The organism is Acidovorax sp. GW821-FHT10E04 (assembly GCF_059415185.1).
Genome location: NZ_JBWKMT010000002.1, coordinates 803,224 through 859,732, shown reverse-complemented (window position 1 = coordinate 859,732; position 56,509 = coordinate 803,224). Strand labels below are relative to the sequence as shown.

Genomic DNA, 56,509 nt, shown 5'->3' with positions numbered 1-56,509 from the left:
TTTTTAAGGAGCATTCCAATGGCACACCTCGTTCAAACCATGGCCTATGTCGGCGAGACCCCCTGGCACAACTTGGGCCAGCAACTGCCCGCCAAACAACCCATCGATGTCTGGGCCCGAGAAGCTGGCATGGACTGGACCATCCGTGAGGCCCCCGTGCGCTACATGGCGACAGAGCCTGGCACGGGCAGTAGCGCCGCCTCTTCCGTCTCCGCGCTGTATGCCGAGCCCATGGAGTTTCCCGACCAGAAGGTGCTGTACCGCAGCGATACCAAGGCACCTTTGTCGGTGGTCAGTGCCCGCTATCAGGTGGTTCAGCCCCAGCAGGTGCTGGAGTTCTATCGGGATCTGACGGAAGTTTCAGGGTATGAACTGGAGACGGCCGGGGTTCTCAAGGCTGGGCGCAAGTTCTGGGCCCTGGCCCGTACCGGCAAGTCCTCGGCGCTCAAGGGCAATGATGTGGTCAACGGCTATCTGCTGCTGGCCACTTCCTGCGACGGGACCTTGGCGACCACGGCCACACCGACGACGGTGCGCGTGGTCTGCAACAACACCTTGTCAATTGCCCTGTCGGGAACGTCGAGTGCGATCAAGGTGCCGCACAGCACCAGCTTTGATGCGCAGGCGGTCAAGAAGCAGTTGGGCATTGCCGTCTCGCAATGGGACGGTTTTATGTACCGCATGAAGACCCTGTCCGAGCGCAAGGTCAAGAGCCATGAGTCCATGAACTATTTCCTCAAGGTCCTGTGCCAGACGGATGGGCATGCAGATGCGTCTGCAGGTCTCACCAATGAGCGTGCCCTCAAGAAGGTGCAGGCCATGTACGAGGGCCAGGGCCGGGGCGCAGAGCTGGCCGCAGCCAAGGGCACGGCCTGGGGACTGCTGTGCGCCGTCACCGAGTTCGTGGACCACGAGCGCCGCGCGCGCAGTCAGGAATACCGCCTGGACAGTGCCTGGTTTGGCCAGGGCGCTGCGCTCAAGCAGCGGGCGCTGGAGCAGGCTTTGCAGTTGGCGTCATGACGGTGTCTGCCGTTCTTTGCGTTTTACCCATTCACCACCATCACCCTTCACGGCATAGGCCCCGGCTCCTTCGATGGACCGGGGTCTTTTGTTTTGGAGGGCGGTGTGGCGTGGTGGTTGTCGTTGTTGTTGTTTTCACTTCAAGGAGTCAGCATGGTTCGTCCTGTTGTTTCACCAGGGTCTGAGGCGTCATCGCGTCCCCGCCCTGCCCTTCGGCTGGTCAAGACCCAGGACCTGGATCGCGGTCAGTGGTTGCAGGTGCGCAAGGGTGGCATTGGCAGTTCCGATGCGGCAGCTGCGGTGGGGCTCAATCCCTACCAGTCGCAGTTGGAGCTGTGGATGGAGAAGACCGGACGTGTCCCCACGGCCCCGCCGGGCGATGGGGGTGCGGACGATCTGAGTCCGATGTACTGGGGCTCGCTGCTGGAACCCATCGTGGCGGCGCACTACACCCGCCGTACAGGGAATCGGGTACGGCGCATCAATGCGGTGCTGCAGCACCCTGAGTTTCCCTGGATGCTGGCCAATATCGACCGGGAGGTGCTGGGAGCTCCCGATGTCCAGTTGCTGGAGTGCAAGACCGCAGGCATTCAGGGGGCCTGGCTCTGGCGGGATGGGGTGCCGGAGTATGTGCAGCTGCAAGTCCAGCACCAGTTGGCCGTGACGGGCAAACAGGCAGCGGATGTGGCTGTGTTGCTTGGAGGCCAGGAACTGCAGATTTTTAGGATCGAGCGGGACGAGGAGCTGATTGCCCAGCTCATCACCCTGGAGCGGGAGTTCTGGGGCTATGTGGAGCGGGGCCGGCAGCCTCCGGCCGATGGGTCGGAGTCGGCAGACCGGGCCTTGCGGGCGCTCTATCCCCGGGACACCAGGTTCACCCTCAACCTCCAAAACGACCTGGTGATGGGGGCGGTGTTCTCGGACCTGCTGGCGGTGCGGGAGGTGCTGGCAACCAACATCGCCCTGGAAGCCCAGCTCAAGCAAGCCATTCAGCAGCGCATGGGGGATGCCTCCCGAGCGGTGTTCGATGGTGGGGAGGTGAGTTTCAAGCGCAGCCGGGATGGGACGCAGCTCGATACAGCGCGGCTGGCCAAGGAGCAGCCGGAGATCGTCAAGGCCTACACGGTGCCCAAACCTGGGAGTCGGAGGTTTCTGGTGCAGACCTGAGGTGGGTGGTCAGAGCCACAGGTCATTCATTTCATACACGCATTCCCCAGACGGGCTTCATCGGTGACGGTGAGGCCCGTTGTGCTTTTGGGGTGCATTCACATTCAACAAGGAGATTCACATGCTCAAAGGTTTGGCTTTGACACCGCCCGTGATCGGGCGCATTGCGATTGGGCGGGTGGTGGAGAAGGCAGGACGTCGTCTTCCAGAGAAGGACGATGAGTTCACCTTGACCAGCCAGGTTCAGAACAAGGAGGGGTGGGTGCCACATCCGGTGGATGCCCAATTGCGCAAGGAGCCTGGGGCCAAGCTGCGCAGCATTCCGGTGCGGTTGCTGTTTGATGACCCGGATCTGAGCCTCAGGGCGAACTACACGATGTTTGACCGGGCCACGGGACGGCCCCTGTGTGTGGGAGATGGGGAGAACTGCAAGCGAGTGACCCTGTCGGGGATGCAGTCCCTGCCCTGTCCTTCCCCTGCGGTGTGTGCACTGGCCCAGGATGGGAACTGCAAGCCGTATGGGCGGCTTCATGTGCGGGTGGAGGCTGATGGCAGCACCGAGGCGGGCACGGCTGGCGATGAACTGGGCAGCTTTGTGTTTCGGACCACGGGGTTCAACAGTATCCGGACGTTGTCGGCACGCCTGCGGTATCTGTTTGCGGTTTCGGGTGGGTTGCTGGCGGGATTGCCACTGGAGCTTCGGCTGCGGGGGAAGTCCACGACGCTGTCGCACCGCACTCCGATCTACTACGTGGATCTGACGCTGAGAGCGGGAAGCAGCATGGCCCAGGTCGTGGCGTTGGCGCGGCAGGAGCGGGTGCAGCAGGCTGCGCTGGGGCTGGACCAGGCGGCGCTGGATGACGCGGCGCGGCAAGGCTTGGCGCTGGGGGAGTTCGAAGAGTCGGAGGAAGAAGGGTTGGGCGTCTTGGAGGAGTTCTATCCAGAATCCGATACAGATGGCGATGGCGCGGTAGCGTCACCGCAGCGAGCCAAAGACACCTCAGGCCCCATCTCCCTGCGCAGCAAGCTGAACCGGCGGCAGGAAGCCATGGCGGCGCGTGTTCCTGCAACCGGTGATCCTGGCGCTGCCCATGCCGCCGCATGAGGGCGTGGTTCGTCGGTATGCCTTGGGGCTGGTGATGGAGACAGCACCCAGCTATCGGCGCAGCACGGCTCAGGTTACGGGCGGCGTGGCACTGCCTGGAACCTTGGTTCGCTCGCAAGTCCATCCCCACCGCACGGGGACAGCGACACTGCAGCAAGCGGTGGCCTTGCTCACGGGGAAGCGCGTTGCGGTTCCTGCAGTGGTCTCAGCAGCGGCGATGTGGCGCCATGCCCGGAGGCACCTTGCGGGGTTTCGGGTGGAGCTGGTCTGGGAGCAGAAACCTTTGGCCTTGCTGACGCAGTGCCTGGATGCCGCGTCGGCCGGTGGCCTGGTGTTGCTGCAGTGGCAGTCTCTGCCCCGGTGCAAGCACGACGCACTCCGCATGGCTGCACCGCCTTCACGCTGGATGCTTGTGGTCGGCGTGGAAGAGCTTTGGCATGTGCAGAGTGTTCATGCGCCAACTGAGGCTTCGGCCTTGCTGGTGCTGGATGCCACAGTGCCGCCGGTCTGGGGGTCGGGGCACAACCAACATCTCATGCATGGGGCTCATCCGGACCATACGGAGGCACGCCGGGTGGGGTTGTTTCGGCCGGTGTGGACGGCCCGCACGCTGGATGGGGGGTTGGAGTGTGGGCTGCTCATCGCGGCAGTGGTTGTTCATCCGCCTGCGCTATTGTGAGTGACGCTCGTTTGCTCAATCAGGCTCTGTGGCCTGGGCCGCTGGGGGTGGTGTTGCTGCACTGCGCCCGAGGGGCTTGCGTTCGTTGATCCCGCTACGTGGCGGGCTCACTGAACGCAAGCGCACCCAGGCCTGTTTGGGTGCTGTGTCTGAATCACGGCGGTATGTGAGTTCGAACTCACCGGATTCATTCAGCACTTGGGCCCAACTGCTACAGCGGTACTTTTGCGGCGTCTGATCAGAATGCCGCTCCAGCATCCGCGCCTTGACGATATCGAAAGCAACCCAGTCTTCCCCCGCGAGGGCTCGCACCTCTTCGCGCAGCGCCCGCACGATGCCGGCATCTCGCCACTCAAAGCTGCCATCGGGGTTGATGCCATTGATCAGCAAGTCTTGGAAGACCTCGGACTGCATAAAGGAAGCCGCGGCTTGGCGCGCGTTTTCCATACCAACCATCCACGCTCTCAACGCTTGATAGTGGGCATCAATGCGCGTGTAGAGCTTCTGCAGATGGGTCATGGCATCCACGCACCCTTGCTCCTCCCACAGGTTGAACCGCGACAGGAAGTGATGCACGAGTTCGTTGCGTGCGGACACAAGGTCCTTCACGGCAGCCTTGGTCTGCGCCCAGTGTTCAGGAGGCATCGCCATCCGGAAGCTGTGCGCGAAGGAGATCCGGTCGGTGGGCGTCTTGTCGTCGGGCAGCGGATCGCGCTCGAAGCCCTCAGGGACCACGAATGACTCAAACATCTGATTGACCAGGTTTCCGAGGGTCTGACCCGACAGTTTCTCTGCGCGGAGCGCGGGCTGGGCTTGCAGGGTCTCCGCGGTCCCAGCGAACTCGTGGTGCGCCAACATCGCCTTCAGCGCCATTTCGTACTGCTGGATGCGTATCAGGCAACGTCCCATCAGGCGCTGGACATCGCGCTGAATGTCGGGGCCCGTCTTTTCTGGGGGCGATGGGTCGGGGGTCATGTTCGTGTTGACATCAGAACAGTGGGCTCCGCCTTGCTCAGGCCACCGCCCTTGAACAGGCAATCAGATCACGAAGTTGTCGCGGTCCTTGCCTGCAATCCACTGGGGCGGCTTGCCCCGGCCGGACCAGGTCGCGCCGGTGCCGGGATCCCTGTATTTGGCCGCCACCTTCTTGGGGACAGGCTTCCAGGGGAACACCTGCTGGGCGGTGAAGCCGAACTCCGCGATCAATTCATGGACGGTGGCCAGCGCCTGCACGGATTCTTCCTTCTGCGCCTGGGCGATTTGCGCGTCGAGGGATTTTTTCTGGGCAAGGAGTTCGGAGTAGCTGGGCATGGAATAGCAGGGAAACGAAGAAGAAGAATGCGACGATGGCAACGAGTCAGAGGGGTGTGGCGGTCGGCCTCAACGCTCCGGCTCAGGCACAGCTATTGGGCCGCAGCAGTGGATTGTGCCGCCTGCCCGCCCCGACGCCAGTCCTGCAGATCGGTGAATTCACGGCCGCATCCAGTGCATTGAAGGGTTTCGGTGTAGCGCATGGCGCCCGTCTCGTCGCGCGCAACCACCCGGTGGTAGCTGCTGGCGCCGCAGTAGCCGCAGCGGTTGACAGTGGCAGGTGGATTCGGGGGCATGTCTCGGAAAGGGCTTGCAGCGGAGTGTTGTCGGTGGGTAGCACAATGGTAGCAACCTGATAGGGCCCCGGTTCCCCGAAGGGCATCACTGCGCCGGCACCGCACTCCTGCCAACTTTGCCACGGTGGCGTCAACCGCTGCCCTGTGGCTGCGTTGATTTGATGAGTTTGCATCACATAATGTCACAAACCCAAGAGGAGGATGGATGGCGGTTTGAGCTGAAAGATTGGTTGGACAGTGAAGCGCTGCTGGCTCCGGCCTTTTACTGGGCCTGTGCCTGGCTCGTCCGGCGCTTGACGGGCACTGGCACCTCGGGCGGCTTGAGCAAAGCCCACGGTGCGACACCCAGAACATGGGCCAGGCGCTCGATGTTGGACAGCGAGACGTTCCACTTGCAGCGCTCGATGGCCGACACATAGGTGCGGTCGAGGTCGCACTCGTGGGCCAGGCGCTCCTGAGACCATTCTTTCTGCACACGCAACAGCCGCACCCAGTACGCGAGGACTTCGCGCAGGTTGGTCGGATCGGGCAGCCGTGTGGGTGGAGTGGGTTTGGCAGGCACCGCGCAAGGATGCGGTTCTGCTTTATTTGTATCTACGGAGTTTGCATCTCAATTGCAAGCTGATCCGTAAGTGTTTTTGTTTTTAACCACGGAGCGCAGGGCGTTCCATTTTGAGGGAGTTGTTGCAATGAAGCTCGGTCGTATCTTGATCGCGGGGTATTTCTTGGTCGGACTGCTGTACGCGGTCTATGCGCATTTCTGGGGTCCGGAGCCGTTTCGCAGCTTTGCGTTCCATCTGGGGCAAGGCGTGTTGTGGCCGGTTGCCTTGTTTCCGAGTCTGGGCCCTGTGATCGCGGGGATTGTGGTTTTGGTCTTTGTGGCGGTGCTGATGAGCTCGTAGTGCCTGGAGTACTTGCCAGCCTACCGAGGACCGCCAATGGCTTTCATCGCCCGCGTGATCCTGACGCTGTTCGGGATGTATCTGTTTTTCTTGATCTTCAGCTCCTGGGAGATGGTCGGTTTCCTGGTGCTGTGGATTCTGGTGCGCCTGGCCATCGGCAAGGGGTAGATCACACCGTACGTGCAGGGGAAGGACAGAGTGGCCCTGCAGGCCGTCCCCTCCCCTGCCCGCTCTTAAAGAAAGTGTCTTATGAGATTTGAAGCAATGGTCAGGACCACCGCCGTGGCAGTCCTGCTCGCGGCATCGCTGTCGGCCTGCAGTTCCAAGAACGAGCGGGCGTTTGTGGGGGGTTGCGTGAGCATGGGCGCCAGCCGCGAGAACTGCTCTTGTGCCTACAAAAAGGTGAACGCGACCCACAAGATCGACGGCATCGATTTTGGAGAAATCCTGGGTACGGAGCAGCACCGAAAGATCCAGGTGGCGTTCGCAGCCGCTGTGATTCAGTGCATCAAGGAAAACGGGCTGTGATGCCTGCCCCGCCCTTCCCTTTCATTCATAAAACCGCCCACTTCACTTTTACCCCATCCAATCACCATGAAAACAAAACTATCTCTCTGTGGTCTGGCCTGCTTGCTGGCGGCATGCTCCAACAGCCCATCGGGGTCTGAGCTTGCAAGCTCGATGACCAGTGAGCTGCAAAAGGCCTGCGAATATGCAAGCGTCGACAACGCGCAGATCACGAACACGTTTTTTCCGAACTCGGATAACAAGAACTTTGCCAACGTGAAATTCACCGCCACCGTCAAGGTGAAGATCGAGGGCAAGTTGGCTCAGGATTTGCAGAAGTTCCGCACTGCGTCAGCACTGTTTTCTGAGTATGAGAAGGAAATGGTGGAGCTCGATCGCAGCTACAAAGAGCAGATAGACGCCGTCGATGCGGTGCGCAAAGCTGCACAGGACAAGTACTTGGCTCAGGAGGATGAGCGGGGCTACCTCATTGGCGACAGGCAAAAGCACAGTGCGGAAATGCGCGAGTTGTACAGCCAGAAAGAGGCTCTCGGCAAGGAGTGGCTTTCAGCATCCAACGGAGTCTTTGACAAGTACACAGACCGGGCCGCGAACCTGCTGTACGCGACCAACTCGGGCAATGTCCGGACGTATGCCCAGCCCTCCAAGCCGGAGATCCCGCTGGCGTGTTTTGGCTATCGGGACCCTCGAAAGCCATTGGGGATCCTGTACCGGGCGGTGATGGATGGCAAAGGTTCGTCTGACGACTACTACGCCGGGGTGGAGACTTCCATCGAAGGCGAGCGGCAGATGATCAAGACGGACAATGGATGGATGGTGGCCGAGAATTTGTAGGGTCGTCTTACGGCTGACAGTTGGCGTCAGCGTACCTCATCGAGACGCCCTGGACAGTAAGTCTGGTCTGCACGCCCTAGGGCGTGTGGACCGATTATCTCGGGCTTCATTTTTTGGCGATTTTTGGTGGTCCATACCCGTAGCCAAAGGCGATTGACTTACGCTTTGCAGCGATTGCCGTCGTCGCCCTCGGTGCCTCCAACGTCTGCATCGAATGCGAAACCCGACACCCGAGTTCAATGGGTGACCTGCTCAGACCTGCCCTAGTGTTCACGCAGCCGAAATGAAAGCTCGCCAGTTGATTGGGCCGTTACGGCTGGGTGTTGATTTCCGTCTGGAACTGGCTCAGTAAGCCACCAGGACAAAGCCCGCCAGGTCCATCCAGGCGATGCGGGCGGGCCGATGTAGGCCTGGGCCTGCTGCAGGGTCACGTCGCGATGAAGCCACGGTCACGCCAGCGGTCGGCGACGAAGTCCTCGAATTCGTAGCCCTCGCCGAGCTCCAGTCTGTCGGCATGGTCGCAGACGATGATTTGCGGCTTGTTGCCAACCTCCTGTGCCGTGTCATCACAGAACTTGGCCAGGACGGTGAACATCTTGGCGACGGTATTCAAGTCGTCATCGGCCGTCGAGATGCGTGTGTGCGTGTCCACAGGCGAGTTCGCGGCGCGTGTCGCGGGCTCGTCCGCAGTCTCTTCGGACTGCGGGGTGCCGGGCGCGCTGGCGGATGTGTCGTCCTGGTGCGCGCGCAATTGGGCTGCATTGAATTCCTTGCCGTAATCGGCGGAGGGGAAGTAGACCTGCGTCGGTTGGTCGAGAAACAGCACGGGCGGCAGCTTGCAGTCGGCGTAGGCCGCAAACTGGTAGTGCAGGGACAGGAACAGCGTCAGGTGCGAATACAGCCAGTTCGCGCCACTGCCCATCGACCGCAGGAAAACTTTCTTCTCCGGCGAGCCGTTTACCCCAGGTGTCTCATGCCATAGGTCGAAGGAATCGATGTCGAACTTCAGGGATCCATTCTTGTAGGAGTCCTCGAAGTCGAAATGTGTGCCGACGATCTCCAGGCGCCGGTTGATGTCGCGTTGCAAGGCCAACAGCCTGGGCGCGACATCGAGCAAAGCCTTCTTCGATTTCAGGTCCGCCACTCGGTCCTGGAGCAACTTCACCAACTCCGTGGTTTCCGTGGGCGGACTCTCGATGCGGCGCTCAATGGCGATTTCTAGCTTGATCTTGGCTTTCTGCGCTGCCGCATCGACAGACTTCGAGCGCTGCAGGCGGTCGGCCTCCTGGTCCAGTGGACGCAGTGTGCTTTCGACCTGCCGCAAGGCCTGGCGCGCCTTCTTGAGTTGCTCGTCGATGTCTCGACGCTCCTGGCCGAAGCCCTCGCGGGCATAGGCCGAGACCTTGAGCTCACCGTTGAGCCAGTGGATGGCCGCGGAGAGTCTGTTAGCCTCATCTTCGGCAGCTTCCGAGGGTGACGCACAGACCGGGCACACGGCATGGTCCAGATGGGTCGCCTTCGGGATGGGTAGATCCGTCATGGCATCGGCGAATCCCTCGACTTGCTGTGTCGAGACGTCGAGCAGGTAGCGCGTGTTCAGGGCCTTCTGGATCTCGGCCATGAGCTCGGCCTTGCGTGTACGCAGTTCCTTGCGGGTCGCATCGAAGGTATCGGACTGCCCATCGACCGTGACGGCGATACCGGTCAAGCGTTCCAGGGCCTGCTCCGGCCGCATCCAGATTTCTTCGGCGGTCAACTCTGTCAGCGGCGTGCCCGCCAGGGCGTGGAACTCACGCAGGTAGCCCGCCATCTCTCCGATGCCGGCCGATTTGATCTGCTCCTGCTTGGGGATGACGGCCAGGGCACGCTTGAGCTCGGTTTCTGCTTCGGCGAGTTCCTTGGCCAGGTCGAAATAGTCCTCTCCCACGATCCCCATGAAGATCTTGAAGTGATCGATGGCCTGTTCGCGTTTTCGCTTTTCGTCGAAGCGGTAAAAGATCGCATGCCGGTTGGCCACCAGGTTTTGATGCTGGAGCATGAACGAGGCAAAACTGCGGATGGAAGGCGTCGGGCTTTTCTGACGCATGAGCTGCTTCTGCAGCGGGTCGGTGTCGATGTCGTCCATGGTGACGCCGAAGTAGCGCCCCAGGCTCTTGGAGAATTCGATCCGGCTAAGCTGGTATTGCGCGGTGAAGAGGTTGTCCACGTCCTTGACGTAGGCCAGCACATGCCTGGCCTGCTCGCCACTGACTTCTCGCAGGAAACATTGGTTGGCGTTGTCTGCTCTGCGGCCGGCGACGACCGCCATCCCCGAAAAGCGCCATACGGTGAAAAATATCTTCGCCCGCTGGGTGATGATGCCTTGCGGAATCGTGTCTTCTGAGCTGCCCATGCAGTAATCGAAGATGTCGAGAATGGCACTTTTGCCCTTCGAAGATTTGCCGGTAATGATATTCAAGCCTTGCTTGAACCTCACGCTGTGCGTCTCATTCTCCTGGTCGATCACGCCGATATATCGGACATAACATTTCATAGCGACTTCAATCCCAGCATTCTATAAATGGTCACGACGCTTTCATTCCTGAATACCATGGCGAGCTGACGCGCATAACGCAGCATCTTGGGGTCTGCATTTTCCGACTGCCGGTTTTCGCTGGCGAGAACTGACAGGTCTTCGTTGAGTTGAAGGCTTTCATCCGCGCGCAGTATCAACAGAGCCTTGTTGGTGATGGGCGCATATTCCGAGATGCGAAGCGGCAGACCGACCAGTCGCGAAGAGTCCGATGTCATGGTCCGGATCGAGCTGGTTCGATTGGCGGTATGCAAATACTCCTGCATCGCGGGAAACGACACCAGGGGAAGAACCAGATAGCTCAACAGGATGTCTTTCTCCATCGGCTCCCAGTTCAGGTAGTAGCTCTGGATCACCGGCGCCAGCGCAAAGGCGTTGCGATGCAGGGTATAGAGATGATCGGCGGCGGTATCCGTCATTCCCAGAGTTTCCAGTGAAATTCATCGTCCTTGTTTTCAGGGGTCTCGTCTGCCAGCATGTGATAAATGCCATTGCGAAATTCCGGCATGGTGTTGGCCATGGCGCAAAAAGGTTCCGTCGAAGCTTTCAGACGTGCCAGGTAGAACTTGAGTGACGCCTTCTTGAGGGCCGCGTCATCCTGCAGTTCGTCGCAATCCAGAATGGCCGCTTCTCGCTCCACAAAATGGTTGCTGCGGTGGTTGTGGAGGTAAAGGTCGAGCGAAGGCTTGATGGGAATCTGATCCTTGAAAAGCCCGGAAATCGTGTCCTGCGCAAACAGGCGGTGCAGGGCCGCGTGCTTGAGATATTTTTCGCCCTCGATCTCGAGGATTTTCCTGGCGAAGAGCATGGGCCTGATTTCGTCGAGATCGACTTTTTCTTCCAGCGGCCGAAGATCTCTCAAAGGGAACTCTGCCGGATGCTTCATGCACGAGGAGTTCAGAGCCGTCAGCTTGGCGGTGAACGCCTCGTGGGTGATCTTCCAGCCGTTCAGGACGAGTTCGGTGCTGAACATGAAGCCCAGCAAGTCGTCCAGGTACTGTCGCTGCAGCGACGGTCGTATGGCTTTGAGGTAGCGGGTCTTGTAGCTGTCGATGCGCTCTGGCAGGGCGTTTTCGCCCGGGATGATGAGCATGCGTTCCAACACCTCCATCAGCGCCGCGCGGCTCTCGGGCGCTAACACCTCCTGCTGCAGTGCCCGCGCCTTGGACGGCTTGCGGGCCGTAGTTTCAGCAGTTTGGATGGCCTCGTCCTGCGGCTCGGGTGGCTCCTCCATTTGCGTCTGCGGTGCGCCAGCCCCGTCGCTGCCGATCTCCTGCATGCGCTCGAGCCGCTGCACAGCGGTCAGGATGTTCCAGTCCTTGAGGCGGCTCTGGGCGCCGAACTCCTGAGTCGTCAGAAGCACCAGGGACTTGTAGTTGCTGCGGTCAAACCGCTCATGCAGCCAGTTCCGGATCGTGTTCCAGAAGTTCTGGTGGCTGTCGGTCAGCTTGTCACGGTAGTGCTTGACCTCGATCTGCGTCTTGCCCGGCACGGTGACATCGCCCATGGCTTCAATCCACAGGCACTCTCCGGGCACGAGGTCGTGGCACTGTTCTACGGCCACGAGCAACTGATACTGCAGCGCTACGAAAAGTACAGTTGCATCGACGGGCAGAGCTTGCGTATCGGTCTGCAGCTGTTTGGACGGAGGTGGCATGGGCGGTGTCGGTTGCAACTCGAAGTCTCCTGTTTCCTCTGTCTCTGGCGGCTGGGTTGATGGGGCATGCCCGCAGTCACCATCCGGCGCGGCCTGCATTGGTCAGGAAACGGCCAGTGGTGGCATTGACTTTTGCCATGTAATAGACTGTATCGGAATGCTTGGGCTGTTGACCACGCTGGCTGCATCAGGTTTTCAGATATATGAGTGGCGAGCCCGGTTGCTCCGAAGTATCTGCTCTTCCTGGCAGCCGTCATTCATGGGAAGGCGGCCCACAAGCGGCTCACAGCCTAAAGCAGACATCTGCGGACGCGGACTTCATCACACAGCATGCTAGTTGAGACGTAGAAACGGTAATTCACTTACCGAGTAGTCACGTGCGCATTCCGGTTTTGGTGACCATCCGGTCCGGCACGATAAACAAGCGCAGCGGGTATCTTCGATAGACGAGTTGGCGCGATGCTGATCTCACGCAGTGTCCAGCCTTGCTTCCAGCGCTGCCAATCAGCGCCTTCTGGGTATCTGAAAGTAGATGCTGGTCGCTGTCCAATCTGCAACACTCCTGGCTCCTACGCGGTGGTTAGTGTGATGCATCGACCGGTTGAATCCGCCAGTGCGAAGCGGTCATTCACAAGTCCGGCCGTCAAATGATCATTGAAGGCCGCTGCGGTCATCCATGTGCTGACTGCTGACCGGCTCAGATCAGCCTTAGACAGTCTTGGCTTTTCATCTACCGCTTTGGCGCATGATACTTGCCAGTGTCAACGGAACAATGTCGCGAACCACGAAAACGTTCGTTGGATTGCCAGCTTGAATGACCCAAGCAGTTGTGCACTTTCCAACTTTTCTCCTTTGCGGCAGAAGCGATCTTCAGGTCGATCAGGTTCTTGATGCCTCGCTGTGCAGCCACGATAGAAACGCCTCCACTGCCGGGCGCTTGGCGTGCCGCTCGGGGTACACCGCGAAATGCGCCTTCACCCGCACGGCCTGCTCCATGCCGAACGGGGCCTTCAGCCTGCCATCGGCCAGGTGCCCGCCTGCGTTGACGGCACTCTCCAGCGCCACGCCCAGGCCCTGCGTGGCGGCGTCCAGGGACATCTGGGCTCGGTCAAACCGCAGGGAGAAACGATCGGGCGCCCGCAGTTTGGTGAACCGGCCAAACCAGTCGGACCACTGCACGATGCTCACATTGCTCTGGATCAGCGGCAGGTCCAGCAACTGCTCCGCGCGCTTGAGCTTGTGCGCCTTGATGAAGGCCGGACTGGCCAGCGGCACGATCGCTTCCTCGAACAGCGGCTCCACCACCAGATCGCCCCACTGCGGAATGCCATAGCGGATGTCGATGTCGGCCTGGCCAAGCGCGAAATCGCTGGGTGTGTGGGCGGCCGAGAGATTGAGCGATATCTCCGGGTAGGCCTGCGCAAAGTGGTGCAGGCGCGGCATGAGCCACAGACTGGCAATGCTGGGTGCCGAGTGCACATACAGGCTGTTGCGGATGCCATGCCGCAAATCGTCCGTGGCCGTGGCAATGGCGTTGAGCGCGGCACCCACGTGCATCAGGTAGTGCTCGCCCGCAGGGCTCAGGCGCACCCCGTGGGCGCTGCGCTCGAACAGGCGGATGTCCAGCTGTGCCTCCAGCCTGGAAACCTGGTGGCTGATGGCCGAGGCCGTGAGGTTCAACTCCGCCGCTGCCAGCGCAAAGCTGCGGCGGCGCGCCACGGCCTCGAAGGCCTGCAGGTTGGCAATGGGCGGCAAGGTGGGCATGGGGTGAACCCTGACGTTAGATGACAGAATGTCATCTTACGCTGATGATTCATCGCTTGTCATCATCTTGAGCGGCTTTGAGAATCGGCTCCCAGAACAGGAGACATCGCGTTACCAGCCGCCATCACGGGCAGCGTCCGCATCTCCTGCACCTTCACACCACAGGAGACAAGACACATGCTGCTCAAGAACCAGGTTGCCATCATTACCGGAGGGGCGGGTATCAATGGCCTCGGGTTTGCCACCGCCCGCTTGATGGCCGAGCAAGGGGCCAAGGTCGCGATCCTCGACCTCGAAGGTGCCGACCCCGCAGGCGCCGCCGCGCGGCTGGGCGACGGCCACCTGGGCCTGGTGGCCGATGTGACCGACAAGGCATCGTGCGAAGCCGCAGCCGGCCAGGTGCGCGCCCATTTCGGCCGCATCGACACGCTGGTCAACAACGCCGGCATCACCCAGCCCGTCAAGACGCTGGAGATCACCGGCGCCGACTACGACCGCATTCTCAACGTCAGCCTGCGCGGCACGCTGTACATGTCCCAGGCCGTGCTGCCCACACTGCGCGCGCAGCAAAGCGGCTCCATCATCTGCATCTCGTCGGTGTCGGCCCAGCGCGGCGGCGGCATTCTGGGCGGGCCCCACTACTCGGCCGCCAAGGCGGGCGTGCTGGGCCTGGCCCGTGCCATGGCCCGCGAGTTCGGCCCTGAGAACATCCGCGTCAACTGCATCACACCCGGGCTGATCGGCACGGACATCATCAAAGGCAAACTGACCGAAGAGAAGAAGGCCGAGATCGCGGAGACCATTCCACTGGCCCGCCTGGGCCGGGCCGACGACATTGCCGGGGCCTGCGTGTTCCTGGCCAGCCCGCTGTCGACCTACTGCACCGGTATCACGCTCGATGTGAACGGCGGCATGCTGATCCACTGACCGCCCTACCGACCTCTCAACAAACATAAACCAGGAGACAAACCATGCAACGCAAAACCTTCACCCGCACCTTGTTGATAGCCGCTGCCTTGGCGGTGGCACTGCCCGGGCTCGCGCAGGCGCAGACCATGAAGCTCACGCTGGGCCATGGCGCTGCCCCCGGCAACCCGCGCCATGAAGCCGCCGTCAAGTTTGCCGAAACCCTCAAGGCCAAGACGGCGGGCCGCATCGAGGTGCAGGTGGCGCCCTCAGCGCAGTTGGGCGACGACGCCGCCATGGTCACAGCCGTGCGCACCGGCGCGCTGGACATGACGGCAAACTCGCAAGGCGCCGTGTCGGTGGCCGTGCCCGAGTACGCCGCCTACGGCATGCCGTTCATGTTCTCCACGCCCGCGCAGGCCTTCAAGCTGCTGGACGGCCCACTGGGCCAGGAGCTGGCACAGAAGTCCGCCGACAAGGGCATGGTGGTGCTGGGCTATTGGGACAACGGCATCCGCCACATGACCAACAGCAAACGCCCCATCACCAAGGTCGAAGACATGAAGGGACTGAAGATGCGCACCCCGCCGGACGCGGTGCTGGTGGACATCATGCAGGCGCTGGGTGCCGAGGCGCAGCAGATCAAATTTGCCGAGCTGTACGTCGCGTTGCAGCAGGGTGTGGTCGACGGGCAGGAGAACCCGCTGGTCAACATCCATGCGAGCAAGCTGTACGAAGTGCAAAGGCACCTGGCCCTGACGAGCCACATGTTCCAGATGACGCCGTTCCTGATGAGCAAACGCACCTGGGACCGCCTGTCCGAGGCCGACCGCAAGGCCGTGACTGAGGCCGCTGCCGAAGCCACGGCGCTGCAGCGCAAGATGTCGCAAGAGGCAGACGACAAGCTGTTGGACGACCTCAAGGCCAAGGGCGTGCAGGTGACCACGGTGGACAAGGCCGCGTTTGCCAAGGCCACGGCTGCGGTGGACGCCAAGTGGCTGACCACGCCCATCGGGCCATACCTCAAGAAAGTCATCGCCGCCGCGCGCTGATTGTTCTGGCCGCTGCTGCGCCTGTCCTCATTTCCCCGAAGCCGCTGCATGGGCCCCGGCCCTTGCAACCCAAGGAGTCTCCCGATGAACTTCATCGAATGGGCCGTTGTCGGCGTGTGCCGAGTGCTGCTGTGGATCAGCACGTCCGTCATCTTCATCATCCTGGTGGCCAACACCGTGTTGCGCTACGCCACCGGCACCAGCCTGCAATGGGCCAATGAGGTGCCAGAGCTGCTGTTCCCCTGGCTGGTCATGTCCGGTGTGGTGCTGGCGGCTGCGCACGGCGCCCACATCACCACCAGCTTTCTGATGGACGCTGTGCCCCCCGCGCTGCGCCGCTGGGCGTCCATCGGCAGCTGGCTGGTGGTGGCAGCGCTGTACGGCACGCTCGCCCGGGCCACGTACCAGATGCTGGAGATCGTGCACGACGAGAAGTCGCCCATCTTGCAGGTGCCCGGGTCGCTGACCTATGGGTGCGTGATGGGTGGACTGGTGATGCTGGCGCTGCTGGCACTCAAATCGGCCTGGAAAGCCTGGGCCACGCCGCTGATGCCCAGTCCCTCCAATGCTGAGACCGCCGTGCCCGAGGCGCACTGGTAAGCCCCGCCACCTCTGCCAAGGATCTCACCATGAGCGCCCTCATTCTCTTCGTCTTTCTCGGTGCGGCCGTGCTGGCCATGCCCATCGCCCATGCGCTGCTGGTCGCGGCCATGGCTGCCGCCGCCACCTCCGACCGCGTACCGCTTGATCTGCTGGTACAGCAGATGGTGGCGCAGGTGCAAAGCTTTCCGCTGATCGCGATCCCGTTCTTCATGCTCACCGGCTCGCTCATGATGGGCGGTCGCCTGGGGGCTGCGCTGGTGGGCGTGCTCAGCACGCTGATCGGCCGCTTTCACGGCGGGCCTGCGCAGGTGGGCGTGCTGTCGTCCACGCTGTTCGGCGGTGTGTCGGGCTCGGCCGTGGCCGATGCCTCGGCCATCGGCTCGCTGCTGATCCCCTGGCACAAGCGCCTGGGCTATCCGCCTGCCTTCTCAGCGGCCACGTTGGCCGCGGCCGCCACCATTGACATCCTGATCCCGCCCTCGATCCCGATGATCCTGTTCGCGCTGACGGCCAATGCCTCCATTGCGGCACTGTTTGTCGCAGGCATCCTGCCCGGCATGCTGATGTGCGGTGGCTTCATGTTCATGTGCTGGTGGGTCGGCAAGCGCCGCAACTTCCCCCGGGATCTCACACCCATCGACTGGAGCGTATTCCGCGTGCACCTGCTGTACTCGTCTCCTGCGCTGCTGCTGCCAGTGCTGATTGTGTTGTTCCTGCGCTTTGGAATTGCCACGCCGACCGAGGTGGCCGTGCTGTCCACGCTGTACGCCGCCGCAGTGTCGGTGGTGGTGTACCGCGACCTGTCGTTCAAGCGCCTGAACGATGCCGTTGTGCATGCGGGCCTGGCCACCGGCGTGGTGCTGCTGGTGATCATGGCCTCGGCCGCCATCGGCTGGCTGCTCACCTACGACCAGATGCCCAGCGGCGTGGCCAGCTGGGTGACGGAGAACGTGGACCAAGGCTGGTTGATCATCTTTATCATGAACCTGCTGATGCTGTTCCTGGGCATGTTCATCGACTTGCCCGCCGCCATCCTGCTGCTCACACCCGTGTTCCTACCGCTGGCCCAGAGCATCGGCATGGACACCACCCAGCTGGGGATCATGATGGTGGTGAACCTGGCCATCGGCCTCTACACACCGCCCGTGGGCACCACGCTGTTCATCACCAGTGCACTGGCCAAGGTCAAGGTGGGCCAGACGGTGCGCGAGCTCGGGCCGTTCTACCTCGTGGCCTTCCTCGTGCTCGCACTCGTGTCTTACGTGCCGGCCTCGATCCTTCGCTAAACGCTTTTCACCCCCCCTTCACACAGGAGAACTCCATGACTTCCGCCGCAGACAAACTGCAGGCGCTGGCCCGGTGCGCCCATCGCATCCGCCGCTACGCCGTTCGCATGGGTGAGGTTCAGGGCCAGGGCTACATCGGCCAGGCCCTGGGCTGGGCCGACGTGCTGGCCGTGGCTTACGGCCATGCCCTCCACCTGCAGCCGCAGAACCCTGAATGGGAGGGCCGCGACCGCTTCCTGCTCTCGCACGGCCACTACGCCATCGCGCACTACGCGGCGCTGATTGAAGCGGGCGTGATCCCGCAGGAAGAACTCGAAACCTACGGCAGCGACGACAGCCGCCTGCCCATGAGTGGCATGGCCACGTACACGCCGGGCATGGAAATCTCCGGCGGCTCGCTGGGCCAGGGTCTGGTGATCGGAGTGGGCATGGCGCTGGGCCTCAAGCAGAAGAAGAACCCCGCCTTCGTCTACAACTCCATGAGCGACGGCGAGCTGGACGAAGGCTCTACCTGGGAGGCCGCCATGTCGGCCGCCCACCACCAGCTCGACAACCTGATCTGCCTGGTGGACATCAACAACCAGCAGGCCGACGGCCCCAGCAGCCAGGTGCTGGGCTTCGAGCCCCTGGCCGACAAATGGCTGGCCTTCGGCTGGCATGTGCAGCGCATCGATGGCAACGACCTGGCTGCCGTGCTGGCGGCCTTTGACACCGCGCGAAATCTGACAGAGCCCAAGCCGCGCGTGATTCTGTTCAACACGCTCATGGGCAAGGGCGTGCCCTTCCTGGAGACGCGCGACAAGAACCACTTCATCCGCGTCGATCCGCCCGAGTGGCAGCAGGCCCTCGCCATCCTCGACCAGAACGCCCCCCAAGGAGCCGCCGCATGAACACCGTCGCCGAGAAAAAACCGCGCCTGACCACCTCCGCCATGATCGCCTCCATCGCAGCCGAAGGGCAACGCGTCAAGGCCGCGCCCTTTGGCAAAGCGCTGGTCGAGCTGGCCGCCACCCGCCCCGAGATCGTGGGCATGACCGCCGACCTGGCCAAGTACACCGACCTGCACCTGTTTGCGCAGGCCTACCCGGAGCGCTTCTACCAGATGGGCATGGCTGAGCAGTTGCTGATGGGCGCGGCGGGTGGCATGGCCAAGGAAGGGCTGATTCCCTTCGCCACCACCTACGCCGTGTTTGGCACACGCCGCGCATACGACTTCATTCACCAGGTGATCGCCGAAGAAAACCTGAACGTGAAGATGTGCTGCGCGCTGCCCGGTCTGACCACCGGCTACGGCCCCAGCCACCAGGCCACCGAAGACATTGCCATGATGCGTGGCATCCCCGGCCTGACCATCATCGACCCCTGCGATGCACTCGACATCGAACAGGCCGTGCCGCAGATGGCGGCGCACAACGGCCCTGTCTACATGCGCCTGCTGCGCGGCAATGTGCCGCTGGTACTGGACGAATACGACTACCAGTTCGAACTGGGCAAGGCCAAGCGCCTGGTGGATGGTGACGAGGTGCTCATCATCTCCAGCGGCTTCCTGACCATGCGTGCGCTGGAGGTGTCCAAGGCGCTGCAGGCCGACCACATCGGTGTGGGCGTGCTGCACTGCCCCACCATCAAGCCACTCGATGTCGCGACCATCCTGGCCGAGGTGCAGCGCAAGCCGCGCCTGGTGGTGGTGGCGGAGAACCATTCGGTGGTCGGCGGCCTAGGCGAGGCCGTAGCCGGCGCGCTGCTGCAAAACGGCGTACAGCCCGCGCGGTTCCGTTTGGCAGGGCTGCCCGATGCCTACCTGGATGCGGGGGCCCTGCCCACGCTGCACGACCGCTACGGCATCAGCACCGAGGCGCTGTCAGCGCGTGTGAAGGCGTGGTTGCAGTAAATCGGTGCTTGTAGTGTATGGTGATTTAAGAGACTACAAGCGTCCGCTTGATGTCGGTGGATTACATGCCGCCGACCTTGATGGCCGCCCGGATAAATTTGCATCGGCGGAGTTGGCGTGACCAGAAAGCTCCGTTGTCGAGATGCCAGTTCAGGCTCATCTGTAGGAAGCCAATGATCTGCTTTTCAATGACTCTTCCCTTTTTCATGTCCCTCATTCTTGTGGAATCCGCTGGCATGGTTGACAAAAAAGGGGAATCTACCCGCATCGTTCGCTGGTGCCGCCCTGCGATTACCGGAAAGCACCCGGCGATTCAATTCGCATTTCGCTCTGGACCACGAAGTCGCCACCTGCAAGCGTTGTAGAACCAGCTCATTCTCCAAGCCAGGCTAAGTCTCCCTATCTGCCTGCGCTTCGTGCGGCCTCCTCAATGAGCGACACCACCACATCGGGATGGCGCGTATGAGGTCATCAAACGATTCGATACGCTGCTGCGCAAGTATTCCGGCGAGCAGACCGGACCCAACTGCGAACCGCGAGCGGCGATCGGTTCATAATCACATTGCAGTTCATAGCACCGGCTTCGACTGGCTCCCGTCAGCCTGGGGGCGTCGCAGCGGTGGCCCACTTCGCAGCGGTTGCTGTCATCCGTTTTTTGTCGACGCGTACTATCGGCCAAAAGCAGCCGTCACGCCTCGCTGTCCTTTTGGTCCGTCGTGGGCTGTAGCATCGAAAAGAAAATGCTTGCAGACCACCAAGCCTCACAGCCATCTGCGCACTCTCCCTTTGTAAGCCTCGTACTCCGCACCAAAGAGAGAAGCCAACACGCGTTCTTCCGGGATGATCTGGAACCGGGTGATGTAAAGCACAAACACCAGAGCCCATAGGACAGCGAGCGGATTTTCCAGAAGCACGACCCAGGCCAACAGGGTTGGCAAAAACCCAACGTACATGGGATTGCGCGTGTACCGGTAGACGCCTTGGACAACCAAAGAAGACGCCGAGCTTGCCTTGGTCGGACTCACTGTGGTCTTGGCGCGCCGAAACGCAACGACTCCGGCAAAGCTGATGCTCAGCCCAATGCACAACAAGACAACGGCAAAGAGCACGCTGACCGGATGGGGCAACTGCAAGAGGCCTCCAGCGGACGGCGTCGTCATCCACATGAGAAGCGCCAAGACAAGCACAACGATGGGAGGCGGAACCTTCAGTTCAAGCAAGCTCATATCACCGTATCACTCCAAGATGAGGTCGTGCTCGGCATGCGCAGCCACACACGCACCGGATCGGCGGCAAGTGTTGCGGCTCGCTTCCTCCCCACGACCGTGTTTCTCGCAATAGCCCACAACAACCCAAAGACGGGTACTCGGCGTCCTCAAACCACCATTGACTGCTGGGCAAAGATGCCCGCCATCGCGCCCTGCCATGTTGACTGGGTGACCGAGGGCAAGAAGGGCGTCGCGAGGTCGCCAGCTGCGTAGATGCCGGGCACGCTGGTTTGGCGGCGCTCATCAACCTTGAGGACGATGCCGGTGGGCGTATCGACCGTGGCGAGGCCAAGTGATGCATGCAGGCTTGCGGACGGCTTGTTGCGCGGCTGGGCAAACAGGATATCGACTGCGACGTTGCGGCCGGTATCGAGATTGACGGTGGCGATGTGGCTCTGCTGGTGGGCGATCTCGACGATTCGGCCATCGGCAACTGGGATGTTGCGGCGCGCCAGATCGGCCAGGACATCTTGCGCAATGTCATGGCCATCGGCAAAGACCGTCAGCTTGTCAGTCCAATCGCGGAACAGCCTGACGGACTGGTGCGACTGTGGGCCCGACCAGAGGACGCCCCAATGCTGGTCGGCGACTTCAAAGCCGTCGCAATAGGGGCAAGGCACGATGGACGTGCCCCAGCTTTCGGCGAAGCCTGGAACATTGGGCATCTGGTCGGCAACGCCATAGCTCAGGATCAGGCGACGTGCCCTGAGGCTTTCGTTGTCGTCAGTGACGACGCAGAAATCGTCGATGGCGCCAGACACGCTCTCGGCCCGGGCATTGACCAACCTGATCGCGGGATAACGCGCCAGCTGCTGCCGCGCCTCAGCCAGGATGTCCAGCGGTGGCTTGTGATCGTGGCCAAGCACGCCATGTGAGTGGTGGCCGAAGCGATTGCGCGGCCGACCAGTATCGAGAACAGTGACTTTGCGGCGGGCACGGCCGAGTTGCAGGGCGGCGGCGAGGCCAGCAAAGCTGCCGCCGATGATGATGACGTCATCCATGGTGATGGGCTCCATGTAGGCTGATTGATTATTGGACTTACAAGTACAGTAATGTAGGATTTATATAATGGACCGTCAAGTCCACTATATAAACCATGCCACCCTCCCCATCGCCCTCGCCCAAGTCCCAACGTGGCCGACCACGCGATCCTGAGCGCGTGCGGCGCATCCTGGAGGCGGCACAAAAACACTTCAATGAGCATGGCCTTGAGCGTGCCAGCGTCGATGCCATCGCAGCGGATGCCGGGGTGTCCAAGATGACCGTGTACAACAACTTCGGCTCCAAGGAGGGGTTGTTCCAGGCGGTCGTGCGCGACAGGTCGGCGACGGTGGTGGCTGGGTTCCCGGGCGCCGGGTCACTGGACCCGGACCAGCCGGAGAAGGCGCTGCTGGTGATCGGCGCCCGGTTTCTCGCACTGGTGCGTGGGGATGCCCTGGGCGCGTTGCGCGCTGTCTACGGCGTGGCGGGTGCCCAGCCGGAAGTCTGCCGCGCGTTGTATGAGGAAGGCCCGGAGCGTGTAAACGGTGAGCTGGCTGCATACCTGCGCCGCGCCCACTCGGCGGGCACGCTGAAGGTGCGAAACCCAGTTCAGGCGGCAGACCTGTTCCTTTCGATGTTCATGGGCTCCGGGCACATTCGCGGACTGCTGAAGCTCGAGATGCCGGATACCCGGGAAAACAAGGCTCTTCTGCACGAGGCCGTACGGGTCTTCATGGCGGCTTACAGATCGTAGTCAGCCGCCTCTTAGGAGCGCGCAAAACAACAAGCTCTAAATTTTCGAAGCCGCACTCGCAGCGGATGCACCTGGGGTATTGGCGAACAATCGATTGATCTGTCGCCGCTGCCAAGTCCCAACCTGAGACAGCTTGCCATCAGTATGAAATTCGCTATAGCGGATGCTGATCGTGCGACTTCGTTGACCCCCAAAAAAACGATTGCTCATTGGGAGCGCTATCCCGAGTGGTACCTGCTGAGTGTCCTAGGCGACCGAAAATGATCGGGTGAGTGCTACTCATGGCCCCATGCGATATTGCGATCTACGTGAGAAAACACACGGACCGCATCAGATCAAAGATTGAGAATTTTCTCAGCGCCAGGAAGTAGACAACGCACCAAGACAGGCCATGCGCGTGACGCGATGGACCTGCTTGTGGGAAGCGGGATGCTTTCGAAGCGCACATTCAATGAGGAACCATCATGAACACCACTTTTCGCATTCTTTCTATCTCCGCAGTGGCGGTATTTGCTTCCTTCGGTGCGCAGGCTGACGAAGCAGACGCTTCTCAGCACGCACTGAAATTCGAGACCCAACGCACGCGCGCGGAAGTGGCTGCCGAAGCCGCTACTGCGGTCAAGACGCGCAGTGTGCATCCTGCGGGCTCGCAGGCTTTGGCATATCAATCAAAGGCTGATCGCACGACAGTCAGCGCCGCCGCCGCTGAGGCTCTGCGCAAGGGCCAGATTTCGTCCGGCGAACTTTGACGGGGCCACGAGAGGCGGGCTTTGGACCACCTCTCAAAATCGTCGCTCGGGTGAGCCTGTACACCGTCAGTTCGATTCAAAGGTCCTGAAGTCGCAGCTCCAGTGCCGCTACATCGTTCAGTACGATTCTTTGGCGTGTAGAAGTGATGATCCCCAGCTTGCGCAACCGTGCTAGTTCCCGACTGACTTCTTCGCGTGAAGCAGCGATCCGTGTCGCCAACTCTGAGTGAAGTGGCGCTGGCGTGATGACGGCACGGTTGTCCGCAATGCCGGCTTGCCGCGCCATTTCCAGCAAGCAACTGTAGAGCCGTCCTGCAATGTTCAGAACGCCCAGCTCGACCAAGCGGCTCATCAATTGTTCTGCCGCGATCTGGAGCGATTCGCGCACCCGTCCAGCCAGAGGGACATTCTCCTGAACCAGCCGCATGAAATCGGCGCGTTGCAGGCAGGCCAGTAACGATGGCTCCAGGGCATGCGCCTGCAAGGAGGCGGCACTCGCCCCCAGCACGCCGATGACCCCAAAATGCCCGCCTTGGTCAAAGTCCGCAATGAGTAGCTCGCGCCCATTCGGAGACAAGGCTGACACGCGCATCTTGCCTTGGCAGACGATAAAGAAGGTGTCTTGGGATCTGCCTGTCGCAATGTGCCCTGTGTGTAGTTGTTGCCAACTGCACTGGCGAGCTACCTCGGAGAGCTTCGATTCATCCATTCCGGCGAAGAGGCGGCACACCTTGAGCCTGCGTACCGCCACCTCCGACGGACTGTCCTTTACGAATAGCATGGCTGTCTCTTGGCTGCCGCGCGAACTCTGGCTTGGCGCGTGGGGCAATTCGGGCACGAACGTGACGGCGGCCGAAGCGGCCGAATGCAAACTGCGCTACGCATCGCGCTTCGACAAGTCGAAGACCAGGCATGTCGTGGTGGCGTGGGCATACAGCTTGCCGTGCTCATCCTCAACGCGGGCCTCGGCGGTTGCGAGCCGATCTCCGCCATGAACCAGCCTGCCCGTGGCCCGCAGCGGGCCAGTTTTGTGGGACGCAGACCGCACGATCTTGATGCTGAGTTCGGCCGTGGTGTAAGACCGCCCCGCAGGCAGTGCGGACTGAATTGCGCAACCCAGTGCAGAGTCCAAGAGCGACGCAAACCAGCCCCCATGCACGCTGCCCAGCGGGTTGTAGTGGGGCAGCTGCGGGATGCCCTGGAACACAGCACGGCCATCGCCCACCTCCAGCAACGCGAGGTTCATGGTGTCGTTCATGGGCGGGTAGGGCAGCTCGCCAGACACCATGGCTTCGAGGATCTGGCGGCCGCTCTTTCCCGCGATCTGCTCTGCACGGGCCAGGCCCGGCGAGCCACCGCCTACGCGCATGCGCTGTACAGCGTCTGACTGTTGCGTGGCCCAGTTCGGGGGGGTGTTTTCTTCCATCACGATGCTCTCCAGTTGAATTGCAAGGAAGTGCACTTGCCGCAAGCCACGGTGGGCTTGCTGGCGGCGGCTGCGCGGGGGATCATTGCCAGCCGTTACGCCAGCCCGAACGATTTGCGCAGGCCCTTTCCCACCGGGCCTGCGGGCATGAAGCGGCGCAGCTTGGCCAGCAGCGACGCCTCGCCCTTGGGCGTGTGGCGCATCTTCCAGGCCCCGAGTGCGGCACGGACGATGGTGTCGGCCACGCCCTGGGGTGGGGGCGCCTTCTGCACGTTGCCCTGGATCGCTTTCGAAACGATCTCCAGCTCCTGGCTGTAGTCAGCGATCCGCGCCACCGTTTGGGGCGCGTTCAGATCCAGGTTGGTCTTGGTGAAGGAAGGCTCGACCAGCGAGACGCGAATGCCGAACTGGCGCACCTCATGGTCCAGCGTTTCGGCCAGCCCTTCGACCGCATGTTTGGACGCCGAGTAGAGCGCCATGTAGGGCGCGGGCAGAAAGCCGAGCACCGAGCCCACATTGACGATGCGGCCTGAACGCTGCGCTCGCATGTGGGGCAATACGGCCTTGATCACGCGCAAGACGCCAAAGAGGTTGGTGTCAAACAGCGCCTGTGCCTCCTCCACAGAGGTTTCTTCAGCCGCGCCCAGCAGGGTCACCCCCGCGCTGTTGACCAGCACGTCGATGTGCTGGGCTTGCGCAATGATGGTCTGGATGCCGCTTTCAACAGACATCTCGTCGCGGATGTCCATCTCAACGAGTGCCACGTTGGGAATGGCGTGCGCTTTGGCGGTGTTGCGTACGGTGCCGAAGACCCGGCAGCCCTGCTGGGCAAACTGTATGGCCGCAGCACGACCGATGCCCGAGGACACGCCGGTGACAACGACGACTTTGGATTTCGGCATAACAGATCCTTTTTTTGTATGAGGGATGTGCAGTGGGGGAATCAGACGGATGCTGAGGATGAGGAGGAAGAACGAGCGGGCCGGATACCGAACCAAATCGAATACATCGCAGGCAGGAAAACGAGCGTGAGGACCGTGCCGGCCAGCGTGCCGCCGATCAAGGTGTAGGCCAGCGTTCCCCAGAACACGGAGTGCGTGAGCGGGATGAATGCCAGGATCGCGGCCAGGGCGGTGAGGATCACCGGGCGGGCGCGTTGCACAGTGGCCTCGACCACGGCGCGGAAAGGATCCAGCCCGGCCTCTTCGTTTTCGCGGATTTGCCCGATCAGGATCAGCGTGTTGCGCATCAAGATGCCCGACAGCGCAATCAAACCCACCAGCGCATTGATGCCGAAAGGCTGCTGAAACAAGAGCAGCGTGGGCACCACGCCAATCAGGCCCAGTGGGCTGGTCAGGAAGACCATGACCATGCCCGAGATCGAGCGGACCTGCAGGATGATGATGAGCAGGGTCGCCGCCAGCATGATGGGGAAGATCGGCAGCATGGCGACGGTGGCCTTGCCCGCTTCTTCAATGGAGCCTGCTTCGACGATGCGGTAGCCGCCCGGCAACTTGTCCATGATGGGCTGGAGCTGCTGGGTGATGGCGGTGGACACGTCCGGCGGCTGCAGGCCCTCGGCAATGTCGCCGCGCACTGTGATCGTCGACGTGCGGTCGCGTCGGCGCAGGATGGGGTCTTCCATGCGCACATCGACCTTGCCCACCTGCGACAGCGGGATGCGCTGCCCGCCCGATCCCACCAGCGACAGGCCCGAAATTTTCGCGGGGTCCAGGCGGACATCGCCAGCGGCCCGGCCCATGACCTGCACCGAGCGGATGTCCTCGCGCACCTCCGTCAGCGGTGCGCCGCTCAGCAGGAACTGCAGCTGCTGGGCCACAGCGCTGGAACTGAGCCCCACGGCCGTCAGGCGGTCCTGGTCGAGTGTGAAGTGCAGGGTCGGGACACGCGCGCCCCAGTCTGTGTTGACGGTGCGCATCATCGGGCTGGCCTGCAGCACGGCTTCGACCTCGGCGGCAATCTCGCGCAGCTTGTCGGGGTTGGGGCCCATGACGCGGTAAGCCACCGGGAAGGGCGAAGGCGGGCCAAACACGATTTGTGTGACCCGCACCTGCGCTTCAGGCGCCAGGCCATCTGCCACGGCATGGCGCAGCCTGAACTTGAGCGCTTCCCGTTCCTTGTCGTTGCCCGTGAGCACCACGACCTTGGCGAACGATGGGTCCGGCAGCTCGGGCGACATGGCCAGGAAGAAGCGCGGGGCACCCTGGCCGATGTAGGCGGTCACGACCTTGGCCTCGTCCTGCTTCGCCAGCCAGGCTTCGACCTTGGCCGTGGCGGCGCTGGTTTGTTCGATGGACGTGCCATAGGGCATCTGCACCTCGACCAGCACTTCCGGCCGGTCGGATGTGGGGAAGAACTGCTTCTTGACCACGGCCATGCCAAGCACCGACACCACAAACATAGTGACGACGGAGGCCGCCACGATCCACTTGCGCGCAATGACACGGCCGAGCAACTGGCGAAACCGGTTGTAGCGCGGCGTGTCGTAGATGGCGTCGTGCCCGCCCTCCACCTTTTTGAGGTTGGGCAACAGCTTGACGCCCAGGTACGGCGTGAACACCACGGCCACCACCCACGACGCGATCAAGGCAATGCCCACGATCCAGAACATGTTGCTGGTGTATTCACCCGCGGTGGAGCGTGCAAAGCCATTGGGCATGAAGCCAATGGCCGTGACCAGCGTGCCCGACAACATGGGCGCTGCCGTGTGGCTCCAGGCGTAGGCAGAGGCGGCCACACGGTCGTAGCCTTCCTCCATCTTCACCACCATCATCTCGATAGCGATGATGGCGTCGTCCACCAGCAAGCCCAGCGCCAGGATGAGCGAGCCCAGCGTGATGCGGTCAAAGTTCTTGCCAGAGGCCGCCATGACCACGAACACCGCCGCCAGCGTCAACGGCACAGCGGCTGCCACCACGATGCCCACACGCCAGCCCATGCTGACAAAGCACACCACCATCACCACCAGCAGGGCGACGAAAAACTTGACCATGAATTCGTCCACCGCTGAGGCGATGTTGACGGCCTGGTCGGTCACCTTGGTCAGCGTCATGCCCATGGGGAGTGCTGCGTTGATTTGGGTGACCTCAGCCTCCAGCGCCTTGCCCAGGTCGAGCCCGTTCCAGTCGTCGCGCATCACCACGCCCAGCAGCAGGGCGGGCTCGCCACCATTGCGCACCAGGAACGTGGCGGGGTCTTCGTAGCCGCGCTCGACGGTCGCCACATCCGACAGCTTGAGCGTCCGCCCCTGCGCGACGATGGGGGTCTGCCGAATCTTCTCCAGGGTGTTGAGCGCGCCATCCACACGCAGGAAGACCTGCGGCCCCTGGGTTTCGATGGAGCCTGCAGGGGTGAGCATGTTCTGGCTGTGGAGGGCAGCAAAAATGTCCTGCGGTGACACACCCAGCGTGGCGAGCCGGTTGTGGGAGAACGAGACGAAGATCCGCTCGGGTTGCTCCCCGATGATGTTGACCTTCTTGACGCCCGCCACGTGCAGCAGTTGCTGGCGCAGCACCTCGGCATCGCGCACCAGCTGCCTTTGGGGTTCACCCTTGGCTTTAAGAGCGAACAGCGCAAAGGTCACGTCGGCATATTCGTCGTTGACCATGGGGCCGATGACGCCTGCAGGCAGCTTTCGGGCCTCGTCGCTGATCTTCTTGCGGGCCTGGTAGAACTCTTCCTGCACCTGCGAGGGTGGCGCGCTGTCGAGCAGCGACACCATGGTGAACGCCAGGCCAGGGCGGGTGAAGGTTTCCGAGCGGTCGTACCAGCGCAGTTCCTGCATGCGCTTTTCAAGCGGCTCTGCGACCTGGTCCTGCATCTCCTGGGCGGTGGCGCCAGGCCAGGCAGTGACGATCGTCATCTGCTTGATCGTGAAAGGTGGGTCTTCAGCGCGCCCGAGCTGGGCGAAAGCAAGAATGCCAGCCGCAGAGATCAGGAAGATCAGGAACAGGGTGATGGCGCGCTCGCGCACTGCCAGCGCCGACAGGTTGAAACGGCCTTGGCTCACGGACGTGCTCCTTCGGTCGCAGCGGCGGAAGCCGCCATCTCGACCAGCCGGACCGAATCACCTTCACGCAGCAGGTGCGCACCCAGGGCAACAACCCGCTCCCCAAGCCTGATCTGGCCCGTTACGTAGGCCCCCCCATCGTCCAGGCGCTGGACGGCCACCGGCTGCCAGGCCACCTTGGCGGGTTCACCGCGAATCACCCACACGCCCGGGCCCTTGCCCGCATCGAACAAGGCGCCGATGGGCACTTGCAGGCCCGCCGCCGCAGAGGCTTTATCGTCTGCGATGCGCACCACCACCGTGGTGCCCAGGGGCGCGTTTGCCAAGTCGCCTTCCAGCACATAGCGCGCCTCGAAGGTGCGCGTCACCCGGTCTGCCGCGCTGGACAGCTGCCGCAGCCTGGCCGGGACGGCGTGCCCCTCCTTGCCGAACAAGGTGGCTTGCGCCTGCGAACCGATGGCGGGGCGCAGAGTCTCGGGCAACTGGATCAGAGCCTCGCGGCGGCCTGCGTGGGCCAGGCGGACCACGGGTTGCCCGGCGTTCACCACCTGACCGGGCTCGGCCAGTGTGTCCACCACAACGCCGTCGCCGTCGGCCACCAGCTCGGCGTAGCGGCTGGCATTGCGGGAGACATCGGCCTGGGCTTCGGCGGCGCTGAGCTGCGCCTGGGCGGCGTCTGCCGCTGCCTTCGCCTGGTCGTAGGCTGTGGCAGAGATGGCGCCTGTGCCACGCAGGTCGCGGTAGCGCGCTTCATCGTCCGCCGTCTGGCGTGCACGGGCGCGTGCAGCGGCCACGGCCTCTTGCTGCGCATGGGCGGCCAGCTTCAAGTCCACCGCATCAATGCGCATGAGCGGCTGGCCGCGTTTGACGGTCTGCCCCGCATCCACCAGCCGCTCCAGCACCTTGCCCGGGACACGAAAGCCCAGGTCGCTCTGCACCCGCGCCGCTACGGTGCCAGTGAACGCCCGAGGGGAAGCAGCGGCCTCCTGGACGACAGCGGCCCGCACCAGCGGCGCCTGGGTGCGGGGGTCGGAAGAAGCCTTTTCGCCGCAAGCGACCAGCGCCAACGGCAAGGCAGAAACGAGAAACAGGGTGGCGAGGCGAGGCCGAAGCATGAAAGTCCCTTGTGCGAATGGATCGGGACTTTCATTGTGATTCTTGTGACCAAATTAGTCAATAGTCACAAATCAGTTGTGACTCAAGGGGACAGGCTGCGCAGAACCAGGCTGGACAGTTGTGCGGGCGCCTCGTTGGCGTAGTCCAGGCTGTGCTGCAGGATCAGAGGGTTGAGGTAGGGGCGCATCACCAAGTGGATGGCGGCGGTGGTTTCATCCAGCGGCGTCTTGCGCTCGAAGTCGCCGGTCTGTCGGCCTTCCTGCAACACATCCCGCAGCAATGCCTGCAGGCGCTCCTCATAAACGATGGTGGATTGCCAGCGCTCAGTCGCTGCCGAGGTGGCGATCTCGTAGAGCTTTCTGTCCTGAAAAAAGAGCCGCAGGCTCGACTCCACAATGGCTTTGAACATGCGCCGCAGCTTCTCGGGTGGCCGATCGGCCTGGGCCACGGCGGCCCGAACCTCGCTCTCGATATCGCCCAGGCAGTTGGCACAAATCATCTCGCCAATGGCCTGCTTGGACTCGAAGAACTTGTAGATGTAGGCCTTGGAAAAACCGATTTCCTTGGCCAGATCGGACACGGTGGTTTTTTCGTAGCCGTAACGGCTGAAGTGCTCGGTGGCGGCCGTCACGATCTGGTTTCGCACCTCGTGGTCCGCAGGGCCCCGGCCTGCGGCGGTGGGATGGCTGGTTTTGGTCATGGGTGCAGCTTACGACAGTCTCAACCACTAGACAACCAGTGACCATTTGGTATTATAGTCACAATTCAAGGTCCTGATCGCCGGAAAACACCATGCTGCCCAAACGCACCCTCGCCGCTCTTCTTGTTGTAAGCCTGTCCGCTGGCTGTGCCGTGGGGCCGGACTATGTTCGCCCCCCTGTCGCCCTACCTGGGCAGTTCCAGGAGCGCACCCTCCGAGAGCAACCGCTGCAGAAGGCGCCTCCAAATCTGGCCCACTGGTGGTCCAGCTATGGGGACCCTCAGTTGACGCAATTCGTGTCGCTGGCGCTGCAGCAGAACCTGGACCTGGCACAAGCCGCTGCCCGTGTGGCCCAGGCGCGTGCAGGGTTGGACGCTGCCGACGCCGCACTGCTGCCGTCTGCCGCGTTATCAGGCCAGGCAGCCCGGGCCTACCAGTCCACGCAAACGCCCGTTGGACGGGCCCTGAATTCGATGCCGGGCTTTGACCGGTATGGCAGCGCCTACGAGGCCAACCTGGGCGCCAGCTGGGAGCTGGATGTATTCGGCGGCCTGCGCCGGGGGCGGGAAGCGGCTACGGCCGAATACCAATCATCGGAAGCAGGCGCAGTGGCCACCCGGCTGGCCGTGGCAGCGCAGACGGCAGTCATCTACATCACCGTGCGTGGCCTTCAGGCCCGCCGGGACGTGGCCCGCCGGCAGGTACAGACGCAGCAGGATCTGCTGGCCAACATCCGGCTGCTGCACGGTAAGGGGCTCGCGGCAGAACTCCAGGTGCGGCAGGCGGAAGGCACGCTCTCGCAGGCGCAAGCGGCCATCCCCATGCTGGATGCGTCCCTGGACACGGCGATGAATGCCATGGATGTGATTCTGGGAACGCCCCCAGGCACCCATCGCGCAGAACTCATTGCGCCAGGCAACATCCCCAGCACGCCCCAAGGCATCGCGACGGGGTCGCCCAGCGACCTGCTCAGGCGCAGGCCAGATCTCATCGTTGCCGAGCGCCGCCTGGCGGCATCCAATGCGCGCATTGGGGCTGCCATCTCAGAGTACTACCCCAAGCTGTCTCTCAGTGGCCTGGTGGGGAGCGCAACCTCTGTCTCCAGTGGCAACCTGTTCTCAGGCGGCGCTAGCCAAGCCACGGGCGTGCTCGGGCTGCGCTGGCGCCTTTTCGACTTCGCACGCATCAATGCGCAGATTGAACAGGCCAAGGGGCAAGAGGCAGAGATGCTGGCCGCCTACCGGCTGGCAGCCCTCAAGGCCACGGAAGACGTGGAAAACGCGCTCTCTGCCCTCGCCCGGCGGCAGGAACAGATGGCGGTATTGACGAGCGGAGTTGATTCGCTGGGTCGCGCGCGCGCCGCATCGTTCTCTGCATACCAAAAGGGTGTTGTCAGCTTGATCGAAGTCCTACACGCCGACGAGACGCTGCTCCGGGCGACCGAAGCGCGTGTACAAGCGCAGACGGAGTCGGCCCGCTCAGCCGTGGCGATCTTCAAGGCGCTGGGGGGCGGGTGGGAGTCAAACCTGTACACAACAACGCCTCCCACGGACGAGGCGCCCAACTATTCGAGCGTCAAGATTCGCTCGTGAGCAGCCGTTCGTAGTCCATCTTGCGAACGGCGGCAATCAGCCTGCAACGGCTATCCCTGAAGTCGCTTCTGCAGCGAAAGCCGCCCTTCGGCCGGTCGGGGAGAATGACAGCAACATGATGCTCCCCGGACATTCATCGTTGCCAAACGTTGTCGTCCAGACAGTGGCGCGACGTCGTGGATGGTGATAGAGCGAACGCGCTACGCCTTTTTCTTTCCCTTTTTCGGCCGGATTGTGACGGTCTTCGCGTATGCGTCGTTCACGGCGATTTTTAGAAGTTCGACCTTGTATCCGAAGCCCCTAAGCACCTTGCGCGTATTGACAAGATTGACCTTGGAGAAAAAAGGTAGATGCAGATCAGTGCCCGGCGCATCGCTGATGACGGCATAGATGATTGTGAAGGATTCATGCTCCGGTTTCGGCTCGATCTTCAGCAGTTCGCGGTGGGTCAGCGCAAGCTGTGCTCGGACTTTCTCACGAAATTTAGGGTCGATTTGAATGAGTTGACCAGATACGAAGCCTTGAGCGAACAGGTGGCTCAAGACGCTGGACTTGCCGTACATTTTCACGTGGATCAGTTCACGGTTGGATGAGAAAAGATCACAGATCTCGACCTGTCCATGGCCACCGCCGTGCATGACTTTCTTCTTGTCATCGAGCAGGTCATAAATCATCGGCTCGAGTGCTGCCACCTGCGCGTTGTACGCTCCTTCTCCGCCACCCAGGTACTCGGGAAGCTTGATATTCGACAGCGGGATCACCGCATAGTCTTGGCTCGTCCGTTCCACAAAATCTTTGGCGATGTTGAACCACTTGCCGTCATTAAGTATATGTGTAACACCGTCGAGCTCGATCTCCGCATACAGGCACTTGAACACTGACCACGACTTGAAAACCTTCTTATGGTCCGCGTCGGCGCAATGTACGTGGCGCGCCCGCAGCACCTCAAGAGTGATAGGTCCATCGACAGTTTTGCGAAACCCCTCCATATTGATATCAGGGTGAAGAATGCCGTCGCCGTGCGGTGAATACATAAATCCCTTGACCGTCGTCCATTCGATAATTTCCGGAATCGACAGCCAGACGCCGTCGAATTGGCCTGCGGACATTCTTGCTTCGAGGGCGCTCTCAAGGGAACTTATGACCGCAGCACTCTTGGTCGTTGAGATGTTGTTGACCCATTGATAGTCCTCTGCGTTTAGTTCGGCTTCGAAAAGTTTCCGGTACTCATCGAGCAGAAACGGCAGATCGGAGAGATCCAATCTGACCGAGACAGCCAGCGCGTCGCTGCCTGCCATACGGTTGCCGAGGATCGGATTCTTGGGTGCGCCTACGATGGCCTTCAACATGTCCTGCTCAACGCTCAGGCCGAACTGATCCGGCGTCGTCTCCTGGCCGGACTGGATGCGCATGTGGCTCTCAATGGCATTTAGCGATTGCACATCGACGCAGCGGAACGTCTTCGGATCAACGGCATTGAGAGCGCAGAGAAGCCCGAAGCGCTCTTCGATCACATCATCCCTCAGAAGAAAGCGTCCGCCCTGACCGAAGGCCAGGACAAAGCAGCGTTCATTGATCTTGACAAAAAAGGCAGCAGCTACACCCTCGACAGCCAGATCCCTCGGATTGATGAACTCCTTGAACAGAGCAGACCATTTCGGCGGCGACGGAGGATTCTTCCTGACAAAAAGGTGCCCGGTCCCGTGGCCTGCGATGGCAACCTCAGCGGGCGCGTCGCAGGCCTCGACCTTTATAACTTGGTGAGTGGTCGTAAATGGCTGTTTGATGAGGAAGATGCTGAGATGGTTGACTTTCTTTTCTTTTGACATCGCTGGTCTCCTCCAGGAGCAGTGCTTGTGCGGCAACTTTGCTTTCACGTCAATCGTCACGCTCTTCAAAATTGAGGAGATCGACAACTACCGCACAGCCTAGCTGTGAAGAGTCAACAGGTTATTTCCAGTTGGATCTAGCCAGGCCACGGGCACCAGCATGCCAATGCCGCTGCCTTACGGCAGCAATCAGCCTGCTGGTACTTATAGTGTGCTGAAGCCAAACGCAGGTCACGGGTGAAGCCCGAACTCCCGAAATACGGCTCGGACAGCCGCCAGGTAGGGTTCTGTCTTGTCGAGGTGGCTTTGAGCCTCTTGCATCAGGGTTCTCACCTGATCGTCCAGAAAGGAACGCATCACCGGGTCGGCAGTGGCCTGAGCTTTCGCAGCAATCTCACTCGCTTGCTGGAGAGCCGCTCGCACTCGCGTCTGCTTCCTCTCCCGCTGCTCGACCAAGTCCTTCCGCGCGAGTCCATAGACCTCGATCGACGCTTCTCCCTTACGACTTGGAGCTCCAACTGCGTCCAGCGCCGGCCGCACCAATCCCTTGTCGAGAAATTCAAGGTGCTGCTCGGGATCGTCGTCGCAGGGATTCAGAAGCAATGGCTCCTCCCGATTTTTGGACCCGTGACTGCGCCAGCGTCGGGACTCGTCAGCAATCGGAAATAAGTTCGCCTTGCCCGATACACCTGTTGCTCTGTCGATGAACTCCTTGGCTCTTTTGCGATTGCAGTCGATGCAAGACGGCAGCAAGTTGCTCCATGCGGCAGCTAGCCAGTAGTACCCCGGCTGCGCAAGCTTTCCATTGACAATGACACCGCCCTTCGGACGGAAGTGTTCAATGTCCTCGGGGCCTCCGGCGGCGTAGTTGAATTCACAATAGGCGCACTTCTTGTTAAACATCGCACGCAGCGCCGCGACGACGTCGTCTTCCTTGTAGGCTTTGAACTCGAACTGGATGCCGTTCTTCACCGCTAGGATGGCATCCTTCGTCTCCTTCACACCCTTGGCGTCGATGCCGTCAAGGCTGGCGGGAGTAGGAACTCGATCTACGTGTATCACGTTCCGCTTCCAGCCACAGGCGGTTCAATCCGAACTTCCGCCCACAACGACTTCAAACGCTCCCGCGCGGCCGCCTGAGTTGAGTCAGACAACGCCTCAAAGTTAGCCTTACTTTGGGCGATCATGGCGTCTGCAGCTTCAAACACCAGCCGCTCTCTTGGAGTCAATCCAAGGCGCGCACCGTCATCAAGTTGCATGCGCAGTTCACTCAATCTGGCGTCTTGCGCTGCTGTTCTCGAGCGCTGAGCGAGCAAAACGTAGTACTCCTCAAAAAGCGTGTCTATCGCTAAATCTTCGGTGGAGTTCAAACCGAACAATTCGGAGGTCAGTAGCTGATCGACCCGCATCAACTGCGGAGATGGGAAGTCTGCACTGTCCGCTGTTATGGCGACCACTTTGCCATCCAGAGTTCGTTTAAGCACAGCGACCTCTTCGCGCTCTAGCCCACGTAAGGTCAGTGGCTCGTGACTGGTGACGATAAACTGCATGCGAGGAAATACCTCCCCGAGGCGCTGGACAATCCGCATCTTCCACCTTGGGTGGAGATGAGCGTCCACTTCGTCGATTAGCACGATGCCTTCGGCCGAAGCCATGTCTTGCCAACCCAGCCGCATCACGCTCATGATGTCCAACGCTAGTGCAAGTACCGCTTGATAGCCGCTGCTGAGGGTATCCAGTGTGTCTTTGACTCCAGGCGTTTCGACAAATATTCGGTCACCTCTGCGAGTGAACTTCGCGCCGTCGGCTCGTGGCAAGAGTGCTGACAAAGAGCGTACAAATCTATCGAACTCAGTCTTCTTGGCTTCGTAGAGCCATGGCCGTCCATCACTCAGGCGAGAGTACGGGTCGAAGAGGTTGTTAATCCTGAACCTGGAACTACTGGGAGCGACATCTTTATCTTGCTTCAGCAAGCGGGTCGCGCCGTACCCGAGCACCATCAGTTTCGGCTCAGGTGGATCCACCTGGATTCGATTGCCTCGCCGAATGAGCGTCATCACGATGGGCTTTGACATCCCTGTTACGTGTACTGTCACTTGTCCACGGCTACATCCACGACGCAGGAGGTCGGTTGCCTTGATGCCTGTGCTTTCGACGCCAGCCTGACCAACGAGCGCGCATGCAAGGGCCTGAAGCACTGTGCTCTTGCCGCAGCCGTTCTCACCAAGCAGGACGAGCCACTCGCCTGGGTTGCCGCTACCGATGGAGGCGCGTAGTTCCAGTTTTTCGAAAGCCCTGATATTGATCAATTCGAAACGCTCGATGAACCTTGCTTGGCGGTAGTAATCATCCGACACGTTCTTGTCGGCGATCGAGTAGGACTCAGTGCCCTGGTTCCGGGCTGTCAGTCCCAAAGACGCGTCCTTGATCTCCTTCTTGCGTGAGTTGAGACCGGAAACCAGGGCAGTCTCAAAATCGAGGAAGCTCCGTGTCAATCGGTGCAGCCTTGGGCTAGCCTTCGATGCTTCAACGGCCCAGGCTTTCACATACTGTCGCCTCATAGCGGTAAAGGGTTGGTCGGGCGCCGTCATTCTCGCAAGCACTTTAAAAATGCCTTCCAACTGCCGCTCACTAGGCTTTCCCTTAGTCATGAGCGAAAGCAATACGAGTAGGTCATTCCTTCGAGCTTCGACAAGCGAATCTCGGTTGAGTCCCAGGACGTCGATGCTTACTCGCCCTCTTTCATCGTTGCTCGTGACGCGGCCATCATCCAAAAAGAGTAGTACGCGCGTGGGCTCATCTACACGAGGATCCAACAAGAGCCGGTCCTCGGATTCCAGCGCGGCTCCTACAGCACCGATCGGTGCCCTAAGGCCTCTAACGGGAAAGCGTTGCCCCTTCAAGGTGTTGCATTGGCGACAAGCCGGTAGATAGTTGCTCCACTCGAAGGTCAGCCACCAGTAGTAACCATCGTCAATCTTTCCGTCCAGGTTGGCTGCACGCTGCTTCGGCCGAAATGCTTCGATATCGGGTTTCTCGGTCGGCGTCTCGCAGTAGGCGCACTTCGCAGGCAGCTGTTCTCTAAAACCCCTTCGTACGTGCGGATAAATGCGAGTGCCAATGCGTTGGAAGTCGAACCGAGACTGTGCTCGAGATGAGGACGTTCTTAAAAAAAAGGCCTCCGCTTCCTTTCGCAACATTAGCGCTTCCTGCGAAAGAAAGAATTCTGGAGGTCTGGTTTGAGGAAGCTTAATCATGACTGCATCTCCGTCTGCAGACAATATGGCAACTGAGCATTCGTGACGTGTCCGTACTGAGCCAGCATTGCGTGCGACTCTGTGTGATGTGCGCGTTCGCCTTAACTTCACGTTGAGGAAATACTGGCAGCATCTTCATTGCCGCGAGCGGACTTCGTGACATCATTGCTCAAAAATCGATTCGGACTTGTGTAAAGAGTCCATTGATTGCCATCTCCTGGGTGGAGTGGAAATGCGTATCGTGCTTAAGCTCATCAACCAGCGTTTTTCTTGGAACTTCTGTTCGCTTCTCCTCGCTGCCATGCTTGCCAGCCATCGTCGAGAGAACGGAGGTCATGCGATTCTTTTTTGACGGATTTCCACGCTTGCTGAAGCCCTTCCACAGTGACTTGGGCGTGGCATTCAGGCTTCCGTGATGTCCGACTTTGTAGAGGTCAACATCTGCCAGCATCTCCGCAACCCCGGGTTGTTCAAGTGCATATGACCAATTCTCGATCTGCGCATCACCAGGAAACAGCAACCGCTTTCCACCCACCTCGAAAAGCAAGATGAGACTGGTGTTGTTCATCGCCTTGTCCAGCATGGTGACAATGCCGAGAAGCTGATTGCCGCGAGCATTGGTGATGTGCTTCGCCGCCCAGCGTGCCTCTCGCGGCAGCTTGCCTTTTTTGGCGAAAACATAGCTCGCAGCAAATGGCCCATGCGCATTGCCGTCGATTGAGTTTGCCGTGGACACTCCACGAGCATGGAAATGCCAAAACTCATCGTTGTCGGTAGCGCGCTGCTTCTTGATGGTCGCGCTTTGATCCACCGTGGGTGGCCCCAGAACGTGGGTCTTTACACCGGGTAGCAAATCCTTAAGAGGATCCTCCATGCCGTAGTACGCGTACGAGCTTTTTCCTGCCTTCCCCATGTCCGCCAAGTTCTCAACAGCAGAAAGGTTCTTGGTGTTATCCCGCCCAAGAAAATCAAGCCGGTCAGCCAGGCCGCGTGGTAGTCCTCCTGGCTTCTCGGCGGCCAATTTGACGACCTGCTCCGCCACGTTGTTCATGGCCTGAAGAGCGCTAAACGCCCGAGTACTCCCAGAGGTGGCTTTCGCCTTCTTTGTGCGTGGCCCCGTAGCATCGGTTGCCAATGTCAAATCTTCAGTCCATGGCTGCAGTACAAGGCGAGGCTGAAGTGCCCGAATGATGTCTCCGGAGCCACTACCGTTGGATTTCGTGGCGAACCCGCTAATGTGGTCGGCATGCCTGTGTGTAGCAACAACAGCATCCAGTTGCGCTCCCCGACATTTCTCCCTGATGTCTTCCGCAACTCTTTGCATTAGCTTTCCACTGTCTGCCTCTGGCGCTCCAGTGGTACCGAAATCAATGAGTACATGCCGCTTGTCAGAGTCGCCATCCCCATACACGAACTGCAACAGAAAGCAGTCGCCAAAGCCTACTTGGTAGGCGAACAGATTGAGATGAGTCGGTCCCTTGGCGGACTTCGTCAAAGCATGATGCTTTGCCCCCGTGCCGGTCTTCGCACGCGCCTTGTTCGTACTCATACCGAGCCTCCTAAATGGCCTTTGATCGGACGCGATACAGGTTGTGCGCTTTTGGCTCGCGGACTGGACGAAGTTCTCTGCCGTTTGCCTGTGTCATCACAAGAAGCGCAGTGCGCTCGCATCCAATGTAGATTGGCAAAGGCACTGCCTATCTCGGGATCCTCCGTGGGCTCGCCGACCAGGTACTCAAGCCGTTTGCGCTGCCATTGACCATCGTTCATTTGCCTGGCGATGTGGTACTTCAACTGGCCATATTGGTCAAACACAAGCGTACCTGCGCCATAGACGGTCAGCGCCGTATTGGAGCTCACACCTGGTGGGCGCGGATCCACGTTACAAACCACCTTGAGCTCCGCCCCGAATATGTTGGCGCGGCTGACGTATTCGCAGATGGTCTCGCGCAACAGGAAGCCTTCAGGCCCGATGCGTAGGCTGGGGCGTACAGAGACTACTTGGGTGTAGGACCGCTCGTCGACGCCCAGCGCGTCTCGGTTTTCCCAGATGAATCGGAATACTTCTTCTGGGTCGCGGAGCATGGACTCAAAGTTCGTCCTCCGGTACTGGATAGAGGCGTGCTGCGAGAAGCCGATCCAACAGCCACTCGCGTCCGTTCTACTCACAGGAGGCACTATTCCGAAGGACCCAAATACTTCTAAGACAGTGTTTCGATAGTGGTACCTCTTGTCATCGGGGGCAATTTCAGCATCTGCTGTGAGCAGCGCTGCAAGGTAGTCCCCGAATTCCAAGTCCAAAGGCGGGCAATAGTCGAGGGCTCGAATTGACATGGTGAGAAGGTGGTCTGCCACCTTGGCCCCCTCGGCCGCAACCTCCACGAGGTTGTAGTAACCATCATCAAAGGTCCCAAGCTCCTCAATGCGACGCAGCCAGATCTGAAGGAACGTGCGCATCAGGGCGGCAGCTAGGATTTCCCCTCGGGTATGCGGCTCTCGGAAGTCTGGAGAGTCGAGCAAGTCGCGCGAGGGCTTGATTCGCACTGATCGACGCAAAGCATTCGCTCGCATCCCACCAAGCGCCCGCCCAAACTCCTCCGCAAGTCCCATGAGGGCGCCGTCGGTCAAAGCGCTGGCAGTGAGCGCCCTCCGATGAATCAGAGATTTGCCCTTGCTCTTGATGACTACGCGGTTGGCAACATCATTGAACTGAGTCAGGGCCAGTTCAACGACTTCCTTGAGGGAAAAGACCGACAGCAGCGCGACAACATCTGAGAAACCTTCATGAAATGCAGCCTGATCCGGTCCGGAGAAATTCATGAAGCCTGCGCGGAGCCCGTCCAGCAGAGCATGGGTAGTCTCGTGCACGATGATGTCGTGCGAGAGACTCGTAAAGACAAAAGGCTTCACAGGCTCCTGATCGGCTTTGAAGTAGCCGAACATCAACGCGCGGTCTTCACGGGAGTAGAACGCATTGGCATCCACAAAGGCGTGCGGGGCAACATGGAGCTGATGACCATCGAAACCCCAGTGCACCCGCCGTCCCAACGCGTACTCAAAACGCGCCAGCGTTCGCATTACCAACGCATAGACGTTCTGCCCGTGAAACGCCGGGTTGGCTAGCAATTGGTCTTCCACCTTTTTGCGGAGCTTGCTCCCGGGAGGTGGAAGCTGGGCCGCAAAAATGTCCTCTAGCCTGCCTTCCGCATCCTCTTGGTATGCGTGGGCCTTGTACAGCACACCGGCCTCAGCATCGAAGTCAACGACCTTGACCCGGTATCCCGTGGGCCCGAGGGCAAGTCGTTCTGCTGGGACATCTACAGTCGCAAATACCCGCTCTCCTGCGGGCCCAGTCACTCCTGGATCTTGGGCCAACACTAAGAACGACTGCTTGCCTGGCTTGATCATCGTCACGGCTGGGCTCCTCTAGACTGCGCGACCATATGTGGTCGCAATTCGACCTGGACAGATCGGATCAAACCGCCGCGAGGAGCTCGGGTGCGTATGAACGAAGGCGGGCTTCAACGAGTGCCCCTCCGTGGCGTTGGAGAACAGTCATTTCGTCGTTGTTCAGCCGCTTCAGGTTGGTGCTGATCGAGGACGCAAAGGTGGCATCTCCCGGGTTGGCTTGTCCCTCGACGCTATCGATAGAGAACCACAGTGGCTTTGGCCCCTTACCCGCCAAGTGCCGATGCTGCATGCGATCGAACTGCAGCCCTCGCACTTGCTCCATCAGAATGTCCAGTGCAGCTTTGAGGACCATGGCTCCGGCCTCTGTAGGCTCCGAGGTATTGGTGAACGGCTTTCCTCCGTCACTGGTGATCAAATAGTCGAGCTTGTTTCGTTCCACACGCAGACCAGGATTGATACCGAGGTTGTCGTAGACACCTCCGTCCGTGAGCGTCACATAGCCCACTTTCTCTGCCGGAGGGTAGACATCCGGATCCAGCCGCAGAGGTCCGAAAACAGGCGGGAATGCTGAAGATGCCGCAACAGCATTGCTGATTCTGAAGGTTCCCGCATCGACAACGCCAAGCTCATGCTCGCCCATCTCCGCTTTAGAGGCGCTCCCGCCACCAGCGACAAAGAAGAACATGTTCCCCGTCGCGATGTTCGTCGAGTTCAAATAGATCCGAGGGCCGTGTTGCAGAGTGGACAACGACTTCTCACCGAAGAGATCTTTGTCGTAGCTCTCTGCCAACTTGTCCAGGCGGGACTCAAACGGATCCAGGATGCCCCCGATCACGGATCCCACCGCAATTGACTTGGTTCTGAGGTACTCGTCGAGCTTTTCCAGCGCTGCATCAACGCCACTCGACCAATTCACCGCAAGCGTTGCTCCCGCAATACTTCCGCCACTGACACATGTCAAAAGATCAATGCGTTGAAGAAGCCCCAGTGACTGAAGCTTACGCAACATGCCTAGATGAAAGGCAGCGGCTCTGAATCCCCCGCCAGACAAAGCAAGGCCAATGCGGCAATCTTTGCCGCCGATCGTCACTGTCATAGTCCCTCCATTTCGGTCGCATGAATTTATGAAGAAACGTTACAGCAGCTGAAGGGGAACATGCAAGAAGTTTGTTTCCTGAACAAACTTGTCACATTCTTTGATGAGAAAAAACGCGTCGCGTGGCTGAAGCCGGATTTTTGGGCGGAATCTTCGGGCCAGAACTTATCCCCTTGTTTTTGAGAGCATCAATGGCGTAGCGAAAAAAGCAGGCACCTGCAGACCATCGCTGCAGTCCAGTTATGCACTGAATTTGCCCTCCAGTCTTCGGTCTTGGTCAAGCGCAGCGCCTCGATGAGGTACAGCTTCGATACATCTTTTCGGGCAGCCTGACTCTATATGGCGGACAAACAGCTGGTACTCGAGTCCAGCACATCATTCATCGTCCGCGTCTTCCTCTTCTGGTAGTACGATTGCAACTTCTTCGGCCTGCTGCTCGATACCCTCCCTAGCGGCATTCTCCCGTTCGATGCGAATAGCGTCCTGCATCATCTGAACGAAAGGACTCAGCAGCTCGACGCCAAGTTGATACTCAGACTCGAGAAGCACCTTGCGCTTGGTATCAAAAACGAAGGCCTCGCAATCTTCCGTCTCATCCCAGCCTTCAGGAACATCGCCATTGGCAATGAAGAGCTGGTGAGTCTGCGCCTCCACCACGATGCAAATACTCTGCAGTATTTGGTTACAGATAGTACACGCTTTGCATCACCCGTAGCCACACAGTTTTGACCATCAACTTACGGGCAGTTCCTGGAGCAAGAAACTAGCCTAGGCTATCTACCAGAAGTCCTCGCAATTCTTGATGCAAATCAACATCATTACTCAACTCGCTGCGTGGTTCTCAGTACACATACTTGGCGAAAATGCAAGACTGTTAGCAGTCCGACAGCTGCCATTACGCCACGTCACATTGAGCGACTGCATCCAGCCTCAAGCAGCCGCGCCAAATGTCGGTTGCGCAGCGATGGCAAGGTTGACCGAGTGCGCCGCAATCTGGGCAGGTGCCCGAAGGCAGTTTTGCAACGTTTGACACGAGACGCCCGACCCGGCTTACCGGGGTGGGTCATCTCGATGGAAGACTGGAGAGCCCATGTCCTAAAGGTGCACGCCATACCGATGGGGCTTGCCTCAATGACTGAAGAGCGGAGACACCGAGAACTCAATCGTCGCTTCTTCGGTCTTCAGCGTGCCAAAGGGGATGACGTGATGCTCAATCCTGCTGAACCCGCAACTGCGCAAGCCCTTGGCGATCAGAGGGTAATTTGCGTAACGGACACGGTTGTACCGTGGAAGCATGAAGTTGATGAGGTATGCCTCGGCGTCGTTGACGATTTCACTTCTGAACCGCTCAAGAGGGGTGCCCAGTAACACCGCACCGATCTCTTCATCGCTCAGTGGCCGGCCCAGCGAGTCACTCAACTCACCTCCGTCAAGCATCTGAAATGTGACAGGCGTCGATGCGTACTCGATCCCAAAGAACAGCAGTGAAATCTCCATGGTGGGAATGTCTTTGGCGATCCTGGGAAACTCTCGTGCAAGGATCCGCTGAAAGGTTTCATGACTTCGAAGCCGACGTTCTATCGGCTGATCCTGGGCCTGTCCGATGTAATGAACCTCGTAGCGGAGCAAGGCAGAAATATCGCCCTCAATGCGCGCGAAGTTGCCTATGCGCAAGTGCTCGAACAGTAGCCTCTCGGGACTCAAGTAGCCGGTGAATTGCTCCTCCGAATCGAAAAGTTTAATGGCAGCGACGTTCTTGAATGGCGGAGTAGGCGCGGGCTGCTGGTCGTAGAAGCCAAACTCGATGATCGTCTCGCTTGTCGAACCGAAGTAGGGCTGACCGGGAAGTACGTCCAGCTCAAACCTTAACGCCGTTTCGTTTCCACGCTGGCGAATCCTTCCGCTGATGACCCCGCTCTCAGCCACAACGTCATCGAAGAAGATCACCGGCCGTTGGCAGATCATGTAAAGCGACGATGATCGCCAACGCTCCTGGACCGCCGCCTCTTCTCTGAAGTGGTCAAACTCATAGGCGGACATCGCCGGGTAGGTCATTAGAAATCGAGTTGTGATGCTGCTCATGTGGGCACATTCTTTCAAGGCCGACTATGGCTCACGTCGGCTGCCACCCGAGGCGACATCGAATTGCCAAGTATTCACGTGTCAAAGCTTGGGCTCAGAGCTCAGGGGTAAATGATGCAGCTTTTCTGCACGTGGACCGCGTCGAGCTCTGCAGCTTCCGCGAACGTTAGAAAGCATGCATGCAGAGGTAGGGCCAATGAGTCTGGGTGTAGGTACAGACGAAGCGCATCAGCCTGTTCATCGCTGATGCAGAGGATCATTAAGTCAATGTCTTCAGCGTGCTCCTCGTCTCGCTCAACCGAGCCGAAGAGGTGCCACTCGGTGCCTGCAATTGCCGGCCCAAGGGTCAGCGCTGCATGACGCAGGCACGCGACGACTCTCTGGCGAATCAAGAGCCTAACCGCTTCATCAGCTCACGGACGCCCAGTGCCTGCGCGCCCATGTCCATGGCTGCGGCCTGCGCTGCAGCGCTGATCCCGCCATAGCTTGAAGACTTCACAATAACGTCGAAAGGTCCGACGCGCGATCGCGCGTTTCGCACATGCTCGGCGCCCATGTTGTAGGCGTCGATCACCGCGACAGTGATGGGCTCACCGTGTCGGCGCTCGGCCCTGACTACTGAGTCATAGACGTATGAGACGCTGGCGACATTTGAATGCTGCTTCATGGCCGTGATGAAATACCCCATGCCACTATCGCGGAAGGAGCCTGCATCTCCAGTTTTTGCGGCTCGGGCTACATCGCCCAAGGTCCCGAAAGAAGCAAATGCCGCGTGAAGACGGCCTATGGCTGCGCCGCTCCAAAGCGTCTCTGATGGCACGTTGATGACCAGCTCCGGCTTTCTGTGCCCCGAGAAGAGCGGGTCGACATCGGCCAGTTCAATGACTCTGCGTGCGGGAACCCCCAGGACAGCAACTGCAAATTCGTAGCCTGTTATTGCTCGCACTGCCAAGAACCCCTCGGGGGTCCGTTCAATTACCTCGACGTCCTTGCGTTCGGCCAGCTTTGCGGCCACCCATGCGGTCGTGTCACCATTCACGTTTCAGCCCTCCAGAATCTGCTCAAACTCGGCGGGGAACCGGGACGCATCCTCGTCGACTCTTTCGATGTGAAACGCCTCCAGGTCGTCAATGTGCTGTCGAAATCGTTCAAGTGTTTCCTTCTCGTCGACAGTCAACAGCCCCCGGTTGACGTCGAGTAGCGCAAGCATCCGCTTGCTGTTGGGTAGGATACGACTCAGCATCTTCCGCTTCCATTGCTCGGCCGCGCCGCTCTCTGGATTTTGAGCAGCGTCAATGTGTGGTCCATAGCGCTCAAAGATCGCACGGTTTTCGGCCAGCAGAGGCTCTATGACCTGTCGGGCGTCGCCACGCCCTCCGAACTTCACCGCCCCGAATATCTGCAAGAGCTTATGAGCGTGATCGCGCTTCCAGCCCAACATCATGGCGTCGGGAAACGCCTCCGGCGCCTTGTCCACCATGGTGTGACAGTTGGCGCACAGCATGACCAGGTTCTCGAACGCTCCGCGCTCTTCCTGGCTAAGCTCGGGGTTAGCACGGGGGCCGCCATCGTTGGCGGCAAAGACGTGCGCCATCTCAGCGATGTGAATTGACTTCCCTGCTGCCTCAACAAACAGTTCGTTGCCGCACCCGGGGTTTTGACAGTAGCCAGCGGAAGCGGCGAAGAGCCTCTTCTGAGTATGCAAGTCAGGCGATGCAGCGCCTCTTGAACAAGCCATCGTGGTCACTCCCTTTTGCTTTGATCTGCAGCTGTATTTTGATGGGAGGATCGGCGCCGAGCGTAGAGCACCTCCGAAGGCCCGATTATCTCCACGCCCGCCGCACGATCTGTTCCAGGAGTGGGAGCGGCCATCGTGTCGCTCAATCGCAGATGCGTTATGGGGAAAGAGAACGCCAGCATCAATCGCACTGAGAATCTGCCCGATCAGTAGTGCCGGCAAGATGACATCACCGCAATACCCGAATAGGTGCGGATCCTCCTTCGCAGCGAATACTTTCCGTCCTGCCTCCCAGCGGCGATGAGCCCCTCCCCAAGTGATGCGGCTGTCTGAAGCAATGTAGACCGCTCGTGGCAGATGTGGCTTTTCGCCTGTGTCAGAATATGAAACCCAGGACTGAAGAGTTGTCATAGCTTGCTTTGGTTCAAATACGCGCTTGCGGAGCGCAAAGTTTAGGTCGCACGAATAGCTGCTCTGCAGCGGTCGTGCTCGGCCACAAGAAAGCCAAAGACTCGATTTGGCGAACAATAGGATGGCTGCAGAGCACTCCTACGCGAGCGACAGCTTCTGGCCGTGACTGTCGGCACTCGGACGCTCCGGTAAGCAGACGTCCAGTCGTTTCAGCGGTCAGGTTGACGTAGGGCAAAGACCTCGGTTTCGTCGGGGCGCATCTTGATGGGCCTTCAACTCGATGGGAGACCATCATGGGAACCATAGCCAATTCAGCCACGTGCCGTTCGCCAGTCAGTCAGCTTCCACGATGCCCTGCTTCGCGAGCGAAACGTCTTCCGGCACGCACTCCAAAGTGAAGACCATCCCGACCCAATCGTCATCATCAATGGCGTGAAACGGAATCATCCGGCCGCGAACGCCGGCCTTGAATCGCTTTAGCTGGGGTGGCTCAGAGAAGTAGTCGCCTAATTGGGCCTCAGCGTCTCCAGCGTCCGAGTAGAAGATGGTTTTCATGGTCTTCCGAATGGACAGCTCTCCAGCCAAAATAGCTATGTCCTCGAACTCGCCGTCGAGAAACCTTCCCAGAATGTACTCATCGACCACGGGGACGCCATGGGCGGGGACGCCGACGTGAGTGGAGGTGCTCACCACCACCAGAGGGAAGACGCTGAAATTCTCCGGTAGGTCGATGCCGAATCTCTTGACGTCAGCAATGAATTCGGCTCGATTGGCTTCGATAGCGTTGCTCTTTCGGCTTGCTTGTTCTGCGGCGCCAAGTACCGTTCTGCGATGTGTGGCAACGCCCTTGGAATCGGTAGGCTCCAAGATGCATTTCACCTCGGCCACGATAACTCTGGATCCGATGACGAGAATCAAGTCAATCTGTTCATCACGCCGGTTGGTGGGTTGGAAGGTGTAGTCGTCTTTTATGCTCCATGCACACCCAGAAAGACTCCTCGAGTCCCTGATGCCTTGCTGGACCATCGCACGCACGTGGATCTCAAATGCGGGTCCGCGCCTCGAAAGGTCCACGCCGAGCTGCCTCAGCCAAACGTCGACCAAACGCCGTAGGTTGGGTGCCACGGTTGCGATGAACGCAGGCGCAACAGTGAAAGGCCCGACAGGCACTAGAGGTTGAGCCCAAATCTCTTGCCCGGTCTGGCCTTTGAACGTCAAGAAGTCAATGAGCCTTTTGCTCTCTACGCGAGTGACGCCGGCAATTGAAGACACGGCGTGGGCTAGCGCATCGACCTGCAGAACCGGAGCGTAGTCCGGCAACCAAGCATGAGCCTCGCTGCCCTTGTCGAGGCCCGCAATGTGCTTCTTCGAGACTTGCTCCACAAGTAATAGCGCGGCTCGGGATACGGCATTCCAAGCATCGAGCAGGCGCTCAATGGACAGACCTGAGAGGGTCGCTCGTGGTTCCTTCAACAACTCAGCGTAGTAAGGCTCGGATGCGAGGCTACGGTTCACAAGGAACTGCTCCTGGCTCGCGCTCGGCTCGTGTGGAGTGGTGACGGTGATTTCTTGGCGCTTGCCTTGGCGCTCTATGCCGCGAATCTCGCGCATCCTCGGCATGCGGCCCATCGCAACCAAACTCCGATGGTACTTGGTCGCTAATACTGTGAACCCGATATTCAAAGACAAGCGCCGAGCCAACCCCATGCTGTAACCTCTCTTCAAGTCAACATCCATCGGCAGGAAGACCTTAGTACGACCGGTATCAAGTAGCTTATAGCTGTTCCATAGGCAGTCTTCCCATAAGTCTTCCGCATGCCGGTAGAAGATGCCCAAGTTCAGCTCGAGCAAGATGTCCTTCCATTCCACCTGGTCCATGCGCGGGTTGCCCGCAAGGTCGGGCGACGCTGAAAGCGAGAAGCGCACGGGAATTTCGATGCCGTCGACTAAGCTCTCCACAATCTCAGCAGGCGACCACTCGAAGCCGCCGGGAAGCTCGAGTTTGACGGAGGTCAACTCTTCGACACGAAAGCCCTCTGGCTGCTCCGCTGCTCGCCGCGCCCCAAGCTCCGCAATTGCTGCCTCGCTCTTACTTTGAGCGACCAGAAAATGGTGGTTGACTGCGGCGACAAACGCCCGCAGTTTGGTTGTCGCACTCAGGGTCGCGGAGGTTGACAATTTCAGTCGCGAGCGGATGTTCTCCAGCTTCTCGTGGATAACAAGAGCCGCGGCGTAGACGTTCTGGTCCTGCTGGTCCGGCTCTGCAAAGGATTCGAACTGCTTCTTCCACCCTGCCGGTGTGAACTTGCGCCGCAACGGACCGGGCACCTTGTCGTTTTGAACCTGCCGTGTGAACTCGCCCATCATCTTCCTTCGCTTGCTACGTTCTTACCCCTCGCCATATGCGAATCACCAGGATGCCGCGGGCCTTGGTGAGTGGTTCCTGCCATTACGTCCTAGTCAGGTTCCAGTTTCGCCGAAGGCAATACGCGGCTCGCAATCCCGCATCGCAATGTAGCCTTTCGAGAAGCGCGGTTGTCTCTTTTGGGTCGGTAGCGCCAGTTGATCGGCCGTTGGAGCTGCCGTTGAACCCAGGGGCATCTGAGCCCTTGGTCGGCGGAGGCAAGCCCCATTCTGAAGTGCCGGTCACGGGGATGCAGCAGTCATTCGACTGCGAATCTGTCCAACGACCGGTGTCCGCAACAGCGGTCGATGCGCTGCCGACATAGGATGACGGCTCTCAGCCTCAACCAGAAATCTCCAAGCACCTCCAGCCCGCCAGGGCTCCCGCCTTGGTGGTCTTTATGCTCTTTGATCGAAATCAATCGCCTTGAAGAGTCCGGCACAGTCTCCCAATGAACACGTTCTCAAATGCCTTCCGCGCAGAAGTGATCCGCATGGCCCGCAAGGAGCTCAAGCCTGAACTGCAAGGCATGCGAAAGACACTGACCGCCCACCGCTCAGAGATCGCAGCGCTCAAACGCGAAGTCAAAGCACTGACATCCCAGCTGCGGACCGCCCAACGTCAGGTCCACCCTCCCCCCGCAACAAGTGCTACCGAAAACAATACCGCAAAGAAGGGCGCAAATGGGTGTTCGACGCCGAGAAGCTCAAAGCCAAGCGCGCGGCATTGGGCTTGTCGCAAAAGGACATGGCAAAGCTGTTGCACACCTCTTCAATTTCTCTGTACAAGTGGGAGTCCGGCAAAGTCATCCCTCGCTCAGCCCATCTGCAGCAGATCCATGAAGTGCTACAGATTGGCAAGAGGCAGTTGCTCGCCACGTTGAGCGAGAACTCGTAGGACCTGCGCTCGAATGGCCCGAGAAGGTCCCAGCAAGACTAACTTTTGAGCTTCAGCGCTACCCACATGGCGCAATGATCGCTTGGGGCCGGCACCGGATGGTCTGTGGATCGCTCAAACGCCACTCCGTCCTCGCCCCGAATGAGCTGCTGTGCCGACAAAGCCCCAACTGCAACTCGCTGCGATAGTTCAGCACTCACCAGGAAATTGTCGATGCCGGGATGCGGCCCACAGGTCTGCCCCCGCGCCATCACCACCTTGGTGCCCGAAGCCTTGTAACCGTTCAGCAAGGCAAACATCTGGTCCACCGACTCCTTGGCGGGATTCTGCGGTGACTTCGGCTGGGAGCCATCGCGCAGAAGGCGATTGAAGTCCCCCAGCACTACAAAATCCTTGCCGTCACGGTCATCGATCCACTGCTGGAGGATCTGGGCCTGTTGGCCCAAGATCGCGCACTCCGTAGACAGTGCTTGTGTGCTGTCCGCCTTGGGAATGATCCGGCTGCCAGGACAGCCCGATTTGAGATGCACCACTAGGAACTGCGTATCCCTTCCCAAAATCTTGTCCGAGAAGACCAGTCCCGGCCGCAACGGCCGATCAGTCACGTCGGTCAGGTCGGACACCAAAAAAATCCCTGCGGTGAATGCACACCCGTCTTCCAGGCCACCCCGACATGCTGCGGGATGTCGGGTTTCTTAGGCTCATCGTGTGATGTGTGGGCAGACCAGCCCTGGGGAAGAATCTGCTGCAATGCCGCTGTGCTGCTCACCTCCTGAAACGCGATGAGCGTGACCCCCGCGTCATCAAGCTTGCGCACCATGGCACGCAGCGCCTCGAGCTTGCGCTCGTACAGTGGCCATTCGTAGAGATCGGTGCTTTCTCGGCAGGGCCCCGTCTCCTGATAGGGACGCCGGTTGAGCGTTTCTTTGGCAAGGTCAGCGCACTTGCCTGCCTTCTCGTACTTGATACCGTTGTGCACGTTGCAATACGGCAGTCCATCAACGTCTATACCAGCACTTTTCTGGCAAGCCCCCTTCCAGCGTTCAAAAAGAGGCTTGTCCATCAGCCAAGCCACATTGAAGGTACTCATCTTGAAGCTGTCTGCCTGGATGGCAGATGCAGCCAATACACAAGCGAACGCCACAGCAAGGCGCTGCCACTGGAAGAATTGCGACGGCATAGAACCCCCTCGCTGTATCGAGGGGGCCAAATATGCCATCAACCCGTGACACAACGGAGAGGAGAAATGCCAGAGGCATCCTCCCTACCAACGACGGGGGGAGCCTCGGCAGTTCCTTGCTCCACCCCCTGCCCCAATCACTTCCTGCTGGCTCCATAGCCATGGTGACCATGGCCATACCCCTTGGTTTCCACCTTGCACAGGTAACTTGCTCTGTAGAAGAACTCGGAGACCGACTCCGGGTCGCTGCGCCGGAGACAGTACGCCGGGCTGTTCGGGAAATGCACCAGTGGCTTGGCTCGCTCCACAGCCTCACCCAACGCGCTTGCCCAAGCCTCACAGATTCGGCTGGAGATATTGCCTTCGGTAGCCTGGTAACGGCCAAGACAATTGAAGGCATGCCCATTCAACAGAACCACGAAGTGGTAATGGACTCGGGCGCAGTCACCTACCTCCCTCACCCATAAAAACCGAACCTTTGTGTCATGGTAGAGCATGCCATTCTTGGCGAGGCTCTGCCGGTTATGCCGGATCTTGGCCTTGAAAGATTCAACGAACCTGGATGCCACAGAGTTGCAAGACTCCACAGAGTCAGCCTTCGTATGATCAGGGAAGCGAAGATCAAACCTGAAGGCAAATACCCTAGAGTAATCCGTCATGGATTTACTGACCACGTCGTGTAGTGCCTCTAAACACTCACTGATCATGGGGTACACATTCCCCATGATACGTAGTCCATTGTATTGATCACCACGGTACTCATGGTGATTCTTACTTAAATCGTTGTTCATACCATCAATCGCTATTGACCTTGCTGACTCATCAATAGATGAGCAATAGGAGACTATCTGTCTACTTAACCTAATCATCCGTCACTCATGCACTACACAGTCAACATCTAGCCTATAGGTATTTAATACCAATACCTAAATGAAATTGCTGCATAAGAACTGCCTATTCACAACGCGATCCCAATGGAGACGAGCATGAATAGGCATTAATAACTGGATGATTTCACTCTGGAAATATGGGTGGACTAGATAGCGTCACGGAGTTCCATGCGCTGACGCAGCCACTGCTCGACCTCTTCCTGAATCCAGCCAACGGATTGGATTCCCAGTTTGATTGGTTTCGGGAATTGATTGTTCTTGATATACAGGTAGAGCGTAGACCGTGGAACACCAGTGAGTTCACACACGCTAGGGAGTCTCAGTATTTTCATGCCTTGCACCTTGAGGGAGTTTCGTTCAGAGCATTCCCTTGCCCCAAAAAAAATCCTCAGGGCGGCACTTTTCTATCCTTTGCCCAAACAGTTCATCAAATTGACATGGCAAGGACTGCGACCACCCGTAGCGCCACCACGATCACCTCCCCAAGGAAAAATTCGAAGTCTCCCAACGGCACTCTACCCAAATACCTCCAAGAATCCATCTACAATGAACCTTGATAGCTTCTTGAAGCAACCTAGAGTGCATCTATAAAAGCAGGACACTCTTACTCTATTGAAAGACTCATATGGCTGGATGGAAAGATGAATTGTCAAAATTAACAAAGGACTACAAAATCGATAACAGAGCCAGAAATTTAATATGGCTATGCCTATCAAAATACGACCAAGAATATTTCAGAAAAAATCCACTGTTAACCAATAGAATTGAAATATCGGATCGTCTAAAAAATAATCCATACGCTCTACAAAAGATACAATCCGCATTCACAAACGGTCTTCTCAAAGAGGAACATTTGGAATGGATAACAGATGACAAATGGCAAGCAGCATGGATTCAGATAAAAGTTTTGAATGAACTTGCCAAGTACCAGAATCAAATTCTATTTAATCCACTCCTGCAATTGCACGGTAGAGCAAAGAGCATTGCACTCTTCGACTACATTATGTGCATAGAGGGCTATCCAGTGGAAATTCAGTTAGTAAAAATTGAAGAACTGAAGCTCCTATGGAGAGAACAAATTAAAATAGGCAAAAAATTCGAATGGCTCAATTCTGACTCTGCATTGCAACATTTCGAAAAATGGTTTAGCTCTCGAATGAATACCAACTTCATCTTCAAAAGCTTTGAAGACGTTCGAATTGGTATCAATCACAACAACCCATCAACATCCGACCTATTGCTACTAGCAGATCAAGCAAAAAAAGTATGGAACCAACACAAACGCAGATTAGAGAACAAAGACAAAAAGCAACGCAATTACGAACTATCAACAAAGACCATAGCAGCACTCGAAAAAATTTCCGAAAAACATAGCATTAGCCGAACCGAAGCAATTGAAATTATTATCAACGCAGAAGCAAGAGACGAATATCACATCACCCGCATACTAAAAAAGAGACAGAATCTTATTGATAGCATAGATTGTCAATAAAATAAAGCATTGAAAATAAAAATATTATTAACAAATCTCCGCAAACCCTCCACACAATAAAATCGATAAACTTACAGCCTCAAGAACCTCAAACGGCATAACCGTTGTGCTAGTGGTAGCAATTCAAAATGAGCACCGCCCCTGAATCAGGTGGCTCAATCTGAAAGCGCCCTCGTGATCCCCCTATGCTGCAGGAAACTGGACTGCGTCGACCGTAGTCAGCATGCACGCGATGGTGCTCCGACGGCATGGAAATCGGTGCGACTCGGGCCAGACCGCGACGGTAATCTCCACGAACGAATGCAAAGACCGGGAGGTCATGGCTTGGGAGGCTTGGGCAAGCAAGGAACTCCCAGGCGAGCCAGTGCGCGAGATACTCATCGACGCCGTCGAGCGCCGCTTCGGCACGGTGGAGGCGATGCCGGGAAGCCAGGAATTGGAGTTCCTCAGCGACAACGGTTGGGCCTACATCGCAGCCGAGACCCGGACACTGGCACGTTCGCTAGGGCTCAAGCCCATCAACACGCCCGTGTGCACTACGCAGTGCAAAGCCATGGCAGAGAGCTACGGGAACACATTCAAGCGGGACAGCGTCGCTCGCATGGATCTGCGTGATGCACGGACGGTGCTGGCGCAGTTGCCGGCGGACCTCGAGCGCTTCAACGAGGTGCATTCGCACTCGTCGCGGAAAAGGCGCTTACCTCGAGAGTTCAGGCGGCAGCAGGCCGCGACGACCAACCGGCCACTGCATTGCGAATTGGACTGGGCCGGGAATACGGGGGCAACATCAAATCAAGGTAGCTTGACCCTGCTCTCGTCGGAATCAATGGTCATCCCAAACCTGATAGGTTCGGGCTAAAAATGACTAGCCGTCATCGTCGACGGCTTACCCCGTTGCAGAGAACCAGTACGTCGACCGTCAAGCTAGCGCTCCCTAGCGCCGGAGGAGTGAACGAACGCACGCCGTCTTCCGCGCAACTGGCGTATACGCATCTTGTATCAACTCAATATCTACAACGGCTTGTTCCGAGACTTCGGCGCCCGTCGCAGACGGTCGAGGTAGTCTGCCCACGCTTGCATCATCTTTGTCCGCTGAGCGAGGTATTGCGTACGGTTATAGGCTCGTCCATTTGCATCTTTCACGGCATGAGCCAACTGAGCTTCGATCACGAGAGGATCGAACTCCAGTTGCTCAGCGAGCATTGTTCTTGCGGTCGCCCGAAAACCGTGCCATGTATGAATGTCCGGCGTATAGCCCATGGAAATCAGCGCCGTACGCACCGAGTTTTCAGAGATAGGCCGGTCGTGGTTTCTTTCACCGGGAAACACCAGCACGCTCCCTCCGGTCAAATTGTGGAGTTCACGAAAGATTTCGAGGGCTTGCTTCGGCAACGGAACCACATGGGGAGGGCCGTACTCCTTTCCCTCCACACCCCGCTTCATACGCGCTGCAGGAATCGTCCATAGAGCCGCATCCATGTCTACTTCTGACCATGCAGCTGCCCTTAACTCTCCTGGTCGTTGGAATAGCAATGGTGCAAGTCGGAGGGCAGCTTTGACAATCGTCCCACCACGGTAGTGGTCAATCGAAAGCAGTAGCTTCCCCAACTCCGTGGGCTCCGTTATCGCGGCGAAGTGTTTGCCCCTGTAGGGAGTCAGCGCATCTTTCAAATCGCCCGTGATGTCCCGCTCAACCTGCCCCGTGGCAACACCGTAGCACCAAACCTGACGCGCTAGCATTAGTGCGCGGTCCGCTGTCTCAAGTGCACCTCGGGCTTCAATCTTCCGCAATACGGAAAGAAGCTCAACAGGCGTGATTTCCGAGAGATTCCTTCCGCCAATCCATGGGAACAGGTCGCGCTCAAACTGCCTTTCCATGCGCTGAAAATGCCCCGGGCTCCAGACGGATTTTTGGCGTGACAACCAATCCAGCGCGATCTCCTTGAACGTTTCGCCCGGCGTTGTCAGCTTCACCAGTTTGGTGACGCGTCGGGCTTCAATGGGGTTGATCCCATCCGCTTTTTGCAGCTTTACCCGGTCCCTCGCCTTCCGGGCCTCTGTGAGGCTGACGCCGGGATAGTTTCCCAGTGCCATCCGACTTTCCTTACCATCAAAATAGGTCTTCCAAAACCAACGCTTGGAACCGGTAGGACTGACCTCTAAGTAGAGGCCGTTCGCATCGGTAAAACGCGCCCGCTTCTTGTCTGCTGGGCACGCAGCGTTCTTACATTCTTTGTCAGTGAGCATAGGGGCCTTCTGGGCTACAACCGGGGAACAATCATCGTTCCCCGCAATGTATGGTACCTTGTTCCCCGATTTGTGCCCCGGTTCCACGCTGGCTGCTGTTGGACGCGATTAGACGTCGCTAGACGCTAAGTCATTGAAAATACAAAGAAAAAAGGCGTCCAATGGATGCCATTGGACGCCTTTAGACAGGTTACTGGTGGAGCTGGCGGGAATTGAACCCGCGTCCGCAAGCCTTCATCGGGCAGATCTACATGTTTAGCGGTCTGATTTGAATCTCGCTGCCTGTGTCGCGCAGTCGCACGCTACACAGGCCGCCAGCACCCTATTTTCTCGCCCCAATCCAAGGTACCCGGATCAGGACCAGCCCATGTAATTATCCTTGCAGCCGGGAGGCACTGATTGCTCAGAACCCCCTTGCCCAGCCCATCGGCCAACTGTTGCAAGGCTCACTGGCAATTAAGCAGCGAGTGCGAAACGTTCGTCGTTTGCAGTTAGTTTTTTAAATCGAGATTTACGAGCGTGACTCAAGCTCGACATGCACCACACCGATTCCGAACCCACGTCGAAACCAGGACAGCCCCAGAGCCTCTATTTTAGGTGCTCCCCAGCAATTGCAAGAGCTCGAAGGGAGATTTAATTGCGGCATGGGCGCCCCACTCCATCGGATTGGTTTTTGCACCCAGGTAGCCATAGGTTGCGGCCACGGTCCCCATTCCTGCGGCCAAACCTGCCACGATGTCACGCTCGTCATCGCCAACATAGATGCACTGCCCGGGCTCCACTTTCAGGCGCGCTGCCGCCTCGAGCAAAGGAGCAGGATGCGGCTTCGCATGGGGAGTGGTGTCCCCGCTGACGACCGCCCGCGCAGTGACGAACAGGGGAATGGAGCGGGTCAGCGGGTCCGTGAAGCGGGCTGCCTTGTTGGTAACCACGCCCCATGCCATGTTGCGTTGCAGTATCTGGGATACGAGTTCTGGAACGCCGTCAAAGATGCTGGTGCGCTCCGTCATGCGCGACTCATAGTTCACAAAGAACTCCTCGCGCATGGTCATGAAATCCGGATGGTCGGGAGCCATACCGAAGGCTTCGCCCAGCATGCCGCGCGCGCCGGCACCCGCCATGGGGCGGTAACGCTCCAGCGGCAGCGACGGCAATCCGCGGTCAGTGCGCATCTTGTCGGCAGCGGCGCCCAAGTCCGGGGCACTGTCGATCAGCGTTCCGTCCAAATCAAACAACACCGCACGAATATTGTGAAACATGGGTGCGCCCTCAGGCAGTGCGCCGCGTGGCCACAAGATAGTTCACGCTGGTGTCCGCACTCAGCCAATAGCGCCTCGTGAGGGGGTTGTATTCCAGGCCCCGGGTATTTTGTACATGCAGGCCCGC

Annotated in this window: 53 protein-coding genes, 1 other RNA gene and 1 pseudogene (1 of these 55 cut by a window edge); 20 read left to right on the top strand and 35 right to left on the bottom strand. The window is 59.2% G+C overall.

Features of this window, described 5'->3' with window-relative positions; all coding sequences use genetic code 11:
- Positions 1 to 18 precede the first annotated feature (18 nt).
- From AC07OC_RS09045 to AC07OC_RS09030, 4 genes are all read left to right on the top strand, one after another.
- Positions 19 to 1,020 carry a DUF932 domain-containing protein gene (locus tag AC07OC_RS09045; protein WP_494600922.1) on the top strand — a complete coding sequence of 334 codons (1,002 nt, stop codon included), beginning with the start codon at positions 19 to 21 and terminating at the stop codon, positions 1,018 to 1,020.
- Positions 1,021 to 1,173: 153 nt separating this feature from the next.
- On the top strand, positions 1,174 to 2,187 hold the full coding sequence (locus AC07OC_RS09040) for a YqaJ viral recombinase family nuclease (protein WP_494600920.1): 1,014 nt from the start codon (positions 1,174 to 1,176) through the stop codon (positions 2,185 to 2,187).
- Positions 2,188 to 2,308: 121 nt separating this feature from the next.
- On the top strand, positions 2,309 to 3,292 hold the full coding sequence (locus tag AC07OC_RS09035) for a recombination directionality factor (protein ID WP_494600918.1): 984 nt from the start codon (positions 2,309 to 2,311) through the stop codon (positions 3,290 to 3,292).
- Entirely contained in the window at positions 3,246 to 3,971 is a 726-nt protein-coding gene (locus AC07OC_RS09030) for a hypothetical protein (protein WP_494600916.1), read from the top strand. The genes AC07OC_RS09035 and AC07OC_RS09030 overlap by 47 nt, the downstream gene beginning before the upstream one ends.
- A 15-nt stretch (positions 3,972 to 3,986) precedes the next feature.
- On the opposite strand, the gene AC07OC_RS09025 is transcribed toward AC07OC_RS09030, so the two are convergent.
- From AC07OC_RS09025 to AC07OC_RS09015, 3 genes are all read right to left on the bottom strand, one after another.
- Positions 3,987 to 4,946, bottom strand: a complete 960-nt coding sequence (locus AC07OC_RS09025) for an OST-HTH/LOTUS domain-containing protein (protein WP_494600914.1) — start codon at positions 4,944 to 4,946, stop codon at positions 3,987 to 3,989.
- A gap of 63 nt (positions 4,947 to 5,009) precedes the next feature.
- The gene (locus tag AC07OC_RS09020; protein ID WP_494597097.1) at positions 5,010 to 5,282 is read right to left on the bottom strand and encodes an H-NS histone family protein; all 273 of its coding nucleotides are present in this window, start codon (positions 5,280 to 5,282) and stop codon (positions 5,010 to 5,012) included.
- 558 nt (positions 5,283 to 5,840) lie between these two features.
- A complete protein-coding gene (locus tag AC07OC_RS09015) occupies positions 5,841 to 6,140 on the bottom strand; it encodes a helix-turn-helix domain-containing protein (RefSeq protein ID WP_494600912.1) in 300 nt (99 codons plus the stop codon).
- Between the two features lie 127 nt (positions 6,141 to 6,267).
- On the opposite strand from AC07OC_RS09015, the gene AC07OC_RS09010 reads away from it, so the two are divergent.
- The 4 genes from AC07OC_RS09010 to AC07OC_RS08995 all read left to right on the top strand — a co-directional run bounded on the left by AC07OC_RS09010 (position 6,268) and on the right by AC07OC_RS08995 (position 7,842).
- Positions 6,268 to 6,480 carry a hypothetical protein gene (locus tag AC07OC_RS09010; RefSeq protein WP_369642083.1) on the top strand — a complete coding sequence of 71 codons (213 nt, stop codon included), beginning with the start codon at positions 6,268 to 6,270 and terminating at the stop codon, positions 6,478 to 6,480.
- Between the two features lie 36 nt (positions 6,481 to 6,516).
- The gene (locus AC07OC_RS09005; RefSeq protein WP_494600911.1) at positions 6,517 to 6,648 is read left to right on the top strand and encodes a hypothetical protein; all 132 of its coding nucleotides are present in this window, start codon (positions 6,517 to 6,519) and stop codon (positions 6,646 to 6,648) included.
- An 81-nt stretch (positions 6,649 to 6,729) separates the two neighbouring features.
- Positions 6,730 to 7,008: a hypothetical protein gene (locus tag AC07OC_RS09000; protein ID WP_494600909.1), complete on the top strand. Its 279-nt coding sequence runs from the start codon at positions 6,730 to 6,732 to the stop codon at positions 7,006 to 7,008.
- A gap of 66 nt (positions 7,009 to 7,074) precedes the next feature.
- Positions 7,075 to 7,842, top strand: coding sequence for a hypothetical protein (locus AC07OC_RS08995; protein WP_494600907.1), 768 nt, complete (start codon positions 7,075 to 7,077; stop codon positions 7,840 to 7,842).
- 427 nt (positions 7,843 to 8,269) lie between these two features.
- Here the strand turns inward: AC07OC_RS08995 and AC07OC_RS08990 are convergent, their stop codons facing one another.
- The 4 genes from AC07OC_RS08990 to AC07OC_RS08975 form a co-directional block, all read right to left on the bottom strand.
- A complete protein-coding gene (locus AC07OC_RS08990; RefSeq protein WP_494600905.1) occupies positions 8,270 to 10,375 on the bottom strand; it encodes a DUF3732 domain-containing protein in 2,106 nt (701 codons plus the stop codon).
- Entirely contained in the window at positions 10,372 to 10,833 is a 462-nt protein-coding gene (locus AC07OC_RS08985; RefSeq protein WP_494600903.1) for a three component ABC system middle component, read from the bottom strand. The genes AC07OC_RS08990 and AC07OC_RS08985 overlap by 4 nt, the downstream gene beginning before the upstream one ends.
- Positions 10,830 to 12,071 carry a hypothetical protein gene (locus tag AC07OC_RS08980; protein WP_494600901.1) on the bottom strand — a complete coding sequence of 414 codons (1,242 nt, stop codon included), beginning with the start codon at positions 12,069 to 12,071 and terminating at the stop codon, positions 10,830 to 10,832. The genes AC07OC_RS08985 and AC07OC_RS08980 overlap by 4 nt, the downstream gene beginning before the upstream one ends.
- 879 nt (positions 12,072 to 12,950) lie before the next feature.
- Positions 12,951 to 13,835, bottom strand: a complete 885-nt coding sequence (locus AC07OC_RS08975) for a LysR substrate-binding domain-containing protein (RefSeq protein ID WP_494600899.1) — start codon at positions 13,833 to 13,835, stop codon at positions 12,951 to 12,953.
- 177 nt (positions 13,836 to 14,012) lie between these two features.
- Here AC07OC_RS08975 and AC07OC_RS08970 point away from each other — a divergent pair, with 177 nt between their 5' ends.
- The 6 genes from AC07OC_RS08970 to AC07OC_RS08945 all read left to right on the top strand — a co-directional run bounded on the left by AC07OC_RS08970 (position 14,013) and on the right by AC07OC_RS08945 (position 19,573).
- Entirely contained in the window at positions 14,013 to 14,762 is a 750-nt protein-coding gene (locus AC07OC_RS08970) for an SDR family NAD(P)-dependent oxidoreductase (protein WP_494600897.1), read from the top strand.
- A gap of 44 nt (positions 14,763 to 14,806) precedes the next feature.
- The gene (locus tag AC07OC_RS08965) at positions 14,807 to 15,793 is read left to right on the top strand and encodes a TRAP transporter substrate-binding protein (protein ID WP_494600895.1); all 987 of its coding nucleotides are present in this window, start codon (positions 14,807 to 14,809) and stop codon (positions 15,791 to 15,793) included.
- Positions 15,794 to 15,877: 84 nt separating this feature from the next.
- Complete coding sequence (locus tag AC07OC_RS08960; RefSeq protein WP_494600893.1) at positions 15,878 to 16,393, top strand: TRAP transporter small permease; 516 nt, start codon at positions 15,878 to 15,880, stop codon at positions 16,391 to 16,393.
- A gap of 29 nt (positions 16,394 to 16,422) precedes the next feature.
- Positions 16,423 to 17,682: a TRAP transporter large permease gene (locus AC07OC_RS08955; protein WP_494600891.1), complete on the top strand. Its 1,260-nt coding sequence runs from the start codon at positions 16,423 to 16,425 to the stop codon at positions 17,680 to 17,682.
- Positions 17,683 to 17,717: 35 nt separating this feature from the next.
- Positions 17,718 to 18,572, top strand: coding sequence for a transketolase (locus AC07OC_RS08950; protein WP_494600889.1), 855 nt, complete (start codon positions 17,718 to 17,720; stop codon positions 18,570 to 18,572).
- Positions 18,569 to 19,573 (top strand): transketolase family protein, encoded by a 1,005-nt coding sequence (locus tag AC07OC_RS08945; protein ID WP_494600887.1) that lies wholly within the window; start codon positions 18,569 to 18,571, stop codon positions 19,571 to 19,573. Before AC07OC_RS08950 ends, AC07OC_RS08945 begins: the two co-directional genes overlap by 4 nt.
- Positions 19,574 to 19,634: 61 nt before the next feature.
- Here AC07OC_RS08945 and AC07OC_RS08940 read toward each other — a convergent pair whose 3' ends face one another.
- The 3 genes from AC07OC_RS08940 to AC07OC_RS08930 all read right to left on the bottom strand — a co-directional run bounded on the left by AC07OC_RS08940 (position 19,635) and on the right by AC07OC_RS08930 (position 21,842).
- Positions 19,635 to 19,781, bottom strand: a complete 147-nt coding sequence (locus AC07OC_RS08940) for a hypothetical protein (protein ID WP_494600885.1) — start codon at positions 19,779 to 19,781, stop codon at positions 19,635 to 19,637.
- Positions 19,782 to 20,334: 553 nt separating this feature from the next.
- Positions 20,335 to 20,799: a methyltransferase family protein gene (locus AC07OC_RS08935; RefSeq protein ID WP_494600884.1), complete on the bottom strand. Its 465-nt coding sequence runs from the start codon at positions 20,797 to 20,799 to the stop codon at positions 20,335 to 20,337.
- Positions 20,800 to 20,948: 149 nt separating this feature from the next.
- A complete protein-coding gene (locus AC07OC_RS08930; RefSeq protein ID WP_494600882.1) occupies positions 20,949 to 21,842 on the bottom strand; it encodes an NAD(P)/FAD-dependent oxidoreductase in 894 nt (297 codons plus the stop codon).
- Positions 21,843 to 22,000: 158 nt separating this feature from the next.
- Between AC07OC_RS08930 and AC07OC_RS08925 the strand changes: the two genes are divergently transcribed.
- Positions 22,001 to 22,576 (top strand): TetR/AcrR family transcriptional regulator, encoded by a 576-nt coding sequence (locus AC07OC_RS08925; RefSeq protein WP_494600880.1) that lies wholly within the window; start codon positions 22,001 to 22,003, stop codon positions 22,574 to 22,576.
- A 464-nt stretch (positions 22,577 to 23,040) separates the two neighbouring features.
- Positions 23,041 to 23,325: a DUF4148 domain-containing protein gene (locus tag AC07OC_RS08920; RefSeq protein WP_494600878.1), complete on the top strand. Its 285-nt coding sequence runs from the start codon at positions 23,041 to 23,043 to the stop codon at positions 23,323 to 23,325.
- 76 nt (positions 23,326 to 23,401) lie between these two features.
- Here AC07OC_RS08920 and AC07OC_RS08915 read toward each other — a convergent pair whose 3' ends face one another.
- The 6 genes from AC07OC_RS08915 to AC07OC_RS08890 all read right to left on the bottom strand — a co-directional run bounded on the left by AC07OC_RS08915 (position 23,402) and on the right by AC07OC_RS08890 (position 30,597).
- A complete protein-coding gene (locus tag AC07OC_RS08915) occupies positions 23,402 to 24,106 on the bottom strand; it encodes a Crp/Fnr family transcriptional regulator (RefSeq protein ID WP_494600876.1) in 705 nt (234 codons plus the stop codon).
- A gap of 96 nt (positions 24,107 to 24,202) precedes the next feature.
- Entirely contained in the window at positions 24,203 to 24,751 is a 549-nt protein-coding gene (locus AC07OC_RS08910; RefSeq protein WP_494600874.1) for a PaaI family thioesterase, read from the bottom strand.
- A gap of 95 nt (positions 24,752 to 24,846) precedes the next feature.
- Positions 24,847 to 25,653 carry an oxidoreductase gene (locus AC07OC_RS08905; RefSeq protein ID WP_494600872.1) on the bottom strand — a complete coding sequence of 269 codons (807 nt, stop codon included), beginning with the start codon at positions 25,651 to 25,653 and terminating at the stop codon, positions 24,847 to 24,849.
- A gap of 41 nt (positions 25,654 to 25,694) precedes the next feature.
- Entirely contained in the window at positions 25,695 to 28,781 is a 3,087-nt protein-coding gene (locus tag AC07OC_RS08900) for an efflux RND transporter permease subunit (RefSeq protein WP_494600870.1), read from the bottom strand.
- Positions 28,778 to 29,896 carry an efflux RND transporter periplasmic adaptor subunit gene (locus tag AC07OC_RS08895; protein WP_494600868.1) on the bottom strand — a complete coding sequence of 373 codons (1,119 nt, stop codon included), beginning with the start codon at positions 29,894 to 29,896 and terminating at the stop codon, positions 28,778 to 28,780. Before AC07OC_RS08895 ends, AC07OC_RS08900 begins: the two co-directional genes overlap by 4 nt.
- Before the next feature lie 83 nt (positions 29,897 to 29,979).
- Positions 29,980 to 30,597, bottom strand: coding sequence for a TetR/AcrR family transcriptional regulator (locus AC07OC_RS08890; RefSeq protein ID WP_494600866.1), 618 nt, complete (start codon positions 30,595 to 30,597; stop codon positions 29,980 to 29,982).
- A 92-nt stretch (positions 30,598 to 30,689) separates the two neighbouring features.
- Between AC07OC_RS08890 and AC07OC_RS08885 the strand changes: the two genes are divergently transcribed.
- Positions 30,690 to 32,189: an efflux transporter outer membrane subunit gene (locus tag AC07OC_RS08885; RefSeq protein WP_494600865.1), complete on the top strand. Its 1,500-nt coding sequence runs from the start codon at positions 30,690 to 30,692 to the stop codon at positions 32,187 to 32,189.
- Between the two features lie 200 nt (positions 32,190 to 32,389).
- Here the strand turns inward: AC07OC_RS08885 and AC07OC_RS08880 are convergent, their stop codons facing one another.
- The 11 genes from AC07OC_RS08880 to AC07OC_RS08830 all read right to left on the bottom strand — a co-directional run bounded on the left by AC07OC_RS08880 (position 32,390) and on the right by AC07OC_RS08830 (position 48,377).
- On the bottom strand, positions 32,390 to 34,018 hold the full coding sequence (locus AC07OC_RS08880; protein WP_494600863.1) for a TIGR04141 family sporadically distributed protein: 1,629 nt from the start codon (positions 34,016 to 34,018) through the stop codon (positions 32,390 to 32,392).
- Between the two features lie 231 nt (positions 34,019 to 34,249).
- On the bottom strand, positions 34,250 to 35,080 hold the full coding sequence (locus AC07OC_RS08875; RefSeq protein WP_492244243.1) for a retron system putative HNH endonuclease: 831 nt from the start codon (positions 35,078 to 35,080) through the stop codon (positions 34,250 to 34,252).
- The gene (locus AC07OC_RS08870; RefSeq protein WP_492244242.1) at positions 35,077 to 37,275 is read right to left on the bottom strand and encodes an AAA family ATPase; all 2,199 of its coding nucleotides are present in this window, start codon (positions 37,273 to 37,275) and stop codon (positions 35,077 to 35,079) included. The genes AC07OC_RS08875 and AC07OC_RS08870 overlap by 4 nt, the downstream gene beginning before the upstream one ends.
- A gap of 169 nt (positions 37,276 to 37,444) precedes the next feature.
- A complete protein-coding gene (locus tag AC07OC_RS08865; RefSeq protein WP_494600860.1) occupies positions 37,445 to 38,824 on the bottom strand; it encodes an MBL fold metallo-hydrolase in 1,380 nt (459 codons plus the stop codon).
- Entirely contained in the window at positions 38,821 to 40,689 is a 1,869-nt protein-coding gene (locus AC07OC_RS08860) for a hypothetical protein (protein WP_494600858.1), read from the bottom strand. The genes AC07OC_RS08865 and AC07OC_RS08860 overlap by 4 nt, the downstream gene beginning before the upstream one ends.
- 61 nt (positions 40,690 to 40,750) lie before the next feature.
- The gene (locus AC07OC_RS08855) at positions 40,751 to 41,782 is read right to left on the bottom strand and encodes a patatin-like phospholipase family protein (RefSeq protein ID WP_492244239.1); all 1,032 of its coding nucleotides are present in this window, start codon (positions 41,780 to 41,782) and stop codon (positions 40,751 to 40,753) included.
- A gap of 375 nt (positions 41,783 to 42,157) precedes the next feature.
- Entirely contained in the window at positions 42,158 to 42,436 is a 279-nt protein-coding gene (locus AC07OC_RS08850; RefSeq protein WP_494600856.1) for a hypothetical protein, read from the bottom strand.
- Positions 42,437 to 42,910: 474 nt separating this feature from the next.
- Positions 42,911 to 43,864, bottom strand: a complete 954-nt coding sequence (locus AC07OC_RS08845) for a hypothetical protein (protein WP_494600854.1) — start codon at positions 43,862 to 43,864, stop codon at positions 42,911 to 42,913.
- Positions 43,865 to 44,252: 388 nt separating this feature from the next.
- Positions 44,253 to 44,903 carry a hypothetical protein gene (locus AC07OC_RS08840; protein ID WP_494600852.1) on the bottom strand — a complete coding sequence of 217 codons (651 nt, stop codon included), beginning with the start codon at positions 44,901 to 44,903 and terminating at the stop codon, positions 44,253 to 44,255.
- 3 nt (positions 44,904 to 44,906) lie between these two features.
- Positions 44,907 to 45,458, bottom strand: coding sequence for a hypothetical protein (locus tag AC07OC_RS08835; RefSeq protein ID WP_494600850.1), 552 nt, complete (start codon positions 45,456 to 45,458; stop codon positions 44,907 to 44,909).
- 888 nt (positions 45,459 to 46,346) lie between these two features.
- The gene (locus AC07OC_RS08830; protein ID WP_494600848.1) at positions 46,347 to 48,377 is read right to left on the bottom strand and encodes a nuclease-related domain-containing protein; all 2,031 of its coding nucleotides are present in this window, start codon (positions 48,375 to 48,377) and stop codon (positions 46,347 to 46,349) included.
- Positions 48,378 to 49,104: 727 nt separating this feature from the next.
- Between AC07OC_RS08830 and AC07OC_RS08825 the strand changes: the two genes are divergently transcribed.
- Entirely contained in the window at positions 49,105 to 49,314 is a 210-nt protein-coding gene (locus AC07OC_RS08825) for a helix-turn-helix domain-containing protein (RefSeq protein ID WP_494600846.1), read from the top strand.
- A gap of 38 nt (positions 49,315 to 49,352) precedes the next feature.
- Here AC07OC_RS08825 and AC07OC_RS08820 read toward each other — a convergent pair whose 3' ends face one another.
- The 4 genes from AC07OC_RS08820 to AC07OC_RS08805 all read right to left on the bottom strand — a co-directional run bounded on the left by AC07OC_RS08820 (position 49,353) and on the right by AC07OC_RS08805 (position 51,716).
- Entirely contained in the window at positions 49,353 to 49,937 is a 585-nt protein-coding gene (locus tag AC07OC_RS08820; RefSeq protein WP_494600844.1) for a hypothetical protein, read from the bottom strand.
- Positions 49,925 to 50,494 (bottom strand): hypothetical protein, encoded by a 570-nt coding sequence (locus tag AC07OC_RS08815; protein ID WP_494600842.1) that lies wholly within the window; start codon positions 50,492 to 50,494, stop codon positions 49,925 to 49,927. Before AC07OC_RS08815 ends, AC07OC_RS08820 begins: the two co-directional genes overlap by 13 nt.
- A 137-nt stretch (positions 50,495 to 50,631) precedes the next feature.
- On the bottom strand, positions 50,632 to 51,285 hold the full coding sequence (locus AC07OC_RS08810; protein ID WP_494600840.1) for an inovirus Gp2 family protein: 654 nt from the start codon (positions 51,283 to 51,285) through the stop codon (positions 50,632 to 50,634).
- A gap of 245 nt (positions 51,286 to 51,530) precedes the next feature.
- Positions 51,531 to 51,716, bottom strand: coding sequence for a helix-turn-helix transcriptional regulator (locus AC07OC_RS08805; protein ID WP_494600838.1), 186 nt, complete (start codon positions 51,714 to 51,716; stop codon positions 51,531 to 51,533).
- Positions 51,717 to 52,009: 293 nt separating this feature from the next.
- On the opposite strand from AC07OC_RS08805, the gene AC07OC_RS08800 reads away from it, so the two are divergent.
- Positions 52,010 to 52,876 (top strand): ribbon-helix-helix domain-containing protein, encoded by an 867-nt coding sequence (locus AC07OC_RS08800; RefSeq protein WP_494600837.1) that lies wholly within the window; start codon positions 52,010 to 52,012, stop codon positions 52,874 to 52,876.
- A 230-nt stretch (positions 52,877 to 53,106) separates the two neighbouring features.
- Positions 53,107 to 53,633 (top strand): annotated as a pseudogene (locus AC07OC_RS08795) (transposase family protein); the annotation flags it as partial.
- A gap of 254 nt (positions 53,634 to 53,887) precedes the next feature.
- Here the strand turns inward: AC07OC_RS08795 and AC07OC_RS08790 are convergent.
- From AC07OC_RS08790 to ubiG, 4 genes are all read right to left on the bottom strand, one after another.
- Positions 53,888 to 55,123: a tyrosine-type recombinase/integrase gene (locus AC07OC_RS08790; RefSeq protein ID WP_494600835.1), complete on the bottom strand. Its 1,236-nt coding sequence runs from the start codon at positions 55,121 to 55,123 to the stop codon at positions 53,888 to 53,890.
- Between the two features lie 194 nt (positions 55,124 to 55,317).
- Positions 55,318 to 55,704, bottom strand: a transfer-messenger RNA (tmRNA) gene (ssrA, locus tag AC07OC_RS08785).
- 12 nt (positions 55,705 to 55,716) lie between these two features.
- Entirely contained in the window at positions 55,717 to 56,382 is a 666-nt protein-coding gene (locus AC07OC_RS08780; RefSeq protein ID WP_218338745.1) for an HAD family hydrolase, read from the bottom strand.
- Positions 56,383 to 56,392: 10 nt separating this feature from the next.
- Positions 56,393 to 56,509, bottom strand: the final stretch of a protein-coding gene (ubiG, locus tag AC07OC_RS08775; protein ID WP_218297477.1) for a bifunctional 2-polyprenyl-6-hydroxyphenol methylase/3-demethylubiquinol 3-O-methyltransferase UbiG. It continues 594 nt past the right edge of the window; 117 of the gene's 711 nt are visible here — the last part of the coding sequence; its start codon lies beyond the right edge, outside the window — the gene reads right to left on this strand; the stop codon is at positions 56,393 to 56,395.

Excerpts from the sequence above, each read along its gene's own strand:
- AC07OC_RS09045 (WP_494600922.1), top strand. The coding sequence starts at position 19 with ATGGCACACCTCGTTCAAACCATGGCCTATGTCGGCGAGACCCCCTGG.
- AC07OC_RS09040 (WP_494600920.1), top strand. The coding sequence starts at position 1,174 with ATGGTTCGTCCTGTTGTTTCACCAGGGTCTGAGGCGTCATCGCGTCCC.
- AC07OC_RS09035 (WP_494600918.1), top strand. The coding sequence starts at position 2,309 with ATGCTCAAAGGTTTGGCTTTGACACCGCCCGTGATCGGGCGCATTGCG.
- AC07OC_RS09025 (WP_494600914.1), bottom strand. The coding sequence starts at position 4,946 with ATGACCCCCGACCCATCGCCCCCAGAAAAGACGGGCCCCGACATTCAG.
- AC07OC_RS09020 (WP_494597097.1), bottom strand. The coding sequence starts at position 5,282 with ATGCCCAGCTACTCCGAACTCCTTGCCCAGAAAAAATCCCTCGACGCG.
- AC07OC_RS09010 (WP_369642083.1), top strand. The coding sequence starts at position 6,268 with ATGAAGCTCGGTCGTATCTTGATCGCGGGGTATTTCTTGGTCGGACTG.
- AC07OC_RS09005 (WP_494600911.1), top strand. The coding sequence starts at position 6,517 with ATGGCTTTCATCGCCCGCGTGATCCTGACGCTGTTCGGGATGTATCTG.
- AC07OC_RS09000 (WP_494600909.1), top strand. The coding sequence starts at position 6,730 with ATGAGATTTGAAGCAATGGTCAGGACCACCGCCGTGGCAGTCCTGCTC.
- AC07OC_RS08995 (WP_494600907.1), top strand. The coding sequence starts at position 7,075 with ATGAAAACAAAACTATCTCTCTGTGGTCTGGCCTGCTTGCTGGCGGCA.
- AC07OC_RS08990 (WP_494600905.1), bottom strand. The coding sequence starts at position 10,375 with ATGAAATGTTATGTCCGATATATCGGCGTGATCGACCAGGAGAATGAG.
- AC07OC_RS08985 (WP_494600903.1), bottom strand. The coding sequence starts at position 10,833 with ATGACGGATACCGCCGCCGATCATCTCTATACCCTGCATCGCAACGCC.
- AC07OC_RS08980 (WP_494600901.1), bottom strand. The coding sequence starts at position 12,071 with ATGCCACCTCCGTCCAAACAGCTGCAGACCGATACGCAAGCTCTGCCC.
- AC07OC_RS08975 (WP_494600899.1), bottom strand. The coding sequence starts at position 13,835 with ATGCCCACCTTGCCGCCCATTGCCAACCTGCAGGCCTTCGAGGCCGTG.
- AC07OC_RS08970 (WP_494600897.1), top strand. The coding sequence starts at position 14,013 with ATGCTGCTCAAGAACCAGGTTGCCATCATTACCGGAGGGGCGGGTATC.
- AC07OC_RS08965 (WP_494600895.1), top strand. The coding sequence starts at position 14,807 with ATGCAACGCAAAACCTTCACCCGCACCTTGTTGATAGCCGCTGCCTTG.
- AC07OC_RS08960 (WP_494600893.1), top strand. The coding sequence starts at position 15,878 with ATGAACTTCATCGAATGGGCCGTTGTCGGCGTGTGCCGAGTGCTGCTG.
- AC07OC_RS08955 (WP_494600891.1), top strand. The coding sequence starts at position 16,423 with ATGAGCGCCCTCATTCTCTTCGTCTTTCTCGGTGCGGCCGTGCTGGCC.
- AC07OC_RS08950 (WP_494600889.1), top strand. The coding sequence starts at position 17,718 with ATGACTTCCGCCGCAGACAAACTGCAGGCGCTGGCCCGGTGCGCCCAT.
- AC07OC_RS08945 (WP_494600887.1), top strand. The coding sequence starts at position 18,569 with ATGAACACCGTCGCCGAGAAAAAACCGCGCCTGACCACCTCCGCCATG.
- AC07OC_RS08940 (WP_494600885.1), bottom strand. The coding sequence starts at position 19,781 with ATGAAAAAGGGAAGAGTCATTGAAAAGCAGATCATTGGCTTCCTACAG.
- AC07OC_RS08935 (WP_494600884.1), bottom strand. The coding sequence starts at position 20,799 with ATGAGCTTGCTTGAACTGAAGGTTCCGCCTCCCATCGTTGTGCTTGTC.
- AC07OC_RS08930 (WP_494600882.1), bottom strand. The coding sequence starts at position 21,842 with ATGGATGACGTCATCATCATCGGCGGCAGCTTTGCTGGCCTCGCCGCC.
- AC07OC_RS08920 (WP_494600878.1), top strand. The coding sequence starts at position 23,041 with ATGAACACCACTTTTCGCATTCTTTCTATCTCCGCAGTGGCGGTATTT.
- AC07OC_RS08915 (WP_494600876.1), bottom strand. The coding sequence starts at position 24,106 with ATGCTATTCGTAAAGGACAGTCCGTCGGAGGTGGCGGTACGCAGGCTC.
- AC07OC_RS08910 (WP_494600874.1), bottom strand. The coding sequence starts at position 24,751 with ATGGAAGAAAACACCCCCCCGAACTGGGCCACGCAACAGTCAGACGCT.
- AC07OC_RS08905 (WP_494600872.1), bottom strand. The coding sequence starts at position 25,653 with ATGCCGAAATCCAAAGTCGTCGTTGTCACCGGCGTGTCCTCGGGCATC.
- AC07OC_RS08895 (WP_494600868.1), bottom strand. The coding sequence starts at position 29,896 with ATGCTTCGGCCTCGCCTCGCCACCCTGTTTCTCGTTTCTGCCTTGCCG.
- AC07OC_RS08890 (WP_494600866.1), bottom strand. The coding sequence starts at position 30,597 with ATGACCAAAACCAGCCATCCCACCGCCGCAGGCCGGGGCCCTGCGGAC.
- AC07OC_RS08885 (WP_494600865.1), top strand. The coding sequence starts at position 30,690 with ATGCTGCCCAAACGCACCCTCGCCGCTCTTCTTGTTGTAAGCCTGTCC.
- AC07OC_RS08880 (WP_494600863.1), bottom strand. The coding sequence starts at position 34,018 with ATGTCAAAAGAAAAGAAAGTCAACCATCTCAGCATCTTCCTCATCAAA.
- AC07OC_RS08870 (WP_492244242.1), bottom strand. The coding sequence starts at position 37,275 with ATGATTAAGCTTCCTCAAACCAGACCTCCAGAATTCTTTCTTTCGCAG.
- AC07OC_RS08865 (WP_494600860.1), bottom strand. The coding sequence starts at position 38,824 with ATGAGTACGAACAAGGCGCGTGCGAAGACCGGCACGGGGGCAAAGCAT.
- AC07OC_RS08855 (WP_492244239.1), bottom strand. The coding sequence starts at position 41,782 with ATGACAGTGACGATCGGCGGCAAAGATTGCCGCATTGGCCTTGCTTTG.
- AC07OC_RS08845 (WP_494600854.1), bottom strand. The coding sequence starts at position 43,864 with ATGAGCAGCATCACAACTCGATTTCTAATGACCTACCCGGCGATGTCC.
- AC07OC_RS08835 (WP_494600850.1), bottom strand. The coding sequence starts at position 45,458 with ATGGCGCACGTCTTTGCCGCCAACGATGGCGGCCCCCGTGCTAACCCC.
- AC07OC_RS08830 (WP_494600848.1), bottom strand. The coding sequence starts at position 48,377 with ATGGGCGAGTTCACACGGCAGGTTCAAAACGACAAGGTGCCCGGTCCG.
- AC07OC_RS08815 (WP_494600842.1), bottom strand. The coding sequence starts at position 50,494 with ATGCCGTCGCAATTCTTCCAGTGGCAGCGCCTTGCTGTGGCGTTCGCT.
- AC07OC_RS08810 (WP_494600840.1), bottom strand. The coding sequence starts at position 51,285 with ATGAACAACGATTTAAGTAAGAATCACCATGAGTACCGTGGTGATCAA.
- AC07OC_RS08805 (WP_494600838.1), bottom strand. The coding sequence starts at position 51,716 with ATGAAAATACTGAGACTCCCTAGCGTGTGTGAACTCACTGGTGTTCCA.
- AC07OC_RS08800 (WP_494600837.1), top strand. The coding sequence starts at position 52,010 with ATGGCTGGATGGAAAGATGAATTGTCAAAATTAACAAAGGACTACAAA.
- AC07OC_RS08790 (WP_494600835.1), bottom strand. The coding sequence starts at position 55,123 with ATGCTCACTGACAAAGAATGTAAGAACGCTGCGTGCCCAGCAGACAAG.
- AC07OC_RS08780 (WP_218338745.1), bottom strand. The coding sequence starts at position 56,382 with ATGTTTCACAATATTCGTGCGGTGTTGTTTGATTTGGACGGAACGCTG.